We start from the raw sequence: 57,671 nt of genomic DNA, 5'->3' as shown, positions 1-57,671 counted from the left end.
ATTCCATACTGTTTGGGTTTAATCCGCTTTTTTTGACGGCACTCACGATATCCTGAACTGTATCCTCAGATACCGGCACTTTTGCCATGGCGGATACTTGCTTGATCAGTTGGCGCAACTGAGCTTCATTCTGCATGGTGGACGGTTTTACTGTACTCGCCAATTTCTTGACGGCACCTTCCGTAATCGATTTCCCTGTTTTTTTGTTGATCGCTTTCAGCGCTTCCTTGGAAATGTTGTTAGCCATTCGTCTCCCCTCCTCCGGCAATACTCATGTGTATAATATGAGTGCACCGCAAAAAAGGTGAATAAGCTTCTCATTTCAGGAAAGCTGCCTACGCTACCATCAGGAATGCCACTGCTCCCAGGTTTCAAGCGTCATGACTTCCATTTCGGTCTTGGGATCACGTCCCATTAAAGCTTCAACCGCATCCCGCGGCTGTCTCTCCTGAAAAAGAACGTGATAAAGCTGATCTGCAATCGGCATTTGCACACCATATTTCTGAGAAATGAAGTGGGCGGCTTGTGTGGTCCGAATTCCTTCCACAACCATGCCCATGGAATTCAATACATCGTCCAGCTTCTGTCCTTTGCCCAGCAAGGAACCTGCTCTCCAGTTACGACTGTGCTGACTAGTCGCGGTCACGACCAAATCACCAATCCCTGCAAGTCCGGAGAACGTAAGCGGATTCGCCCCCATCTCCACACCGATGCGTGTGATCTCGGCCAGCCCGCGTGTTAGCAACGCTGCTTTGGCATTATCACCAAAGTTAAGCCCGTCTGACATACCTGCTCCCAGCGCAATAATATTTTTAAACGCTCCCGCCAATTCTACACCGATCATATCTCGATTCGTGTACACACGGAAATAAGCATTCATAAATAAACCTTGGGCGGCCTCGGCAGAAGCTTTATCCAGTGATGCCACAACAACCGTCGTTGGGCAACGCTTAACCACTTCTTCCGCATGGCTTGGACCAGAAAGTACAACGATATGTCCTTCTTCACATTCAAGTTCTTCCGAAATGACTGTGGACATGCGTTTTAGACTTTCTGTCTCAAATCCCTTGGTTGCATGAATGATTAACATTTCCGGTTTGTAATAGGCCTTAAGCTGATGAGCAACCGAACGCATCGCCGATGAAGGAGCAACAATTAACACAGCAGAAGCCCCTTCAACTGCCGTCGCCATATCCGTGGTTGCCTGAATACGAGGTGACAGCTCTGCATCGGGAAGGAAGCGTTGGTTTGTATGTTTATTATTGATTTCTGTGGCCTGGTCTTCACCACGTGTCCACATGATCACATCCAGTTGATTGGCAGCTAATACACTGGCAAGTGCAGTACCCCAACTGCCCGCAACCAGAACAGCAACTTTTTTAGACAACGCGTTTTCCCCCTCCAGGGCTTTTCGATCCCAATTTATTTTCCTGTCCTTTGGCGAGCTTCGCAATATTGGTACGATGTCTCCAGAACGCAAACAGACAAATAATCAGACTTCCCCAGAAGATACTCATCGAATATCCGGGTAACACAAGGATAAAGAGCGGTGTCAAAGCTACAAAAATAAGGGAACCCAATGAAACATATCGTGTCAATACGATGGACAGGATGGCAAATACACCGGCGCATAGCGCAGGAATAAGTGCAAGAGTTACGAGCACACCGATCGCTGTCGCAATTCCTTTTCCTCCGCGAAAACGGAAGTACAGCGGCCAGTTATGTCCTGCAATGGCAGCTATACCACTGAGTGCAGGAATCCAATCGGAACCATTGCTGAACCAAACCCCAATCCAAACGGCCGCAATACCTTTGAGTACATCCAACAGCAGTACCAGAATTGCCGGTCCTTTACCCAATATCCGCAAAGTATTGGTAGCCCCTGCATTTCCGCTTCCGTGTTGACGGATATCGATCCCCCGTAGTGCTTTTGCAAGGAGGACACTAAAGCTGATTGAACCGAGCAGATAGCTCAGTACAATCGCTGCGATTTGTAAAATCACAAACTTCTCCCCTAACCTTCGTCGGACTTCCTCCGAGTAAATATGCGAATTGGCGTCCCTTCAAAATCAAACGCTGCACGAATTTTATTCTCCAGGTAACGTTCGTAAGAAAAGTGCATCAATTCAGGATCGTTCACAAAAATAACCATGGTCGGAGGTTTAACTGCAACCTGAGTCACATAGTTGATTCTCATTCTGCGTCCTTTATCTGTTGGTGGCGGATTAATAGCCACTGCATCAGATACTACATCGTTAAGCAGATGCGTCTGAACACGCATAGTATGCTGCTGTGCTACACGTTGCACAACAGGCAACAATTTTTGTAAGCGTTGTTTTGTCTTGGCTGACAAAAATACAACCGGAGCGTAAGTCATAAACAGGAAATGATCCCGAATTTTTTTCTCAAACTCATTCATTGTTTTATCAGACTTCTCTACAACGTCCCATTTGTTCACAACAAACATGGAAGCTTTACCTGCTTCGAATGCATAACCTGCAATATGCTTGTCCTGCTCAATAATGCCTTCTTCGCCATTAATTACAATCAGAACAACATCTGCACGCTCAATGGCACGCATCGCACGCATTACGCTGTATTTCTCCGTGGTTTCATAGACTTTACCACGTTTACGCATACCTGCTGTATCAATCAGCACATAGCGCTGACCGTCTTTTTCAAACGGTGTATCGATTGCATCCCGCGTCGTACCAGCAACATCACTGACAATAACACGTTCCTCGCCCAAAATGGCATTCACCAATGAAGATTTACCCACGTTAGGACGTCCGATCAGAGCTACACGAATGACATCGTCATCGTAAGTCTCTTCCTCAAGTTCAGGCAATTTCTCTACGATGGCATCGAGCAAATCACCTACACCTGTACCATGACTTCCCGATACTCCGATTGGATCACCAAATCCAAATCCATAAAACTCATAAATGAGCTCACTGCGCCCGATATTATCCACTTTGTTAACGGCTACAACGATAGGCTTACCTGAGCGGTACAACATCTCTGCGACTTCTTCATCAGATTGCGTAATCCCTGCTTTTGCATCACACATGAATACAATAACATCCGCTTCTTCAATGGCGAGCTCTGCCTGCATCCGGATTGATTTTAAAATGACGTCCTCGCCGTCGATTTCGATACCACCTGTATCGATAATGCTAAATGGTTTACCGTTCCATTCGCCGATTCCGTAGATACGGTCACGGGTAATGCCCGGCTTGTCTTCCACAATGGCCAATCTGTCGCCGATGATCCGATTAAAAATGGTGGATTTGCCCACATTCGGTCGCCCGACAATTGCCACAACGGGTCTTGCCATACATTCCACTCCTCCTGTCCATACTTACGATACTCATCATAGCAAAAAACGCCTGTCTTGGCTAACGTTTCATGCCGTTATACTCGCAATAAAAACAATCGGCGAACCCGCTGGGGCTCGCCGATCTTGCTTTTATTGTTCAGCAAAATATGCAGTATATAACTAAGAACCATGCATTTATAACTTATTTGAATTTGCTGAGTTTGTCACCGAAGCGCTCGCCGAGCGTGATGCTCAGACCTTGATTGCTCAAGGAAACGTTCGGGTTGTTGATTTCTTCACGTGGAGCATTGTTTCTTGCAGGTCTTTCTGATTTTGGCGCTTGAGCAGGAGCTTCTTCAGTTTCCTTGATGCTCAGGCTTACACGTTGCTCAGAAGGATTCATGTCCAAGATTTTAACTTGAACTTCTTGTCCTTCTTTCAATACTTCGTGCGGAGTGCCAATATGTTTGTGGGAGATTTGCGAAATATGCACAAGTCCCTCAACACCAGGAGCGATTTCAACAAAAGCACCGAAGTCAACCAGACGTTTTACAACACCTGTTACGATATCGCTAGAGTTGAATTTGTCGCCAGCTGTTTCCCAAGGACCTGGTTGAACAGCTTTCATGCTCAGGCTGATTTTACCTTTTTCAGGATCAACTTTCAGCACTTTTACGTTTACTTTATCGCCTTCAGACAGAACGTCCGATGGTTTGTCAACGTGTGTCCAAGCGAGCTCAGATACGTGAACCAATCCGTCTACTCCGCCTACATCAACGAAAGCACCGAATTGAGTCAAGCGTTGTACCGTACCTTCGATCACTTGACCTTCTTGCAAACCAGCCATAACAGTAGCTTTGTTTGCTTCGAATTCTTGCTCCAGTACGTCTTTTTGGGAAAGGATCACTTTGTTGTTCTCACGGTCGATCTCTTTCACTTTAACACGCAATGTGCGTCCTTTGTAATCGCTGAAATCTTCAACGAAATGGCGCTCTACCATGGAAGCAGGGATAAATCCGCGAACGCCCACGTCTGCTACCAGACCGCCTTTAACAACGTCACCTACAACAACTTCGAATACGTCTTGGTCTTCAAAATGCTTTTGCAATTGATCCCAAGCGTTTTCGCTGTCGATTGCACGTTTGGACAAAACGAGTTTTTCTTTCTCGTCGTCGATGCTAAGTACTTTAGCTTCAACTTCTTGTCCAACTTCAACTGCATCAGACGCGCTGTCTACGTGTAGGGAAGACAGTTCACGAATTGGAATTACACCGTCATATTTATATCCAATGCTCACATAGGCTTGGTTATCTTCCAATTTGACGATGGTTCCTTTTACGGTATCTCCTTTTTTCAAGGAAACGAATTGATCCAACTCATCTTGGGTTGCTTCTTGATTTTTCATTTCTTCCGACATGTCAAATACCCTCCTCAATTCAAAAACCCCATTATATTCAAACCTGCCTGTAGCAGAGTTCAAAACACTTTCATCGCTGAATGAACATCCTTAGCTTCCCTCAAAAATATGGAAACATGCACTCAGCAGTCTGACGATGCCGTTATTTGCTCGGCACGCCTGTTTGCACCATTTCGTTAATTTTGGACATAATCTTCTCCGTCGCTCTTTCCAGCGCATCGCCGGAAGGATCTTCCTTGAACTCGTCCAAATTCACTGGTGCTCCATAAACTACTTTCATCTTACGAAAAACCTTGTAGTTACCGATAATAGCAGTAGGAATAACTGTAGCACCACTTCGGAGAGCGAAGCTCGCTGCCCCTTTTTTGCCGATGCCTCCATCATTGTGTCGGCTTCCCGAAGGGAAAATGCCAAGCACTTCACCACCACGCAAAATGTTGAGTGAGGTCTTGATGGATTCCTTGCTGACGCCTCCACGTTTAACAGGGAAAGCGCCTACGGCTTTGATAATTCGGCCAAACACCGGAATATCAAACAATTCGCTTTTGGCCATGAAGCGCACCTGACGACGAATCTTGATACCAACCGTTGGAGGATCAAAGTTACTGATATGATTGGAACATAAAAGTACGCCGCCTTCTTTCGGGATGTTCTCCCGTCCAACTGCCTCTAGGCGGAAAAGAATGGTGTAAATGATCCGCAGTAATGTGCTGCAAAATGTGTAAATCATAGACCGATCTCTCCTCTGACCATTGTGCAATAAGACACGATTTTGTCAACCACTTCATGGATGCTCATCTCGGTTGTATCGAGCACTGTAGCGTCCTCAGCACAACGAAGCGGGGATATTTCCCGACTTTCATCCAATTTGTCACGGGTGGCAATGTCTCGCTCAAGTTGCTGCAACGTCAGTCCTTCTGAGGGGTCCAGTTCTTTGAAGCGGCGAAGTGCACGCTCTTCCACACTGGCAGTCATGAAGATTTTCACTTCCGCGTCGGGCAATACTGTCGTTCCGATATCGCGTCCATCCATGACGACGCCCTTGCGCAAAGCCATTTGCCGCTGTGTATCCACCAATTGCGTACGCAGCCCCTCGATTTGCGCATATCGGGACACGATTCCCGTCACTTCACGGGAGCGGATTTCCGAGGTTACATCTTCCCCATTACAGAACACTTTCTGTCCGTCGGGATCCGGTTGTAAATCAATGACCAGCTTTTGGGTTTCCTGAAGCACCTCTGGCACATCTTCCGGTGAAATACCTTTTCGAAGCATATGCAAGGTTACCGCACGGTACATCGCGCCAGTATCGACGTATATATACGCGAGCGCCTCTGCAACCAATCGGGCCACCGTGCTTTTCCCGGCACCGGCAGGTCCGTCAATTGCAACGTTCATCTTCCCGTTCTCTGATGTGTTCTGGCTTGCCAACGGGGCATTCCTCCTCAAACGATAAGCCTCAATAAAAAAACAGGCATTGCCTGCATCGTCAAAATTATACCACACTATACACATGGATGCAAAAACAGACAAATCAGTGATGCTATTGTTCGTGTACCGTTTGCATCTGAATTGGTGTTCCTTCCAGCCGATCAATGGAGGTCATATTCTTTTTCATATCAGGCACAAGAAGTAATAACTGATAGATCACAAGCAGAACAAGAAGAGCTGTAATCAGCATCAAAGCCCTTCTTTCCATTCGCTTGGATAAAACATAATATAGGCGCTCGTATCTGCGGGATGCATGGCGATTGTTCACAAGCTGAACCTCCGTTTTTCCATTACAGTGCCCACCACTGTCCCTTTCTATCCCAGACAATCACCATCTTTATTTCGTTCGATAATCCAATTGCCGTTCAAAACAAAACTTGATGATCTTTTGTCGTTCCGAATCTGTAATCTGCACAAACTTTAACATGCATAGCTGTCTGCCTGTTTCCAGTGTTTTGATCCGTACCACTTCAGCTTCAAAGTTCGCATGTTCAATCGCTGCATTCCGATAAGGAATAAGCAACCAGCATTTCAGCTTTTGCCCTTCCGCAATAGCAAAACTGGGTTCCCCATAAATGGACAATCCCCCGCCGCCAATATCTTCAGTCAAGCCCACGGCTCGGGTAAGATCTTCACCCTGAATAGCCATTTCAAGATTTGCATGAACACGCAGAAAACTGCGACGCTGGATTTTGGTGATGTCGTCCGGCAAGGGCTTGCGAATTCGTACAAGCCGAACTACATCTTCTTCAAATCCAGTCACATACGTGTTGAAATAATGACGAACCCCGTCTTCCGTAATATAAGAAATGGACAATTCCTCACCAAAAAACAACCTTTTCAACCGACTGCTTCCCTGTTGCATCGGGACTTCGATCAGAAAACTGTTTTCATCCACATCCGCTATGCGTGATTTATATTCTTTGCTTTCCTCTTTTTCATCTGCAGAGGCAATCTGGATGTATAAAACTTCATTTATTTTGGGAAACAAGCTGTTCACCGCCACCTTAAGCTTTTTATCTTCGTATCGTATGTACAAGGACTATTATACCATGACCTTTCTCATAGTGAACAACAAAAAACAGACCACCACGTGGTCTGCTCCGTAATCTATTTACACTTCAACAGGCTGCCGGCTTCTTAGTGTTATGTGGTCTCATTCACCGGTTTGATCTCCTCAACGGCTTCCTCCATACCTGTATCAGCGTTGATGTAAATTTTATATTTTGCACCATTGATGCGTCCACCGAATTCGTAACACAGAACTTCTTTGCTGTAATCATTCTTAATGAGTGATTTGCGAGCATAGCTCTCCTTGAATTCCGGATTCAGTTTTTTGCGGGCCTGTTCAACCGTGAGTGTGGCTTTTGGAATCTCCCGCTTTTTCTGATGCTCATATACAAAATCACTTGCCTGGAAGCCGGTAACATTCCCATTATCAAGGCCAACTCGAACAGACATTTTTTCTGGATAAATCAGTGTATCGCCTTGTTTGCGCACATAGGTCAGGTTACCGAGATTGCCAAACTCGTCATAATTGACTGCCTTCATATCTTTGTAACCCTTATTGGAAAGGAAATGATCTGCTTTGGCCATAGCTTCTTTACGTGTTACTTTCTTCGTCCCGATTGGGCGAGTATCACTGTAAGAGATGAGCAGACCGCCATTACGTGTGAAGTCCATACTTAATTTACTGTCTTTGGACTGATCAATCGTGGCTGTATACGATTCCCAATCTGTACCTTTACCATTTTCCTGTATTTGAATCTTACCGTGTTCTGCATCGGAAAACTTTGCAGCTTTAGTTTGGATCTGCTCTTTGGTCATCGGTAAGCCATCCAGCTTCTTCACCGAACGTTTGGCATAAATGCTGGAGACTGAAGGACCCCAGTCAAGTTCAGGATACTCCTGTACCTTTTTGTTGACTGTCCGGAATCCATCCACGATGGTGTTGTCCATCGTTTGCTCTTCCGTTGCCATAGCCGACTCGGCATCCATCCAGCGTAAACGGTCAGAAATGACTTTCTGCTGTACATCCTGCAGATTTTTAGTGATCTCGGATGAATTCGCATACAGTTTTTTCAAGTTGCCCATTTCTTTTTCACTTAATGGTTCATTGGTCAGATCACGCATGGACGCCTGATAAGCAAAGTTGGAGATGCGGGAGAGAAACTCCTCCGTTTCACTGAAAGGCAGCATTGTAAGCGGCAATTGATTAATCTCATTCTGGGCTTCACTAGTGAGTCGCCATACGTTCATTAGACCTTTGCGATGCATCCCTTGGGACGTAGCATGGACTGCCAGCGTGTTCCCAATCTCCGAGTGCAATTTGTCCATATGAAAAGATAAATCGTGAAAAGCACGCTGATATTGATTCTCTGCCTTGATCAGAATGGCATTTTTCTCCTGGTTCTCTTGGTAACCCCATACGAGAGCACCGATTAACAGAACTGCAAATATCGGAAACATAACTGAACTTAAACGTTTATACATCGGTAGAGTCTCCTTTCTTCTAAGCCACTACCTCTATTGTGGATCGAAGAAAGACCTCTTATGCATGCGATTTCCAGTCTGTCCAATGACGGGCTTGTCACGCATGGTCTCAAACGTTCTATTTAATTCAATTGTACCCAGGTTGTGCCGCCATCTTCCTCAATTTCGAACTGATCTCGATTATCACACAAACACTGTTTAAAACCGGTCTCAATTCTTCCTCGTTCTTTCTTACCTCGCAGCGTAAAACGTTCTCCACATTGCTTGCATCTGATTTTAATTTTGATTCTCATCACGCTTATCCCCGTTTCTATTGGTCTTCCCCGGGAATTTTTATTTTATTGCAACAAAAAACACACCGGGGCATCAGGCGCAGGTTGCGCTCCATGTCCACCAGTGTGTCCGTATTTTTATAATTTAATCTCTTCCTCACGCTTCACAAAACGAAAAGGAGAACGATTGTTGGCCCTTGTAATCTTGCCCATCGCACCGTACCATAATCCCGCCATCAATGGCGCAATGAACCATAACCAATGATTCACCATGGTATTCATAATGACATCATAAAGCGCATGCCAGAAGAACGGTAGAACCAGTGAGAGCATAAGAAACCAACGTTTTTTCTTGCCATCCGAAAACTTGGCCCGCCCCATGTAATAACCCATAATTACTGCAAACATGGCGTGACCTGATACAGGAAGCAATGCACGAATGAACATAGCTGAGACGGAAGCATTCCCCGCAAAGGCATACAACACATTCTCAACTGTAGCAAATCCGAGTGAAACAGCAACGGAGTATAGAATCCCATCATAAGGCTCGTCAAATTCGGTATGGTTATAAATAATATGGTATATCACAAACCATTTGACGAACTCTTCAACCCCACCTGAAATCAGGATGGATTCAACATAAGGATTATCTCCAAGCCAGATCATCATGCCACGCTGAATAATCATCACAGGCAGTACCATCAGAATCCCCATGAGAAAGACTCGAAATACCATGTGAAGAGGTTCAGAGTCATAACGGTCTTTCAGATAAAAGTATGTTAACAAGGCGAGACCCGGAGCTACTGCTGCCGCTAAAACCGAAAACAAAAGCACCGAAATTCCCTCCTCTGACTAAAGACGCGATTACAACTAGAGCTTACTCCTGACGCTTGAAGTGGGTGCAAATAACCTCAACCGCTTGTTCAGGCATAACAACCTTTCCGTACTCTTCCATGACGGCAGGGGTAACGGAAGATCCTTCACCGAATTCAGCAAGCAATGCAATCAATGCTGCATGTTTGGTCGAATCCAAGTCATCCGGTTCAAAATGCAAAAACCATTTGTCTTTATAGGAATAAAGTCTTCCAGCATCCGTTACGTGCTGATGCAACATATGTGCAGCCTCAATCAGTACTTCAAAATCTTTGAATGCATAGACGATGGAATCGCTTTGCTCAAGTGTAACTTCCATCTCATATACTTCTTCAGGCAAATCATCCTCATTACCTGAACCATATTGTTGCGGATCATATTTCCCCCGGGTGACAATGACAACCATCCCTTGAGCGGGAAGTGCGAATACTTCGACAGCAAGTGGACCTGTAGCATCAAATCCAAGTTCGGAATAGGCCTGGTCCATCATTTCAGTGAACAGTTCATGAACTTTAGGTATTTCCTGCCACATATCATCTTTTTGTATTCCGCGCTCGCTCAGATCGTCAAAGGTCAGGAAAATCCGTATCTTATCGTGACTTAATCGTTCTATTTTCATACAGGATCTCCCCTTTATAAGCAAGTCTTATAACAGATTATGAAGCACAAAACAATATGTGCTGAAAATAAATCTATGTAGTTATGTTATCATTTTATACCTGCAAATGCACGAAGTAAAATCGACAAAAAAAGAATCATTCCACATCAAAACAGGACTGTGGATGATTCTAATGGGAGGTTTGTGTTTATAAACCCGGTACTGTTGTGTTTGTTTGAGTTAAAATTTGCTCAACTTCATGTTTAACATCCGGATTGGTGCGAATAAAATCTTTGAGCATGTTCATGTTCTCTTCTTTTTCCTGCGGAGTGATCGGCTTTGCACTTTTTTTATGCGTGCTTTTGTGGGAATCTCCGCTCTGTTCGTTTGGCTTGGAGCTGAATCCGTCCATGCCTGGGAACGTCATCTCCATCATTTTGTGTTTGGCCTGATTCATCATGTTGCGGGATGAACCGGAAGACAGCATTGACATTTTACCTTTGGACAGCCAAGAACTGGCTGCTACGCCAATTACAACACCCCAGAAAAAGGATGACGCCTTCATTACACCAACCTCCTTTTAATGTTAAAATCACAACTAGTGTTTGCGGGAGTGCCTCATCTCATTCCGCATAAATACAGGAAAGCGAGTTGAAAGCATGATTAGACACACCACCGCCTTAATTATGATCGCATGCATGCTGTTGTCAGCTTGTGGAACCAAGGTCGAAACAACACCTGAATCCACAAAGTCCAGCAATGAATCGGTTACTTCAAGGCAGGAGCAGCAGAACGAGCCAACTTCCACTGGGACAAGCGAAAAGCAAACCACGGATTCTCCGTCCTCAACGGACTCAAATTCGGATCAAGAATCACCAAGTGATGACGAAACATCTTCGACAGAAAAAGAAGAAACTGATAATGCTCCCCGTACACAAGCAGCCGAAGTTAATATTGAAAAAACGTATCATATGAACGCCAATTACTACATTAAACCCAACGATAAAACGAACGAAAGCAAGGTTGTATTGTTAACATTTGATGATGGGCCCAAAGAAGAAAAAATGATAAACGGATTAATCGACACCTTGGATAAACATGACGCGAAAGCGATATTTTTTGTTAACGGATACCGAGTGAAAAGTCATCCCGAGTTGCTCAAGATCATTCATGAACGTGATCAAGTTGTAGGAAATCATGCGTGGGACCATGAGGATCTGAAAAAAATGTCCACTACGGCAGCTTCCAAACAAGTCACCGATGTGCAAAAGATTGTGAAAGAAACGATTGGCGTGGAACCCCAGTTCTTCCGTCCGCCGTTCGGTTCTGGAAATGATGCATTAAAGGCCACAGTCAAGAAAAACGGAATGTTATATATGACATGGTCCAATGGCTCACTGGATTGGGATAAGAGTACCAAAAATAAACCGGATAAAGTCATCCAGAATGTGCTGGATCAATTAAATCCCGGCAGTAATATTTTGATGCATGAGTTGCCATGGACGGTTGAAGCGTTGGATGAGTTGTTAACCAAACTTGAACAGAAAGGTTACACTTTTGTCGATCCTCGCTCCATTGAACTGGAAGCCCGCTGAGCTTCGATTATTTGCCCGGCATTCGGATTAATATCAATAATTGATGAGTTGGAATTGACATGAAGGAACTTACAAAGTTATAACAAACAGCCTTGGTCCTATGCGGATCAAGGCTGTTTGTTTGAGAGCATTCGCAAAGTAATGATATGCATTTCTGCGGGACAACAAAGTCTGAATGGCAAATGATTTGTTCCGTATCCTCTGCTAACCAGCATTTTACCTTCTTGCTCGGTATCATTACCATCCTTTTTCAAAGAGAACCACCCGTTAGACACGGAGCGGTACGCTTTGTTAAGAAAGACGGGGCCGAAGCCCGGAAATACCAATTGTCCACCGTGAGTGTGACCACTCAATATCAGATCAACAGCTCCATTCAAGTGAAGAGCCTCTAGGGGATCGTGCACGATGGCAATCTTGCATTCTTTGGAGTCCAATTCTGCAAGCAGCGAATCCCCTCGCTGTGAACGATAATCAACTCCGACCAGACACAGTTTGCTTCTGCCTTTACGAAGGTAAGTGGTAGAATCCTGTAAGAGTTGAACGCCCGTATCTCGGAATATACGTTCGAGATGCACAGTTCCTGCTCTTTTATCATGGTTCCCATAGACTGTAAAAACAGGGGCAATATAAGACAACAAGCTCATATTATGTCTGACAATGGGCCATGAAATTCCTTTTTCCGCCACATCTCCCCCAATAATAACCCAGTCCACCTGATTGCGAAGATGTTCCAGATCATTCTTTTTCAGCTTGCGTTTATGGATATCAGATAAATACAGGATTTTGCTGCCATCAAAAGAAGAGGGCAAATTCGGAACTTCAACCTCTTCTGAAACGATGTGATGAAGATGCGCCTCACGCCACATATGAACCAGCAAGGCAATCCCGGCCAAAATAACGGCAACGAACCATGCCAGTATTACCATGGCCATGGAAGGAAAGTATCCAAAGAAGGCGCTCCTTTTATCCCCCACCAAACCAGACTAATTGTGAGCAAAACAAATATAAATATGAGCGAGTTAACAAATCGCTTACTGAGACGTAAACGGCGAGATGGATGAAGCTCAGTCCGCGTAGGAAGTGTTCCCGCTTCGGAAACGGATTCTTCTTCTGATGGCTTTTCTGCTTTGTTGGCACGTGCTGGTGCCCGCCGGGGAAGAACCGGACTTTCCAGCGATGATGTATAAGACTTGCGTTGTGATCTTGGTATGGAGACCGAGGTAATGGGTGTGAGTCCTCCCACCTCTGAGGCAGCAGCTGGTTCAACAACCAGATTTACTTGAGAAGCTTCAGGCCGCTCAGATGTCTCTGTCTTATCCGAGTGACGATGGCGCTGACTGCCGTATGTCTTCATTCTACTTAATTGCTGATTCATGATCCCCTCCGAAAACGTATCGCTAATCCAGACACCAAATCAATAATAAAATGACATAGTATAGGCGCCCATAATGTGCCGGATTGCATATAAATCCAACCCAATCCATAGCTCGAAACAAATACCCAACCAGTTGGAATCCAATGCCGCAAATAGCGTATATGGATAACCGCAAATAAAATACTTGTCCAGTAAGGACCTAACGCATGTTGTATGGCTCCACGAAATAGCAATTCTTCACAAACAGCAACGATGGCTGCTATGCATACAATGTGCCAGATTGGACGCTTGCGGAACAGCATCTCGTTAATGCCGCCATCATCCATGCTTTCTTGAGGAATAACATAAGAAAGAACCAAGTCCATAACAAGCATAATGCCAGCAAGACCAAGCCCCCACCAAATAAACTGGTAACTATCAGGCCAAGCAAGTACATCAAAAAGATTTCTCTTCTGCAATAAAATCCATACAACCCCAATGATCAAAGTTAACCCTTGTGTAAAGTATAGATTGATCAGAAGCAAACGCTCGGTAAGTTGCTGTGGTTCAGCCTTCTGAATCTTGAACTTGGGAAACTTTAATTTTTTCATCGCCTGTGTCTGTCCTCTTGACTTATATTTGATGGATAACAAATTCGTTGTCCAATCGGATAGTATACTAAATGATAGCCAAAAAACCAAATAGGTTCAAGGCCTGCCCCAAGTCCCGGTTTTTCAGCGAAGCCATATCCATTGAATTAGTTCATTAATGTGTTAAAATCCGATTCACAAAACAGCTTGTAATCGAGCTATTTCGAGCGATCAAGGAAGTCAATTTTTTATATCTATACGCCTTCTCCTCCACTGAAGAAAATCACATTAGTAAATCGAATTAAAACATTTAAGCCTATTGACATGCTCATGTCAGCCATGATACATTATGAAAAAATTAGTCACGTTAAACACGATGATGGAAAAAAGACGTTGCTTTGTCTTACAGAGAGCCGATGGATGGTGTAAATCGGTGGCAGGCAGATGATCTTGAGCGCTCCTGAGTTATTGCATTGAAATTGGAGTAGGTGCAATCGGTTTAGACCCGTTATCCTCTTCGGTCTTCATTGACCGCTAAGACTGTCGTTGCGAAACGGCGGTGAATTAGGGTGGTACCACGACAACTCTCGTCCCTTATTGCGCAAGCAGTATGTGGATTGAGAGTTTTTTGATTTATTTTAGAGTACAGACGTGGGAATCGCCCTATTTGTTACACCCTCCTCCTCTGCTGCGACACCGCGTTGTTGGAAGGAAGAGTTTCAATGGTTTTAAGGAATGCCTCTTTCGTGAGGTGAGACCTTGACGATATAGATACACATACCTAAGGAGGAAGAAACCATGTACAAAGTGTTAGTGTCGGACCCCATTAGTGATCTGGGTATCCAGCAACTGGTGGATGCAAATGATGTTGTAGTTGAGAAGAAAACAGGTCTTAGCGAAGATGAGCTTGTTGCAATTATCGGCAATTATGATGCCCTTCTAGTTCGAAGTCAGACTCGTGTAACGGATCGTATTATGACAGCAGGTACAAACCTTAAAGTCATCGGACGTGCTGGCGTAGGTGTAGATAACATTGATTTGGAAGCTGCTACCCAACGCGGTATCATTGTTATTAACGCCCCTGACGGTAACACGATTACGACATGTGAGCATACATTTGCCATGATGATGGCACTGGCACGACATATTCCTCAGGCATATGCCAAAACCATTCAAGGTACTTGGGATCGTAAAACCTTCCTGGGTGTGGAGTTAAGAAATAAAACACTGGGTGTGCTCGGTATGGGACGAATCGGTAGCGAAGTAGCTAAACGTGCCAAAGCATTCGGAATGGATATTCTGGCTTACGACCCGTTCCTCACTCAAGATCGCGCAGAGAAACTTCAGGTTAAGCTGGCTAGTGTAGATGACATCATTCGTAATGCCGACTTCATGACCGTTCACACACCATTAACACCTGAGACCCGCCATATGATCTCCCGTCCACAATTCGAAGTGATGAAAAAAGGTATGCGTATTATCAACTGTGCCCGTGGTGGAGTCGTTGACGAAATGGCACTTGTAGAAGCAATTGATGAAGGTATCGTCGCTGGGGCAGCATTCGACGTATTCGAGAGCGAACCACCCGCTGCTGATCACCCGTTCCTGAATCATCCTAGCATTATTGTGACGCCTCATCTTGGTGCATCGACAGTAGAAGCACAAGAAAATGTAGCGATCGACGTATCCGAGCAAGTCCTGCATATTCTACGCAATGAACCGTTCAAAAACGCAGTTAACATGCCTGCAGTAGCCCCAACTGTAATGAATAAACTGCAGCCGTACTTTAAACTGGGTGAAACACTGGGTAGCTTTGCAGCTCAGATCACTCAAAATGCAGTTCAGGAAATTCGAATCGATTACGCTGGAGATCTGTCTGAAGTGGATACTTCTCCTTTGACTCGTTACATTGTAAAAGGGATTCTCGCAAGGCATTTAGGCGGAGAGGCCAATATTGTCAACTCCATGCATTTAGCTAAAGTGCGGGATCTCAACGTAGTGGTTAGCCAAACATCGGCCACTAAAGGATTTACAAATCTGATTACCGTCACACTCGTGACGACTCAGGATGCCGAGGAGCGTCGTGTTGCGGGCACACTGCTTGCAGGTTATGGAGAGCGGATCGTGCGTCTGGACAAATTCCCAGTGGATATCGCTCCAGAAAGTCACCAAATTCTGATTTCGCATAATGATAAACCGGGTATTATCGGACGTGTTGGAACTTTGCTTGGAGAGAACGAAGTTAACATCGCCTCCATGCAGGTCGGACGTAAAATCATTGGTGGGGCAGCTATCATGATTCTGACTGTAGATAAGGAAGTTCCAAAAGATGTGCTGGTGCAACTCGCAGCTCTTCAGGAAATCAATACTGCCGTTGAAATTGTACTCGGCTAGTATAATTTGAGGTTAACTAAGAAAGAGACGGAATCCTGGTAAGGGATCCGTCTCTTTCTGCATTCTTAAGAGATCAAATTAATATTCAATCAACATTCTGATATTAGCTTATCTGAATGATTGTTAATGTTGCACCTGGTGGAGAAAGGACAGCTGCTGCTAGAAGACCAAACAGTTGAAGTTGAATTGTAGAGCCAGCCGTAACGGCAACAATAAAGTTAGCTTGTAATTGGCTAAGAGAAAGTACTGGAGAAACCACACTGGCCGGAATTGCAGTTCCGTTAAGCAAAACACGAGATTGAATGGCAAGAGCTGCGGTTAAGTTAATTTGATAAGAGATATAATAATTTCCCGTATTAGGAAGAGTGAACGTATCGCTGGTTCCATTAACTGTTATTCCTGTTCCAATATTTTGGTTATTCGGTAATGGGACAAGAGTTCCACCCAAAATGACTGCAATCGTTCCACTCGTGTTTTCACCAAATGCAGATGTAGCCGTTACGGTAGTCCCTGTTGCGCCAGTGGCGCCAGTAGCGCCAGTACCTCCTGTAGCACCAGTACCTCCGGTAACTCCTGTAGCTCCGGTTCCTCCAGTACCTCCTGTAGCTCCGGTTCCTCCAGTACCTCCTGTAGCTCCGGTTCCTCCAGTACCTCCTGTAGCTCCGGTTCCTCCAGTACCTCCTGTGGCTCCGGTTCCTCCAGTACCTCCTGTGGCTCCTGTTGCCCCAGTTACTCCTGTAGCTCCGGTTGCTCCCGTAACACCTGTCGCTCCGGTTGCACCCGTAACACCTGTCGCTCCGGTCACACCCGTATCTCCGGTTGCTCCCGTACTTCCCGTTACACCAACGCCTGTAGCCCCAGTTACTCCTGTAGCTCCAGTGACCCCAGTGGCTCCGGTCACACCCGTATCTCCGGTTGCTCCGGTACTTCCCGTTATACCAACGCCTGTAGCCCCAGTTACTCCCGCAGCTCCTGTAGCTCCAGTAACCCCAGTCGCTCCGGTTACACCCGTATCACCTGTTGCCCCGGTACTTCCTGTTACTCCAACACCTGTAGCCCCAGTTACTCCCGCAGCTCCTGTAGCTCCGGTAACCCCAGTGGCTCCGGTTACACCCGTATCACCTGTTGCCCCGGTACTTCCTGTTACACCAACGCCTGTAGCCCCAGTTACTCCCGCAGCTCCTGTAGCTCCGGTAACCCCAGTGGCTCCGGTTACACCCGTATCACCTGTTGCCCCGGTACTTCCTGTTACTCCAACGCCTGTAGCCCCAGTTACTCCCGCAGCTCCTGTAGCTCCGGTAACCCCAGTCGCTCCGGTTACACCCGTATCACCTGTTGCCCCGGTACTTCCTGTTACACCAACGCCTGTAGCCCCAGTTACTCCCGCAGCTCCTGTAGCTCCGGTAACCCCAGTCGCTCCGGTCACACCCGTATCTCCGGTTGCTCCGGTACTTCCCGTTACACCAACGCCTGTAGCCCCAGTTACTCCCGCAGCTCCTGTAGCTCCAGTAACCCCAGTCGCTCCGGTTACACCCGTATCGCCTGTTGCCCCGGTACTTCCTGTAACACTTACACCCGTGGCTCCCGTTACCCCCACAGCTCCGGTAGCTCCTGTAGCTCCAGTAACCCCAGTCGCTCCGGTTACACCCGTATCGCCTGTTGCCCCGGTACTTCCTGTTACACTGGCACCCGTGGCCCCCGTTACTCCCGCAGCTCCTGTATTTCCAGTGACCCCAGTGGCTCCGGTCACACCCGTATCTCCGGTTGCTCCGGTACTTCCCGTTACACTGGCACCCGTGGCTCCCGTTACCCCCACAGCTCCTGTAGCTCCGGTAACCCCAGTGGCTCCGGTTACACCCGTATCACCTGTTGCCCCGGTACTTCCTGTTACACTGGCACCCGTGGCTCCCGTTACTCCTGTAGCTCCAGTGACGCCAGTAACTCCTGTGTCTCCGGTGGCCCCGGTACTCCCCGTTACACCTACTCCGGTTGCCCCTGTCGCACCGGTGGCTCCTGCGCCAGCCAGCAACGTGTAATCCGGGGATGTGCCTGGTGTTCCCGTTGGTGACGCGACATTAGCAATATACGTGCTGCCATCGAACGTCACCACCTGACCCGCTGGATACGTTGGAGCTACCGCTGGATCGAATGGGACGACGCCGGTTAAGCCTGCGCCTGTGGCTCCCGTTGTACCTGTATCTCCTGTTGCGCCGGTTACACCAACTCCGGTCGCTCCGGTTGCACCTGTGGCTCCTGCGCCAGCCAGCAACGTGTAATCCGGGGATGTGCCTGGTGTTCCCGTTGGCGATGCCACATTTGCAATATACGTGCTACCATCGAACGTCACCACTTGACCAGCCGGATACGTTGGGGCCACTGCCGGATCAAACGCTACAATACCACTCAAACCTACACCGGTGGGTCCCGTTACACCCGCTACGCCGGTAGCTCCCGTGCTACCGGTTACACTTAATCCAGTCGCTCCGGTTGCACCTGTGGCTCCCGCGCCTGCCAATAACGTGTAATCCGGTGACGTACCCGGTGTTCCCGTTGGTGACGCGACATTAGCAATATACGTGCTGCCATCGAACGTCACCACCTGACCAGCTGGATACGTTGGGGCCACTGCCGGATCAAACGCTACAATGCCACTCAAACCTACACCGGTGGCTCCCGTTGCACCTGTAGGCCCTGTTGGTCCTGCGCCTGCAATCAACGTATAATCCGGTGATGTTCCCGGCGTTCCCGTTGGCGATGCCACATTTGTAATATAGGTGCTGCCATCGAAAGTTACGACTTGACCGGCCGGGTATGTTGGTGCCACTGCTGGGTCAAACGGAACTGCTCCATTCAAGCCCACGCCTGTTGCTCCGGTTGCACCGTTGGCTCCTGCGCCAGCAAGCAATGTGTAGTCTGGTGATGTACCTGGGGTTCCAGTTGGTGAAGCTACATTGGTAATATACGTACTACCGTCAAATGTCACGATTTGACCCACTGGATACGTTGGTGCTACAGCTGGATCAAACGGTAATATTCCACTTAAGCCTACGCCAGTGGCTCCCGTAGGTCCTGTTGGTCCTGCACCTGCCAAAAGTGTATAGTCCGGCGAACTACCTGGTGTTCCAGCTGGCGAAGCCACATTAGTAATGTAGGTGCTGCCGTCAAATGTTACGACCTGACCCGCTGGATACGTAGGTGCTACTGCGGGATCAAACGGAACAGAACCACCGAGTCCCACTCCTGTTGCCCCAGTGGCCCCAGTAGCTCCGGCCGATGCCAGCAAAGTATAATCCGGTGAACTACCCGGTGTTCCCGTTGGCGATGCCACATTAGTAATATAGGTACTACCGCCAAATGTTACAATTTGTCCTGCCGGATAACCTGGTGCGAGCGCCGGATCGAATGGAATAGAGCCTGTTAAGCCTGCCCCTGTTGCTCCCGTCGTTCCGCCTGACAAAAACAACGTGTAGTCTGGAGAACTTCCCGGTACTCCGGTTGGACCATTCACGTTAACAACATAAAGACTGCCGTTATACGAAACCACTTGACCTTGCACATAGCCAGGTGCCTGAGCTGGATCAAAAACGGAAATATCATTCAATCCAACTCCAGGAGCCCCCTGCGGACCTGGTACGCCTTGGGGTCCTAAAGGACCTACCGGACCTACTGGTCCTACTGAGCCTCCTGGCCCGGCTGGACCTGGCACTCCGGGAACACCCGGAACCCCTGGAACTCCCGGGGGACCTGGAGGACCTGGAGTTCCCGATGTTCCAAATGAACTGGTAGCACGAGTCAATGATACGGATATGGATCGAATCAAACCGACCAATTTATCTTTTTCCGCAGGCGGAACTTCCAGAAGCAACGTTACACTTAATAAATCATCAAGCAAGTTTTGCAAGTTGCCAGCCAGATTGATAACGGCTACAGGTACAACTTCAGAACCTGCTATGGTTAGTTCCAGAACGGATTGTAACTCAGCTTTCACCCCAGCTCGAAAACCAGAGGTATTAACAAAGGTGAGCAAACTCCGTAAACTATTTTGCAATGCGAGAATATTAGACGCTGTAGGCTGACTGACAGCTGCAGGAATAGTCACTGCCAATGCTTTCAAAATGGACTCAAACTGCTCCACTTCACTCGATGATATTGGAATAAACGGTGATCCCGCTCGAAACGATCTTCCTTCTATGAAAGCTTTAATATTCACCCTTTTTCTTTCATCAGACATGCCTAATCCACTCCTCCTTTAACTTCTTCGCTTTTAAAGCTTATGTTTCATAAGAGGCAAAATTATCTTGGACACATTTTTTGATGCAAAAAAAGTGAACATACTGTTCCACGTTGAACAAGATTAAACGGTACTGTTCAACAAAAAAGCACCCTCAGCATGAGGGTGCTTTCGCACTTTTTGTATGAAATCGGGCTATTTCGAAGAATCCACAGGAAATTGTAAAATAAACTCTGTTCCTTCACCAAGTACACTATTAACGATAATGGTACCGTGATGAGCATCCACAATATTTTTTACAATTGCGAGCCCCAGTCCTGTACCGACACTTTCACCCCGAACACGAGCCTTATCTGCTTTGTAGAATCGTTCAAAGATGAATGGCAAATCAGAAGATGGAATGCCTACGCCCTCATCTTTTACAGTCACTTTAGCTAGAGGTGTCCGGATATCCGATAACATCTCTGCCGATATGACAACATTTTTGCCAGAGGGCGTATGCCGAAACGCATTATCCAGCAAATTTGTGAATACCTGTTCAAGCCGATCCTCGTCAGCCTGGTGAAGTTCAATCGAAGTCTGTTTGCACTCAAACCGAAGATGGATATCCTGTTCTTTGGAACGTACCGAGAACTTTCTATATACACGCTCCAATAGTTCAACCAGATCCACTTCCTTCACGGCCATATCCGTATGACCCGCTTCCATTCGCGCAAGATCAAGCAGATCTTTAACCAACCTGCCCATACGTAAAGACTCATCATGAATCACTTGAATTAATTCTTCACTTTCTTCTGGAGAAGCCGCCATTCCATCCAAAAGAGCTTCACTATACCCTTGCATCATGGATAGCGGAGTACGTATTTCATGAGATACGTTGGCGACAAAATCACGGCGCATCTTCTCCAATCGTACTTCCTCCGTTACGTCACGAAGCACAGCAACAGCCCCCCGTACGACACTATCCGCATACAAAGGCGCCATCTGAACAGACCAGACACCCTGCTGCACATGCACGTTAGAGTTCTGATCGCCACCTTGCTCCATCACCATTTTGAACAAAGGAACGAGTGGTTCCGGCACCTCTCGTGAAGATTTCACAGCATTCTCCGAATCCTGTCCCTCACCCATTTGTGCCCAGTCCAAATCACACCAAGCCTGCATGATTTTCTCTCCAGGGGGGTTTGTCAAAATAACTTTCCCTTCACCATCGAATGTCACTACGGCATCGGTCATGCTTCGGAGCACGCTCGCCAGATGTTCTTTTTCATGGTTAAGGTTGCGAATGTTATCTTCCAGCTGTGCAGCCATATGGTTAAATGTATTACCTAATTCTCCAATCTCATCGCTCGTTACAAGGGAGAGACGTGTACCGTAATTTCCTTTCCGAATCGCATTAGCTGCCTGAATTAACTGCTGCATCGGCTGCGTAATTTTCGTGAAAAGAAACAGTGCAAAAAAGGTCGTCAAGCTGAATCCGATAATACAAACATACGTGAACAAACGTTTGATATCTCTCGACTCAGATTCCGCAAAATTCGTATCAATATACGGCAGCAAAAAGAGACCCAACGCTATGAGTACACAGCCCACAAGGCAAATAATCGTAATCCATAACTTCCCGACCAGCGATCTCCAGAAACTAAAACTACTTCGGTACTTCCAGTTTATAACCCACACCCCACACCGTCGTAATCATCGCCGCTGATTCTGGCGAAACCTTGTTTAACTTCTCGCGAAGACGCTTCACGTGCGTATCCACAGTACGAAGATCACCAAAGAATTCATAATTCCATACATCCTTCAGCAGCTCTTCTCTGGAAAAAACTTTATCTGGAGATGTCGCGAGATAATGCAACAGTTCATATTCTTTCGGTGTTAAACTGATCTCTTCCCCACCCGCGGTTACGCGGTGTGCATCATGTTCGATGACCAAATGAGGAAATACGATATTGTTACTTGAATTACTCTCCTTGGACAGATACGCTGTCGCAGAAGAACGACGCAGAATAGCCTTCACCCGGTAAATCACTTCACGTGGACTGAACGGTTTAACGACATAGTCATCTGCTCCAACCTCAAAGCCCTGAACGCGGTTAATTTCTTCACCTTTTGCAGTAAGCATCAAAACCGGAGTTGATTTTACCTGACGCAGACGGGTACATACTTCAACGCCGTCCATGCCCGGCAACATCACATCAAGCAAAATCAGACCATAGTCACCTGCAGTTGCTTTTCGCAACGCAGTTTCCCCATCCTCTGCTTCATCGATTTCATAGCCTTCTTTTTCGAGATACATTTTCAAAAGCCGTCGGATTCTTTCCTCGTCATCCACGACGAGTATACGGTTCTCATGTTCAGCCATTCCACTCCAGCCCCTTTGCAATAACTCCTCATCACTTCTATTATGTTCGATCTGGCGAACAATATTTGAATGCCCCATTGGACGTAGGGGCTTACGTATGTGTTTCATGGATTTCTCTCGGGAACTTCACGAAACTGCCTATCCTAGTCTGCCCCTGCGTACGAATGCAACCCGGCGATGATCAAATTCACACCAACAAGCGTAAACATAACGACCAAAAACCCAAGTACTGCAAGCCAGGCAGACTTGCGGCCCTGCCAGCCTCTGGACAAACGCAAATGCAGGTACACACTATAATATAACCATGTTATCAGTGCCCACACCTCTTTGGGGTCCCATCCCCAGAAACGGCTCCAGGCAATCTGGGCCCAGATCATGGCAAAAATTAATGCTCCCAATGTAAATATAGGGAATCCTATAGCAATTGCGCGATAACTAATCTCATCAAGATCATCCGCATCAATGCCATCCAGCATCGGTTGCAGAGCCTGTCCAAGCGGTCTTCTTACAATTAAACGAATAACTCCATATAAGATTAGCCCTACAATTAACGACCAGACTACCGTATTCAGTTTACGTCCAGCATTAACTCCGTTCATCCAGGAAGGCGTCTCAAGCAAAGGTTCCTTCATACCAAGAAACGGTTTTATGCTCTCCACTTCGCTATTATAAGGCGCAAATATTGGAGGCATGCGATAAATCACTTTCTCTATTGTACTATTTTCCTGTACCTCTGTGTCAATGCTAGTGGTTTTCTGAACAAAAACCGCCTCATATCCGGATGCACGGAAAGCAAATACCGACCCAATAAACCCAACGACAACGACGATAGTGATTAATGTAAATTCAACCCACCCGCGCTGGCGTCTGGATGACTTATCCTTGCCACTGAAATCGACTGTACGTAACAAGTACATGAATCCTGCCGCAAAGCCTACGGCAAAGAATGCCTCGCCAAGAGCTGCCAACGTCACGTGGATCTTGAGCCATATCGATTGTAAGGCAGGGATCAGCGGCTGTACTTCCTGAGGAAATACGGCTGCATATGCCATAATAATGATGGTTAGTGGCAATGCAAACAGTCCTAGCAACGACTTGCGATAGATAGCGTAAACTACAATAAATGCCACCATAATCATCATGGAAAGAAAACTCATAAACTCATACATATTACTTACGGGTATATGGCCTGCTCCAGCCCAGCGTGTACCAAAGAAGATGAGATGTGCAGCTAGTGCAACAGTTGATGCAATAAAGGCTCGTTTTCCCCATCGTTCTACATGGGCCTGCGGGTCACGATTACTCCATTTCTTGCCCATGATGGCAACACCATATAACATAAATGCAGCACAATATAGAAAAAAAGATACGATAAATGCGTCGCTGCTGAAATCCAATAAACTCATGTTTGGTTCCCCCCGTTATCCAACGACTTCTCATCCACTTCCACATTCATATGTTTTAACACGGCTGCAATTTCACGCCTGAAGCCAAACCAGTTTTTGTTTGTATGGCCGCCCAGGGTGAGCTGTCCATCATCAATCCGAATCCAAATGCGTCGGTGGTGCCAGTAAAAGCCCATAACCAGACCCAACATAACGATTCCTGCCCCAACCCACACAAAAGGCATAGCCTTATCAATACGGATATTGAGGTAACTTACGGATTGAATGATGTCTACCTTATCCATGCTGTCAACCTCTAGCTGCAGAGGAATTTCTCCTCCATTTAGCTGTTTGTTAATTGCGTCCTGCTGAAAACGCTGTTTATCGATCTGCTTCGCAAAATACAAATACTGCATTCCCGCTTCAGGTAAATTGGGTCCCTTGATGTTAAATAGAAAGGCAGGCGCATTCGGTGAAGGAGACTTTGATTTGGGCTCTCCATTTTCATCCAGCCCAAAATCCATATATTTTTCTTTTACAGTAAGACTATAGGGTCCAGCCTCAAACGATCGCTGCGTATCCACCATAGCAATTTGAATTGCTCCATACTTCTCACCCGTCTGGGCATTGACCAAATCAGGCGTTACCGATCGAATCGTTGGCGTCAAATCATAATCAAATTGATATGCCTTCAACCCGTTGTAATTCAGTGGATGGTTCACTCGAACATCATGTCGGTCCACTTCGGTCAATTTAGGTTTTTTGGAAGGATCCGAGCAATCTGCTGTACATTCGTACAATACCACTTTGGTTTCAAACAGTTTTGGAACGGTTTTGTTCAAATTACGGAACTGTTCCGGAACCTCATCTTCTTTGTAAAATTCAACATTAAACTGTTCATTTTTCAAATACATGGAGGTATTCGGTATTTTTTTGATTTCCCCTTGGGGAAAAGCAACATGCTCATCCAGATTCAGCCCGGGAAGTCCTCGAGCAAGTACTGCGAGCAGAAAGATAATCAATCCGATATGGATAACATAAGGCCCCCAGCGACTGAATCGATGTTTCTCAGCCAGCAAAGCAGTACCCTCGGTATGCACACGATAACCTTTCTTTTTAAGCGGCGTAACCGCTTTCTTAATCCAGTCTTCTGATTCCTCATTTATGGAACCTTGGTACACCAGTCGCTGGCGTGTAAGGAACTGCATGTGTTTGCGTATTTTCTGTTTATTCAGGGCTTTGTATAGTGGAAGTACACGGTCAAGACTGCATATGACCAGTGAGGCACCGATCAGCACCAGTAGCAAAATAAACCACCAGGATTCGTATGTATGGGACAGACCCAGCAGATAATAGATATGACCCAACTGACCGTATGTGTCCTTGTAATATACGGATGGATCAATATTCAGAAATGTACTTTCTTGTGGATAGATTGTGCCCAGCATGGAACCTACAAGCGTAAACACAATCATGTAAACAGCAATTTTGACCGATGAGAAAAAGTTCCATATGCGGTCAATGATTTTGGGATTTGTACGCTGCGAACGACGCGCCATGCCATCATAACGCATTTCCAATACTTCATCCGATTTGACCTCGGCCTCCAGCAGCGGCTTGCCACAGGCTTCACACAGCACAGTGCCCACCGGATTCTGGTGTCCGCACTCACATTTCGTATTTTGGAACACGACTAGACCTCCTGTCAGGGCTGTTTCGCCAGTTGTGAAATTTGAGCGTCAAGTGTGTCCAAATCAAGTTGACCGATATGAATGGTGGAGATTTTGCCCGTGTCGGAGACAAAAAATGTCGTTGGCATCGGCGAAATGCCAAAATCCCGGATTGAGTTTTTGTCACGGTCGAGCATAATCGGAAACGTAACGCCCACCTGTCGAACAAAATTTTCCACGGTCATCTGGTCTTCCCCAACATTGATACCAACAAATTGCACACCCTGGTCCTTCCATTTGTCCGCTTGCGCTTGCAGCGCAGGCATCTCTTTGACACAAGGCTCACACCATGTTCCCCAGAAGTTGATTACCATGGCTTTGCCTTTGTATTCCTCAGACGTATGAACTTGTCCATCCAGGCCCAGCAGTTCAAAAGAAGGAGCCTTGTCCCCTTCTTTTGGCTTGCCATTCGAGCCGGATACCGATGTCGTAATCGCATATCCGCCCAACACCAGGATCAATAACAAAATGACGATTTGCACCGCTCTTCTTGATTTCCCCATGTGCTGCTCCCCTTTTAAGTCAGCTTTTTGCATAATTTGAATTTAAACGCTCCCGGGTACAAGAATTAGACGAATAACACCATTTCGATCTAACTCTTGCTGATTGAAAGTCGCTCCGGGGATTTATGCAAAAAGCTTGAGTGACTAGCATTCGCATATAACGGTCTTGGACAACTGTGAACATCCTATGAACAATTATAGCGAATTTCGTCACAAAACTGCGGCGCTTTTATGAAAATTATGTGTCCTCACATTACCTTTTTTTCATTTTTTTGGCGGGTTCTGATTTTGCGAGTGTAATCAGGTTGTTGACTTCTTCTTTGGTTAGATTGCGTGTGAGTCCCCGTTTCAGGTTTTGAAGCAAAATACCACCAAACGAAATACGTTTCAGACGTGTTACCGGATGGTTAATCGCTTCGAACATACGTCTAACCTGACGGTTACGCCCTTCGTAAATCGTAATAGAGATAACAGATTCATTTGCTGCGGTATCCACATCTTTGTACTCAATCTCTGCCGGAGCTGTCATACCGTCGTCCAGCATAATGCCTGTCTTTAATTTCTCCAGAGCCGAACCATGTGGAACACCTTTAACGGTTGCATGATACGTTTTGGGTACATGATGCTTCGGATGCGTCAACAAATGCGCAAACTCGCCATCATTGGTCAGAATGAGCAATCCTTCTGTGTCATAATCCAGACGACCAACGGGATACACACGTTCTTTGACACCTTTAAGATAGTCGGAGACAATTTTCCGACCTTCCGGGTCTGAAGCACTTGTGATAACACCCTTCGGTTTGTTCAACATCATGTACACTTTCTTTTCACTGCGGATCGGTTTACCATTAACCGTAATCATATCCTCTTCGGGGTTCGCTTTCGTACCCAGTTCGGTTACGACCTCCCCGTTAACTTCTACTTTGCCGGACAGGATCAGTTCCTCGCTCTTGCGGCGGGATGCAATGCCTGCCTGTGCGATAATTTTTTGTAATCTTTCCATGTTTGTCATGTCACCTCACACTAATGATACCCATCAAGGCCGGAAATCACAAGGATAATCCATCGATTTTGTTAACGGATGGGTTGTAAACACCTTTTAAGCTGCATTTAGCTATGAATTTAGACCAAAAAAGCTCACCCTCTCACTGCCTGTATTCGTCAGGAGCGTTAAGGTGAGCCGTTCAATTCCAACCATATGTAACCACTGCAACATGAATAAGTTTAATTGGCTACTTTACCAGCAACAACGACCTGTTTTTTCGCAGGGGTTGCACTTTCTTTAATGAAGGATTGCAACGTTTTGGAAGTAATATAATAAGTACGTCCTCCGTATACAAAGGTCATCATGCCAATAACCCGATTGTTCTGATCCAGAACAGGGCCACCTGAATTGCCTTGTGCCACTGATTTGACGATACTGCCAATGCCCTTCTTGCCTGGAACGTCCGAATCTTGTGAATTAAATACTCGGCTCTTGGCGATTGTATTGTAAGTTGAAGGGAAATCTTCGTCCAACAGCACAAGTTCCCCGGCGGAATTTTTAGGAAATCCGATGGTATAGACGATTTGATTATCTTTCGCAGTTGCAAAAGTCACCGGTTGTGCGTCGATTTCTTTGTCCAGCTTCAGCAATGCCATATCTGTCACCGGATCTGTTTTGATGATTTTGGCTTTAACCGGCTTGTCCAGATGACCTGGGCTTGCTACAGTAAGTGTGCCTTCATCCCCATCAGACAGTTCAGCATAATCCTGAACGACATGATAGTTAGTTAGCACCTCATCCTTGGAGATCAGTATGGATGTACCTACATCATAATATACTGAATCGGGTTCATCCTGTTTGACCAGACGTACGTTCACAACTGGAAAAGAATCCGCTGTAACGGCCAACTGAGCACGTAGTTGTTTATCGAAGTAACCCGTAAAATGAATCGTATTAACGGCTTGAGCCGCAGCCAACCCCGTCTGTCCTGCAAGCAACGCAATGGCAAGCATACCTGACATCCCAAAGCGGAGCATTCGTTTCCAACTCTTTTGCATGGTTCTCACTCTCCTCCGCTATCATTCTAGCATAATTCGTATATCGGAAGGAGAGGCCATATTTTTAACCAAATACAATCAAACAAATGACCAAGGCAGCAATGAATCCAACCAGATCGGAAAACAACCCAACTTTGAGCGCATAGCGACCATTGCGTATACCTACCGCTCCAAAATAAACAGTCAATACATATAGTGTTGTATCCGTACTGCCTTGAATTGTGGAAGCCATGCGACCAATCATCGAGTCAGGTCCATAGGTTTTGATCAGGTCAGTCGTAAAGGCAAGCGAGCCTGTCCCGGTCAAAGGACGCAAAATACCGAGTGGCAATACTTCTCCCGGAACCCCCATCCAGGACACAAGGGGTGCGAATAGGCTGATCACATAATCCAATGCACCGGAAGCACGAAATACACTGATCGCAACCATCATGCCTACCAGATGGGGAATAATGCTGATTGCCGTAGAGAAGCCATCTTTGGCCCCATCAACAAAAGATTCGTAGACCGGGACCTTTTTGGTAAACGCATATAATGGAACAAACGCGATGATAACCGGAATGGCCCAGACGGAAATCCAGTTGATGAAGGTTAACAACGTTGCTCATCCTTTCATACCGGGATTGTCACTTTTATGTACACGTGGCGGCCTATGAAGTGCCCTATTTCGGTACCAGCGATCGGCTACGATGGCTGCAAATGTCGCAATAATGGTTGCCATTAGCGTGGTGCCTACAATTTCCGTGGCATTCGCGGAATGATAATTAAGTCGAATGGCTATCAGGGTTGTCGGAATAATGGTGATACTCGCTGTATTCAGAGCCAGCAAAGTACACATGGCAGGGGACGCAGTTTGTTTATCCGGATTCAGCTCTTGCAGTTGCTGCATGGCTTTGATCCCCATTGGGGTTGCCGCATTGCCTAGGCCGAGCAGATTGGCACTCATGTTGGATAAAATATAGCCCATGGCTGGATGATTCCGCGGAACATCCGGGAACAAAAAGCCAACAACCGGACCTAGCAGCTTCGCGATTCGTCCCAGCAGCCCTGCATCCTCAGCCATTTTCATCATGCCCATCCAGAACACGAGCACACTGATCAGTCCAAAACATACCGTTACTCCGGTGGCTGCTCCATCAAAAGCCGCCTGCGTAACGACTTCAATTTTGCCTTGTGCTGCTGCAAAAGCAAATCCGGTTACGATCATAAGAAGCCAGATTAAATTGATCAAAGGATAACCCTCCCCTCATTATGGAGATAACAAATGGCTTAATACCGCGCGCCATGCGGAAGCCCAGGTAGAAATTTCACCGATCCCTCCCAGAGTTGCATCCTCTGTCTTCGGCTCTGGCGGAATATAACTTCCTTTGCGATACACAGGAATTGAACCCACAAGTTTCCCGTCAAGCTGCATATCAATTCGGCCAGCCAGTCCAAAAGTAGGATCTGTCGTTTTTGAATCTCCCTCTGTACTCTCCTGTGCCCGGTTATCGAGTAAAATCAGCTTTTTCGTCAATGAGGACGTCTCACTCTTCGCTAGAGGATAGGTGAACCCGCGACCTGTGACCACATCCGTGTTTTGTACAGGCTGTTCTTTTTTTGCAATTTCCACCAAAGGGAAGTTTTCAAAACCGAAATCCAGCATACGTGCATGGTCATTCCAATCGTCGCCATCGTTCAGGGTTACCGCAGCAAGCTGTTGCCCATTGCGAGTAGCAGAGCTGACCAGACAACGGAACGCCTTTTTGGTATATCCGGTCTTTACGCCATCGGCCCCCTCGTACAACCGCAGCATTTTATTTTTGTTTTGCCAGGAGTACTCCCAGCTCTCATTCGGATTTGGAGCCGACTTGTTCTCCGTAGCTACAATACGTTTGAACACCGGATTCTTGAGCGCATACGCAGTTAAGCGTGCAAGGTCATTGGCGGTGGAGTAATGACCGTCTGCGTCAAGTCCATGGGGATTCATAAAATGGGAATGGGTCAGACCAATATGCTCTGCCTTTTTGTTCATTAACAGGACAAAGCCTTCTTCAGATCCACCGACATGTTCAGCAATCGCCGAGGCCGCATCGTTGCCTGATCGCAGCATCAGCCCATATAGCATGTTTTCAAGTGTCATTTCTTCACCCAGCTTGAGATAGATGGAAGACCCTTCTTTGGCAAAAGCCGAAGAAGTTACCTTTACTTTGTCATCCAGTTTACCGTGTTCAATCGCAACAATTGCCGTCATGATTTTGGTCAAGCTGGCAATTCTCAGTTCCTTATCCCCATCTTTGCTGTACAATATTCGGCCCGACGTCACATCAATGAGAGCAGCGCTTTGCGCATGGTTTGAGGGGCCGGGGATAGTTCCCTGGGCTTCAGCAAGCCCAAATGAGGGAAACAGAAACAAAGGTACAAGCATACATGCCATAAATTTCATTAATTTTCGCATCGATTCATTCCTCCGGGTCACTTGGAATCTTGTACTAGCTTATGTCTGGACAACCCGAAGTATGTCCCAGTGTTAGAAAACAGCAAAAATCCCTCTCGCACATGCTGCGGAAGGGATCTCATAGTTTTAGGATTAGTTGCTAGGAATGATTAAATTTAGTTATATTCCAGCATCTTTGCCACTTTTCGCATAATTCTGGAGACTCTCATCTGGCTAATATCCTCCATCTCTGCTGTCTGTGTCTGATTAAAGCCCTCTACCCGATGCTTCAGGACAGTGACTTCCTTCTCGCTTAACTTGCGTTTCACCGATTCTATAACTGCGTCAACATAAATTCTGTCGACCACTCCATCTTCAATATTTTCCCCGCTATAGATGGTATCCATCAATGTAACTGCTTGGGCTTGCTGATCATCTGCTCCGACAGGCTCATCCAGGTATTTAACTCCCTTGCCCACTTGGAGCGCCTTGTTGATTTTCTCCTCTTCCTCGTCAAGCAACAAAGCGATTTCATGAGCTGTCGGGAGATACCCCATATCGTGCTCCAGCCGATTGATTCGGTTAATTAATTCTGTAGCCGTGCGAGTGGGGCGAATAATACTTGCACTGTCTCTCAGAAAACATCGGATTTCCCTTACAATCGCAGTAACAGCAAATGAACTGAATTTCACCCCACGTCCTGTGTCAAATGCTTTGACTGCTTTAATAAATCCAAGGCGCCCCAATTGAAGAATATCGTCTTTTTCCACACAATGATTTTTGATAATGACTTCCGGTTTTCCAATGTATTTATGTACTGAATGCCAAATCAAGTTCTCATTAACCAAAATGCTATCTCCTAGAAAATGTTCATCGACTTGACATCGTTCAATATTTCCTACAAGGTCCATAGAGTAAAATTTCTTGTCCAACTTCAAATTCATGCTAATATGTTCTGAAAATTTATCCATCTTGATCTCCCTATGTAAATGTTGTGGAAGTTCACCAACAATCTAACGTTCTTTATTGATTTTCTTTAGCATCTGAACCATTGTGTTATGGTGTTTCTTCACTTGGTTGTAATACCATGGGCGAGCTTTGCCTTTGTCTACATTGCCCTCCCCTTGATTGTACGCAATCGTTGCTGTACGAAGGTTGCCGTCATACTTTTCCAACAGATATTCCATATATTCAATACCGGTTTTGATGTTAACTTCCGGCTTGTATAAGTCACTGCCGCTAATACCAAACGATTTGGCCGTACTTGGTAGTATTTGAAGCAGTCCAATGGCTCCATGAGATGATGTGCTATCCTCTAATAAGCGGCTCTCCTGCCACATCATGGCCAATATCCACACGGAATCCATATTGGATCCTTCAATATATTGGTCCACCCATTTCACATACTTCAACAGTTTAGCTCGGCTTACCGTCTTCTCCTGATAAGTTTCGATATAATGCTCTAGCATATCTACCATTTCTTTATGGGACGTAGCGTCCGGATCTAACTTCACTTGCTTTAGGGTTTGTTTTGTATTTTGTTCTCCAATCGGATTAGAAGCAGCTGGTACAATTAGCCCTCCATATATCGTTATCGATGCCAGTACCGCCGTAATGATAATCCCGATTTTTTCAAATGTGACCAACGGGATTGCTCACCTCCTTAGGTTAAGCCTTATATAATAGAAGGAAACCGTGGTTTTTCACTGCTTGTACGATCTTGTGGCCCAATTAATTAGAGGGTCTATTATCGAATCAAAGGCTTCCCTATTTCTATTAAGATGCATCTTGTTCACTAGTCTGATATGCCAAGATTGCTGCATACTCTATCCTGCTATTTGCCGAATCGTAAGAGGAAGTAACATCCAGTCCAATGACCAATACATTTGGTTTGTCACTCATCCAGGTATTAATCTGTTCTTCAAGATCCATTGGTGCTGGTGATGTAAACATCTTTACAGCGATATCTAAGGCATAATTTTTCATGTCCATTTATTCATGACCAATAAGAAGCTCAGGGTTTGTTTGTTCGTTTGATTCTTCGTTTGTTTCTTTATCGCTTTGTACAGCAGAAAGGGATTCAGTGGTGTTCTCCTCTTTTTTCTTCTCCTCGATCAATTGAGCAAACTCCTCTTGTGTCAACTCATGGATCTCAAGTTCAAATGCACTTGTGAGAATATATCCCATACCGTCCGTTAAATGAACGTTGTAGTAGGTTTGCGGTTCTTCGTGAAATTCACCCGCTTCGTAATTGAATCCAATAACGGCTTTTTCATAGCCAGCTACAATACCTGCAAACCATACATTGGCTTTTGTTGTTGCGCCTGTTGGCGTTTGAATCTCATGCACATTCGTTGGTGCGTGAACGCATTTTCCAATCAAACTTGCAACCAATTCTTCGGTTAATGTATCGTCTTTTGCTTTTATCATATGTGTCATACAATCATACCTCCATATATTTAAATTATCTTGGACCCGGCTATCCAGCTCTTCAATTTCTCTATACGCGTTATATTACTAGCAGTTAACGATTTACACAGGAGAGACATTTAGGGCGCCACTTATGAGCGTATAATGCGTTCGAATATGCTTTACAGCCCGCTCAAGATCATTTATTCGATTGGACAACATCTCTTCAATGACAGGCTCCCATACTCTGAGTCCTACACCCATGATTGGTTTGTTTTGAATATACGCATGATGCAAGATCACTATCTCAGTAGGAGTCAGCTTTTCCACATCAAGATTAACTAGCAACGCATCCGCTTGAAACACAACCTTCTCAATAATCAACGCATACTCCCGGTTACTTAGGTCGGAAGCTGTGGATGAATCATGGTGGGCCCAAGCAATATCAGAAAATCCCGACAGACTTTCCAACGTAAATCCCAACACAACAACACTGAGCATATTCTTCTGCCACCTTCCATTATTCAATCGATTAATTACTCTATACGATATAAAAAAGCACCCCGTTAAGGGTGCTCTTAGTTCTATGTAACGTTTTGATCGATCTGCAACAAACTTTGGCTATGAATTGCCACTTCATTTAAAACTACAGAGCTTCGTATTTCTCACGAATCGCTTTCCATAACTGTGATATGCGTGCCTTGGATACACCTAACATTGCTGCAATTTCTACAAACTCGTACCCCGAGGTTCGAAGTTTAAAAATCTCTTTTTCCCGGTCATTAAGCTTCATATTCTCCATGATGTCAGTTACGAATTCAAAATTCTCAAAGGCAAATCCGGCGTGCCCAAGCGTTAGCGCTGTATCTGTTCCATCACTTTCATCACTTGCACCAAGATCTGTACACACTAGCTGGACAGCGTTAACGACACTGAGGTTTTTCTCAGACATGCATTTGCGATACATATCCTTGATTTTATTTTCGATTAGGTGATCAACAAACGTCGACATTTTTGCTTTTTCTGCGTCATACTTGTCCAGCGCGTTATACAACTTAATCATGATCTCCTGCGTTACATCCTCTTTTTCCATCCCTGCAAACGTTTTGCCTCTAAGTTTATGGCGACATTTTTCCTGTGCTTTGTTCAAGAACGTATCTATATCCCCAATTTCAAATAAATCATCAAACCCCATAGCAGTTGTAGCAGACATTATCATTTTCCCCCAATGACTATTTAGTTGTTTGTTTAAACTCTATAACTTGCATTTCTATAGTTAAAATTTTGATCAATTCTTGATCACTCAACAATCTAGTATCTCGCACCTTAATCAAACTTCAAATATTCCTTGCCGATGTCCAAAAAACCATATCTAATATGTAGTGTTATCACTTCTTCGTAAATATGAAAACTTCATCTTCAGGCAAAGCGTAAAGCTAGATAAGTCTTTTGCATTACATATAAATTGCGCAGATGATGCACCTCCCCTTTCGATCCAGATCAAGATATAAACTATCTTTCAAAACTCAGCAATGGGACATTTTATCCAGAGACACTTTTCCAACCTATTACATTCAGAATAACAAATACGAACTAATGTTCGCAACATATTTTTATCAGCTTCTTTAGTACACCATTTACCCACTATATACGAAGCCAAATGCGAAACGTAAAGCCTGTTTTTTGCAAACAAAAAGACCAACACAGAGCGCACCACTAGGAAAATACCAAAATGGTGGAATGTGTCGGTCTTGGTCTGACATCTATTTCGTTCCAATTACCGAAGATATGGTCTTGAAGCCCTTTAATCCAATTACAGGCTTCGTCAAGATTATTAATTCTATCTGATCGCCATAAGGGTAGTATAAGGAAATATGTAGGATATTGTCAACATCAAAATTAGTTCCGAAGAACCTATCCAATAAAAAAATGAATTTTCATGAGTCTTAAGGCATGTTTATAGCATCATTTTTCAGCAGCCCCTCAACATCCTTGTTCATTTTAAAGACAGTTACCTGTTCCGCAAAATCAGTGCCAAAGAACATGGTTTCTATATCTTCAATTTTCAAACCCAGGTGAATATAGGAGAAAACAGGACTGAAATCTTCTCTCATCATTTGTGCAAGCTTCAGCTTGTATTCGGCAAAGATCTGACTGGAATGCGATTGCATGTGTTCAAGCATGAACGCTTCAGGTTTGGTGAATTTTGCTGTAAACTTTAGGATGATAAAATGATTCATGATGACGACTCTGGTATCTACTGGCCCGCGTTCAGTAAAATCTTTTCTTATTCTTGATGCCATTTTCGCGAGTTCTCTTTCCAAGTCTTTTATCTCAATGTTCACATCCCTCCCTACAATCATCCTTTTTCCTCCTATTGCCCCTGAATACAATAATCAAACCTAATTTAATCAAAACTCCTTATACAAGACAAGTTTCAATGCGTTTACGGACTAAAGTCCCCACGATCTTTTCATGAAAAAGGAATAGACCCCAGAAGTAGGCTTGGGGTATATCGCTGGTTTTACAATTATGCAAATAAAGCAGCACATTACACTTAGAACTATACTATTTCGTTTTAGCATCTATTTTTAAACTTATTGTTCATTAGGCACGTCAACTTTGAGCAGGCTGAACGCCACCAGATTCAAAACTACATTGGCACCATATTCCTTCTCAATTACATCGAACGCTTCTTCCGTTGCACCAACTAGATCGTCCTTCTCCGTGGTCATCTCCATCGTGATAATCTCCTCATGATTCAACGCAAAGGTCAGTCTGTAGAGCATCGATGTTTTCCTCCTTTGAAGTAAGTTCAATATTGCGAACATCGGTGAGATCAATGATGTGCACAACATCATCTGTATCTTCCAAAGTGATCGACTTCCCCTCATTTTTATGTTTGTTGAAAAGTCTTCGGTATTCTTGCTTGACTTCATCGGCAGTTAAAGGAATCTCGCGAACAACCTTATCGGAATCCTTCTCTTTCTGTTGCAGCCTGGGATTGTCCTCAATCCATGTTACTGTTTTCTTTTTGCCACTTCCCTTGAAATAGAAATTAGCGGTGAGTCCAATATTCATCTAGTAATACCTCCTGGCTAAATTAATGTTCTAACGTACTAGGAAATAAAGAATAAACTTCGAGTGTCAGCCATCATACCTTCACTATTCTCTCTATACGTCCTAATCGTCAGAATGTTAAATCTGTGCAGTCGCATTTCTCTTTTTTGGAACAAAAAAAGGACAGCATAAGCTATCCCTTAATATTTTTTAACCGCTATGCGATTGCCCAGAGAGTCATAGATGTATTTGAAGTTGGTCTGAATTGGAGTTGCTGCCATCCTGGTGATGGACTTTGAATCCAGTCTTCCTTCATCATCATATTGATATATTACATCGACCAAGGTCGGCAGCTGCACGAATACTTGACCATCCAACCGATGGACTTCACCAACAGATATCACCAAAAACGAATCATTTTGCGTATACCCATCTGTCGAAATCGGCATGGACAACAATGGCTCTGTGACTACCTGCTCTGTGTAATTGTCTGTGACGACTTGTCGAATGACCCGGCCTTGCATATCAAACGCAAAATAAGTAACTACGTCTGTGTAATCCACCAAATCACTGATTGCATCCCAAGGGTCTATCACGCTCAGGCGCTTGCGCTCGGACAAAGTCATACTCACATGGGTTGCACCATCGATAATCATATCTGCGCTATGTGTATCGGGATGGATATAATGATTCGCTTCAATCTCGATATTGAGTAGCTTTTCACGCTCTTGTGAGGTCATAATCACTTTAGTACTTCCATCTATTATAATGTCCGCACTGTGTGTGTCGGGGTGGGAGTAAATCATCGTTTTGGTACCATTGATATTCACGGCTCCGTTATCGGTATGATTAGAGACTCGGTCACCGCCAACCTTCACATATTCCCCACCACTGTATGTATACGTCGTTGAAGTGTTCTGATTGCTTGAGTCCTGGCGTACCAGATATAATCTTCCTGCTTCACCTATGGTCGGCAGCTCCGTCTTTAGTCTCACCGAAACGACATTACCAGTGGACACTGCGTCCAGTCTTCCATCAAGCGTGGCAAAGGAATCTCTGGCTTGTTTGACTTCACGTTCTACCTTGGCAGCTTTGCTGAATGAAACAATATCCATGGTATCCCTCCTACCTTGTAGTCAAACCAACGACCTCTATATCGAAGTTGGCCACATCTGTTCCTAAATTTTTCAACGACAAGTGAAGTGTGGAAGTCCCATCGATGTCCTCATAAGGCAAATCGATCATATCGTAAATGCCTTCCATAAAATTTCCCGTCGAGTATTGGGCATTGTTGAAATACAGAACCTCCGGATGAGGGCCTGCGCTATTCAGTACATGAACTTCCACATTCGTTTCTCTGGACGGAATGACCCTGATCGTTTTAATCATGAATCGAGGATGCTCCATCGGAATATCGATCAACGCCATTGCCCCACCGCCAACATACTCTACTCTTCGGGCAAATGAAACTGGCAACATCACTTTTCTCATCTCCTCCATCAGTTTCCATGTTCGATTCAAGGCTCTTCCCTCCTTCTAGGAATATGTGTATCAGGATATCTCCGTGGACGCAGATGAGCACCGGGCGTATTGCCACTTCCGCTGTAAGACCAATCTCCCCACGTTTTTCCTACCAAACCGGACTGGTTAACAGGAATTTTGACCTTGATACACCAATCGAGACCCGCATAATTCTGCTTCACTTTCAGTCCTCTGATGGTTTCTCGGATTAAGCCTACTCCACTAGATTGAGTCAAGAACTTGTGCTTCAGGATCATATTTTTTTCGTAAGGAATTCCAATCCTGGTTCTTGCTCCGTAAATATACTTGTCCGTAACGTATCCGATCAGATCATCACCATGGCTGTCCAGCAGCCTCCACGTTCCCCAACGATAGATGTCAATTAATTTAGCCGTAGTAGATAGTGCTCCTAGCGAATAGATCATTTCCTTGCCTTCAAAGGTTGACGGAACAGCTTCGAGATTGTATCCAACATGATGAGGAACTCCCGCCTTACTTTGGGTAAAAAGAGAACCGCTCGCGGCGGTTCCTACAACGTTTCCTTGATGCACAGTCATGTCCACTCACCACCTTAATTCATCAGAACAGCAACCGTAGCGCCTGATAAGAAGCTCTGTCCACCGATGGACAACGAGTACACCTTATATGTTTTGGTCCCTACTTTGATCTCATCTCCATGAGAAACACCGGCAGAAGGTACAGCATAAATATCAATAAGCTCACCTCTTGGTCCTTCCACACCATTGCACATAATAACCGGGGCAAGATGATAAAGAGAACCCCAACCTGGATTAACCGGAAGCATTGCAGAATAAGCATCATAGATGTTGTTGACCATCTGTTTGTCTTTATCCCTTAACGTTCGGATGCCGTTATCCCCGTTGTAACTGAGGCCGACACCCAAACTTGAGGAATCCGCCTCTGTGGCATACCTGTTCAAAATTCCGAAGTAACCTAGATTAGAGATCCCTGTAACCGAGTTCACATCACCCTGCAAATAAATAATGATTCGGTTCGCTTGGACGGAAACCTGATAATCAATCAATAGATTCGTGTCCACATTGCTGGTATGACATAGAAAGTCCTTTTTCACTTCGGTTCTGCCCACCGGGATGCTGCCGTCTGTTGCCATTACATCTTCGCATACGCTCACTGTGAGTTTATTCCCCGTAGTCCCCTTCGTATTTCCAACCTCGAGTCGGAAGAATAACTTGTCTGTACCTGTCGTACCAACTGATTTGAGCACGATCACACTGGCTGTTTCATAAAAGATCGACCAGGGCGAACCCGCAATCGTTTTAAACCCCTGCACCATATTTGCGAATAATTCATTCATTTTAACTCTACCTGAGAAATTGGCCATACCTCATAAGCACCTCCTAGATTTGGAAAAGTAATGCCCTTTGCCCGCCACCAAGCAGTCTGGCACCGTGAAAAAACTTAGGCCTGCCATACACAGCAACCTGATTCGTATTGTAGTAATACCGTCCATAATCCGTATTGGGATAATCTTGATCCACGACATGAAACACATAATACTTACCGTCATTACCAAGGTCGAGTATCGATCCGTCCGGGTGCTGCGCACTGTTTTTGAAAACAATGGACCGCATGCCTTTAAATTCGCCCCGCGCTCCTTCCAATGGGTGGTACACCATGAACGGAGTGACATAGTACCTTGAGCCGACACCTGGAGAAGGAATGGACTCCGTTCCAAAGTTGTATAGCGCATATTCTGTTCCATTCCGGGAAGTCATTACGACACCCCTTGGTGTATCATATTGATCTGCTGTGTTGTTATCTGAAGTATTGAAAGGCATATGCGGGAATATACCATAGAACTTATTGGCGATTGCGGGATCTTCTTGCTCTAATGACTGGCATTTACCTAGAAATATCCGTACTGGGTAAGCTCGTTCCGGGTAATTTAGACTCTCCCCGTGGATGAACAAGATATCTTCATTCGTAATCACAGACCACTTATAGTTCACATTATACTGTCCGTTATAACACAAAAAGGGAGTTTCCAACATGAATTTATCTGTGTCTACTGGGGGATTTACGAATAGATCTGGCGATGCTACATTGCTTCCAAGATTCTTCAGTCCCCAACGAATATTGACTCCTTTGGCGTGCGCCCATACACACATCGTAAAACGCATGGATGAATTTTTTTTATTAGTAAGCAGCGCATTCCCCCAGTTGGCATAGGTCGTTTCAGCCGTATATATCGTATCCCAATAAGGATCCAGCGCATCTTTTAACGTACTAACAAGTGTTGAAGCAAATACACTCAAGGTACTGGTAAACTCGTGTCTGCGTATCATTGTCATGTATTACACCTCCTTTTCAATCTCGAACAACAGCACTCGCTGTCCGCCACCGAGAAGTAAAGGGGAATCAAAGAAGTAGGGTTGGCCTGAGAAAAATCCACCTGCTGTAGAGGCCCAACCTTGATATGTTGGTGGATTCTGCTGAGACAAGGTATGAAAGACATAATACCTTTCATCTCCGAGATCGAGAATCGAACCATCTGGATACATACTTGAATCTCTAAGAACTGCTGTCTTCACTCCATAAAACTCGCCTCTTACACCTTCTATATCATGCCAAACATAAAATGGAGAAATAAAAAATCTTCCCCCTACTCCAGGTGACGGAACCTGAGAACTTGTAGCGAAATGGTATAAAGAGTTAGGCTTACCATTTCGTGAAGAACGCACATAACCTCGTCCTGCCCTATACATGAGCTCATCATCATCATTATTCAGGCCGAGAGGATAGTGACTAAAAACTCCAACAAAGTCATTTGCAATAAGTGGATCTTCATTCTCAAGAGCCATTAATCTTCCCATGTATAGTCTTACTGGATATGCCTGATTTCCTGCTTGAGGTTCTCCATAGAGGAAAATATACTGCTCCGTGATGAACAAATTCCACTTATAATAAGTGTTAACTGCATTGTGACTACGAGTTCCTCCATCCAGAATACAAGTATTCAAAGGTATCTCTGTCATGTGACCAACATCTGTATATAAGTCTGGCTTGATTTCAGTCCCATTGTTTCGTAAACCTACTCGCCAAACATAACTTCTGCTGTAATCTACATAATCGTAATTCGTGTAGAAACGCGAGAAATTCATGCTAATTGTAAAGAACATACTTGGGTCTTTTACATTCTTCGCGGTAATTGTCCCCTGATTAGTAGAAGTCCGCCCCGTAGAATTCCAACTTTTAGGTACAGCATACTCATTATTGTTATAATATGACCACTCCCAATGAATATCTCCATACAAATCTTGAGTTACTGTCTTGTGTAGCTCAGAAATAAAGTTGTTACAGTAAGAATAGAATTCATATCTTCGTAATGGTCCGAGTAATATATTTTCAGCCATGATTTCCCCCCCTTAACTACCGAATCGAATACTCATTTCTCGAAGAATGCTCTCTTTAATAACAGTTAGAAGAAGCGTTTTAACCATCGTGCTTCTTTCTTGAAGAAATAAAAAATCTCTACTTTCTGGTGATTGGTGCTCTTCATTATTCTTATTTGAATTTAAATCTGAAATTTCAACTATTCCTTTAAGCGAAGACAAAAACTTATGTGCTACATTATCAAACAGAATATGGCTTTCAAAAGCAAAAATCAGTACTTCAATTTCCTCTGTATTGAACGGCTCCGAATGATTACCCACTAACTTATCCATAATGGTATGGAGTGCAAATTTGACATCCTGTACAGTCCTCGTCACTTCAAATCACAACCTTTCTGATTTTTACTTGTTTGATATTACCGATTGGGTCATATTCAAACGCTTTCTGAACTGCCCGGCCGTCATAAATCATGGTTTCGGTCTTCACCGTACCGTCCGTATTGTAGGTAAATGATGTTCTTTTCAAAAGCTGCGGTGTCACGTTCACAGAGAACACTTCCTCGGACTCGATGTCACCATTTGAATAATAGTTATATACGACATCTAGTTCCAGCGCAGATCCTTCAAGAAAATCAATTCTTCTGCGGATGTCCGTATCATCGAAGGTATCTCCCCCTTGAAGCACGTAATACTCAGCTCCATTGTTAATTTCCCTCATTACCTTACCTGTAAGATCTCGCTGATACTCAATGGACTTGATCTGTCCGCTACTTTCAGTAATCTCTTGTCGTTCCAGGTTTCCATCCATGCTATAGAAGTACTCAATCGTGCGATTAATTCCTCCATTAATCTTTTCTCTATGTACTTTTCCATCGGGATAGTAGGTATAATCCGTTACCGAAGTCGTGTTAATGATAGACCCTCGACCAATGACAGTTACTCTAGCTTCCTTAGGCACATCAAATCTAAACCGAATAAGCGTATCGCTATATTCAATGTAATCGTCCCCTACATCCATGCGTATTCCGTCCAGAAATACCTCTGCGGAATTTGAACCAATCACGTATCGAGGTACCTGAAAATCCCTGGTAATCGACAATCTACTGTTAGGAGACGAAGTGAAGTGAAATACCGATTGATGTTCCATGGTACCTCGGCTTTCAGCTAATTCAAGTCGGCTCTGCATGTTATCGAGTCTGTCTTTAAGAGCATCATAGACGACTCCATTTTTATCTTCCCGTGAAACAACAACCTCTTTTGAAGTGGTCTCCAATTCGGTTTGCATGGCTTTGATCTCTGCATCATGTGTAACGATCGTTGTGGTATGCATGCCAACAGTTGTTTCCAGACTAGATACGCGTTCTCCTAGTGCAGACATGTCATTTTCGATAGAGCCCTTAGTTAAGAAATATCTAAAATCCATAGCCGTGAGTGAAGTCGTTGGTGATACACCAACATCAAGTCCACCAATAATTATGGCATCTTGCGGTTCCTCCTTTTTTATACTATAGGAGTACCTGCCATCCTCATGCAGAAAAATATAATAAGATGTATTTGCTGTGATGTCCGGAATGCTAAATGTTTGGGAAAATTGATCTACAATAACCTTGTTGATACTCGCTCTCCCGGCATTAATCGTAACTTGAACACTGTTATACATACTCAGATATGTGGGGTTCGTAATGGCGAAATCCTGAATGGGCTGCTTAGATACAACCTCAATGACCTTCTCCAAAGTATCAAACCGTTGATTTATCGATACCTCTTCTCCATGTGCTTCCTTAATTTCTATCTCTGCCAAACTTAATCTTTTCTCATGATCATCCTGATTCTTCGAAAGGACGTTGACATCTGCTCTTACCGTCAGAATATCCTGCTGAACATCATCAAGTCGTGAGTTGTTCGAAGTAACTATAGTCTCCACATCGCCTAGTCTCTGCTCATGATCATTTACCTTATCACGACTAACCTTTGCAGATTCTTCTACTAGGGTAATTCGATCACCCAGACTAACCTTAGAACCTCTGGCGTCATCCAATTCTGCAAGATAGGAATCAATTTCAGTATGCGTTCTAACCCCGATATCACTTAGTTCCTTATGACTCCTGGCGGATGATGTATGAGACTGGTTAATTCTTACTGACATTTGACCACCTCCATTCTTGCCTTACATAATCTATACGTAATGGTTCCATTAAAATTAAGCTAGATATATGTCGAATACATTTGGAGAGAAAATTTAACTTGGGAGGCATATCTGTCTTGTGATTCTTCCCTTTCCATTCGCAGCCAAAATGGATAGGAGGCTCCCGGCGAAATGCTAAAGGCCGTGTTTGAGTAACTGAAAGCACCCGGGATACCTCCAACGTCAGGCGCAATTTGTACTTTTTCCGTGCCTGTTGTAAGCGCAAAGGTTACATCCTTAAATTCTCCTGACAACATGGGATTTTTGGCGAACATTCGAACTTCTTGAGTTGCAGAACCACCTGCTGTTAAATAACCAAGGAAACGATCCGTATTTGGGTAAAGGAGGACATCGAAATCTTCCCCGGTTTCAGGATTTGACTCTTTATAATATAAATCTGGAGTAACCTCGAAATACATTTGGTCACCTCGAAAGAGCTTTATGGAATCCATGGCCTGAAAACGATTACCATCGGGAAGCTTAACCCCAAAATTCCCCTCAAAAGGATACGAATATTGCCCCATATCAAAATGCACAACCGTTTCCTCGGACCGACATACTCTTGATTCGAGCACAATCCCATTCTTGTCAATCAGATCTACCACAGTTCCTTTGGTCAGATTATCTACGGCAATAAACGTCCCCTTGTTGATTCGAATATACTGAACTTGCATTGGATGATCTCCATCCCCTTTTAAATAGAGACCAATCTTGGGCGCTCCCGCCAATTCAACGGAACCCATAATGTTCCACAGCAAGCCATCATCTGACCAATATGCCGTATAATAGTTGTAGTCTCGTACTAACCGAATCCATGGATAGGTTTTCAACAAAGGCGTTGGCAGAGACATATCTAGAAACTCTTCAATCTCCATGAAATTATGCTCGTCCACAAAAACGACAACGCCTCCATAACACCCCTCCGTATCGGGGTTGTAGCTGTTCCTCACATCCATCACGAATTGCTTCATATCCGTTAAAGGTTTGTAGAACATATACAGTGGATCGGAGCCATGTTTCAGCAATAAGCTACCTCTACCCGCTTCAAAGCGGGCAGGGTCGTTAGGCAGCACTTCCCATTTAAAATCAAGGCTGGAGTTGGAATTGGTGAAGTCTTCCTCGTAAATCCTGCCTGATTCTATCAATCTTGCAACACCCATAAAGATCCTCCTTTCATTACGTGAATAGCCAGATCCGCTTACCAATCACACACATCTTAGGCCTTGCTTTCCAAACTTCCAGCAAGCACTTGATGAGTGCTTCTACACACTGGTCTCCACCTCCACCTTCGCAGTAAGGAATGACATAGACGTCATCACAGATCCAGTTGGTCAGTTTCATCCAGTCCAGGTTCGCGTATTCGTAACTACGTGTACCTACTTCCTGAAGTGAGGTGAACACCCATTTGAACTCATGTTTGCCTTTGGGCACCGGATGTGAGAAGGAATAGTATCCACCCTCTTGAGTGAATGTTTTGATCAGTACATTATCGATGAAGAAATCCAGCTGACAATCAAACGGCTCAGGTACCCATACCCATCTTTCGTAAGCTTTGAAGTCATGAACCCGGAAGGTGGTCATGTATCGCTTTCCCGTCCAGTCGCTGATCTGCCCCTTCTGATCTGTGGTAATCTCTACTTTATACTTGCTATATGGCTTGGGAGCCAGATCATTCAGTTCGAAGCCCCGGTATCCATCCCCGTAATACGTTTCAACCCATAACACTTTTCCGTCTTCACGTGTAATTTTTACGCGCATATTACTGTTATCGCAGCCGCCCATCCAGATCGGTTTATTATTCCACACCTCAAAATGGGTCACTTCTGCCCATGATGGATCAAGTTTATCAATATCATCCAAGTGCAACGAACCACCCCAAATCATTGCACCGTCTCCTGCACATCCCTGCTCGAATCGAACGCGAACCTCGTATTTCTTCTTCTGATCTGAGGTGTTTTCAACTTCAATGGAGATAATCTGATCATCTTCATTCGTCACGTTCTGTGGTGGACCTAGTAATTGACCGTCCTCAAAGGTTTCAATGACAATTCTTGTGCCTGGACAAGCTCTGCTCGTATTTTTGTATAACCGAATGACATCAAGCCAAGCGTGACTCCCGCCATCCGGCGCAGTTGTACCTGGCCCAGGTGGATTCCATGAATCTTCCCCCGGGTGAGGGGACTCTCCTTCTCGATACAATAGTCCCTGAGCATCTTTACAGTAAGCATCCCATGTTTCTTTGAAGCGCCCTCCGCTGAGCGTGAACCCACCGGCATCTAAACCGCTGCCTCCTGAAGCACCTGAAGCTTTGTGTAAACTGTATTTTACCGTGTATGCCTTACCAGGTAATGTATAAGCAGAAAAGTCCATAGAGTACGTCTGTATCTCTCCATTACTTGCTGGGTAACGATAGGAGTAAGGCGTTGTACCTGTAGTTTTATCGATCAAATCAACCAATACATACGTCTCACTATCCGTTCTGTTAGGATAAACCAGATTGCCGCCGTTCAATCCAGCAGAGTCTTTTGTTTTAATGGATAGATTCTTAATAGAAGCATGGTAGAGAAAACCATCTTTATCTTGATCACTGTCACCAAAAGTATCCGTAATGCCAATGCAGATATAGTAATATCCTGCTTTCAAATTAGGAACTGTTTCAGAAAAGGTCGCTGCTGTATTCCAGTCAGTAGCACTTATATTCTTGTAATTCACTTTCCCGTTATTTTTCCCTCTGTTATTAATTTCGTTTAATAGTATTCGTTGTTTTGTACCAGATTCAGGATAAAAATACACCCTAAATCTCGCTTTTTGTTGATCCTTATCTCTCAGATAACAAATATATCTAAAATCAATGCTAAACTCGCCTTCACAGTAAAATCGTTGAAAAATCATTTTGGTATGTGGACTATCAAACTCCGTCTCCGGTATCCCAGGAGATAGATTTTTCACATTTAATCCGTAATAATTACTTTCTTTATTTTGATAAATGGTACCTGGTTCGGCATAATACTGTCTCATCATGTCCGAAGTTCGAATGGGTCTTAAACCCGTGTTGTTTAATTTCTTTATAGGATATACCTTTAGCGTCTCAACATAATCAATTTTACCAATCTCGGGAGCATAAAAATCCCGGGTAATATATTTTCCTTCATCCAAAAGTCTATGACTACCGTCATAGGTTGCTCCTTCATTTTTCCATCCCCACAAACTCGTTTGTTCAGACCGTCCTGAATAAGAACTTTGTCCATACTGAATTTCATGATTTTTCATTCCACTAGGAAAACATACTTCTCCAAACGGGCTTTGGGGTGGCTGATTGGACTGACCATTACCGTTGCCACCGACAGTTCCGCTTCCTGATCCCCCTGTGTTACCATCGCCAGGCACATACGACTTCCCATCTCTATATATCCAGCGGAAACGATGGCTGCCTGGGGGCAAAGGATACATGCAGTTTGTTCCATCGTTTCCATTGGACTGATTTCCTGTCCAGACGGAAATGCCATCTACCTGAAGCTCCAATTTTTCTCCAGGATCAAAAACGCCACCATATTGCCAGAATATGTAACCTGGCTTATCCAATTGCGCATCAAGTTCGCAGATGAATTCCTGATCATGTCCCTGCGCCCACATCACGCCATCACCATGAATCAATTCTTTCCAATCCCAGCTTCCTATAAATCTTAATCTTGAATCAATCTTATCTTCATCATTGAACAATTCATCAAACACCATTTCATCTCGATTTGCACCCGTTTCTGGATTATAATTGTAATCCATCCCGGGATAGATACGCATATGCTCTTTAATATTTAATTTGGCACCAGGATTCAGCTCTGCACTGTATGTAATCGTATCTCCGCTTGTTTGTGTAGACGCTCCAGCATCGGTTACATCCCATCCACGTGTCACATCAACATATGAACCTAGAGGAGATGTTGTCCGGTATGTATTGCCTGTGTTATTACCATAAGTAAACAACTTGTCCAACTTATATTTAAAGGGTTCTTCCGTTAAACTATCTCTGATTCGAAATTGGATTACGTTGTTTCCAGCTTGCAAAGGAATACGTATTTGTTCGCCGTTACCATGCATCGTTGTATAATGAACGGACATACCATTTACAGTTACCTCAAACGCTTCAGTAGGCCTTAACTGATGCTTATAACTAAATATGAACCACCCCTCATCCGCTAAAGGTACTGTGGTCTGGGCAATCATATCTCCCTGCTTCGGCTCCTCTAGACGCAATACATCTCCTTGATCAATCCAACTGGGACTTCCCGTTATGTACCATTCATATTTCCCGATTCCTTGTCCATAGTGAAACGGTTCCCAATGATCAATCTCTCTCGAAGGACAAGTTACTTCAAGTGCACCTCTCAAGTCCACCGTCGTATCCGGCCCTGCAACAATTTCATATTCGATTTTAACCTGGTTGGTCTCTGTTTCTGAATAGTCCCCATTCAGTATCCATTCCACGCCATGCACTGAGCGAGCATAGCTACCATGATCTCCATCTCCATGCTGGGTCCGCTGAACGAATTCATCATCAAAAAACAACTGATAATCATGATCCGGATACGGCTCTTCATCCACACCCATTTTGTAAGCAAATGAAATCGTACCATCACATTCGTTATCCAGGTCCATTGTCATGGTTTTCTTACGCAAATCATCCGTAATGAACTGTCCTTTAAAATGTGCCTGTGCCACACTTTGTGGTGATCTTACAACCCAGTTTCCATACTCATATACGTCCTCGCCATCCAGATCGTAATCCTTCGGCGCAGGCGGCTTGCGTGTATCCACAATCTCAACCACTTCAACATCCTTGATATAGATGCCATTGTTCTGCCATACTTCAGGTCGCATTTTGCGAATCAGCCAGTCGAACTTGTACATCTGGCCTGGCTGCAGTGTAAATGCAGCTTCCTGCCAACCGCTATTTTCACTCCATTCGCCTCCGACTTGCTGCCCGTTAATATAGAACAGCATGCCATTACCGCGTTTGGCACTAGCCAGATACTTGAACCTGATCTGTCCATAACGCTTCACACGCCAGTTAAATGTGATTTTGGATGAGTTGCCAATCTCCAGAAGCCCTAGATCCAGTTTCAAGATCATCTCTGAACCGGATTGTTCATTTCGGCCTACGGAGTGGACAGCTACCCATTCCTGATCCTCCGTCGATGAGACATATCTAAAGAAATCAGGAAATTTGTTGGTGAATGGTACGTCCTTTTTCATCGAAAAGAGCGGGATCTCATATACGGTTGCATCAAAATGATTGAAGTAATTCCCACTAAAATGATGGTAATAGGGTGCCGGACAGACTGGCAATGACACACCATGATGGCTGCCTCCAGGCTTCTGAGCATTTTCAAGAATCTTGTGAATACAATCTTTAATCATTTGCAGTACCCGCTGATATTGTGTTTTGTCTGGAGGCTGCTGCTGTTCCACCCACCATTCAATCCTGCGGTACATATTCCATAACGCTTCGCGACATCGCACACTCGCATACCATGACTTATCTCTCAGGTATTGCTCAATAATTTGATCGATACTGTTCTCCAGCGCATCCAATTGAACCGTCTGCCATCGTCCTATTTGGCCGTAACCTGGATCACCCAGAATAGGGTTATTTTCTTCACCATGCCGATCGGTTTCGCTCCTTGGTGCATTGGGACTCTGCGTTAAATACGCAGGGTTATTAGGGTTGCCGTAACTTTCGTCCGCAATCTTCGCCCTCATATTCGAGAACAATACACCTTTCTGTGACTTGGAGAACAAACCAAATGTATGACCCATACCAATCACCTCCCAATCTCTCTATACGACAAAAAGAGCACCGAGTTAATCGGTGCCCGTAAGATCATATTGTAATTTCGAGTCCGTGTAGATCTGGAGCTTGTTTTCCATGACCGATACGGACAATGTATACCATTTATTCTTCTCCCACTTAAAGGGTTGCATCGGAGAACCTACTGCAGTTGGATTGCCAGCTACGATTTTATATAGCTGCATCGGTGTTCTCATATCCAGGCTGTTATCACTGTCTCCTCCGTGAACCATAAACATCCAATAATTATTTTCATCAAAGTATTTGAATATAATTCCGGCACCGTCACCATCCGTGTCCGTATCAACCTTGAAATCAACAGAGAACTTGTAGGTCTCTGCCAGAAAGTTATTACGATACCATCCACTGATGTCCTTCGTATCCTCTTTGGAATAAAACTTTCCAATCAATCTGTCCCGATCCCAATCGCCCTTACCGAATTTGTTCCAGTCATCAGACTGAGATAGCTCCAGCGCATCCATATCCTTGGAGTAAGGGTAGTACACATTGAACGGATCATTCGGATCATAGTCCTCTGGAACGCCCAAACCTCCCTCCCAATCCTCAGGATCCATCCCCCTATCCAACAAATCATCTGAGTAATCGAATATGAGTCCCTGTGCCATCGTATCCATCATCGGTATATAAGCATCAGTGGATTCACGGTGCGCCACCGGATGATCAGTCAGTGTGAAGCTATCACGCGGTTCCATCTTGGCTTCATGATAAATCTCCATGAGATGAGTCGTTCTCTCAGGAAGAAACGCGTGTAACTGTTCCAAATATTCTGCTCTTTTCTCAGGCCTTTCAGCGAAAATAAAACCTGTGATGACTTGAGAACAACGTTTCTCAAATGAAGCCATGAGCCGATCAGGATCCTCAATTTCAGATAGTCTGGCATTGGCTATTCCTGTCGGTAACTCTCTCTCTATGCTAGTTTCACGTTCCTCAGTTATCCCTTCAAAATCATTCTTACTGAGATAACCTGGGTCTATTAACTTGCTGCCAAAAGTCTCGCCATCATTAACAATGTAGCTTGTATATGGAGAACTATGTCCATAACTTACCTCGTCATCTGAGAAAGCAAACCTTTGAAGTGTCATCCCATAGATACCATCGAATTGATCTCCGGCTCGTTGATCTGTAGCTCCACTTTCCACCTCATGTGAATGACCATGTCGATCGACTTTCCCTGCTGTGACATGCTCCCAATCGAGAGTCGTGCTTCTTAACAGGCTCATCCCAGAATCCAATTGATGGTTATAAGCCTCATAAGAAATTCTGGAACTGATGAACGAATCCTCCTCAATGTGACCATCTCTCGTTTTAAGATAAGCATATTCGCTTTGGATTAGGTCCAGCTGCTTATATTGGAATGCAACAAGTTCCATCTCCAAAATGGATTCTCTTAGCTCTTTGTTTCCGTAAAACATGTCCTGATCCAGCGATCCATTTCGCAGTTTCATTACATCATCGACCGTCTCATGGGTATATGCCCATCGTTCACCTTTCCTCCCGAAAAGGTTGTCATCCTGGAATGCTGATCTACCCTCTTTATTTAAATCAATAGTTTGGATCAAGTCAGCTTCTTTACCGTACTTCAAACCGAGAAGCTGTGAATGAAGAAATGAATCTTTAACATTTTTCATTCCGAAAATATTTTCTTCCAAATGTCCATATTGCGGTTTGTCAGCGAGCAGATTCTCTTCCATATTGCCATACTGGGGCTTATCTGCTGAGAGCAAATTCTCAATCTCTCCATACTTCAGGTTTGTCCCACCTACAATCTCAACCGGAACATCTCCGTATTTCAAATTCGTTCCGCCAACTATTTCTATAGGTATATCTCCATAGCTAAGTCCCGTGCCCCCCACGGATTCCACTGGGACATCACCATACTTCAGATTTGTACCGCCCAGTGGCAATACAGGATAAAGATAACCATATTGCGGTTTGTCCGCTACCAGTTGTTCTTCAAGATTAGAAATCTTTTCTATAACGCTCTCTGTTGTCTCATTAAGGTAAGAATCCTGAGTATTCTTGTAGGCAAAAACAACATCATTATCGAAATTTATAGCATCTCTATACAGATGAATGGAAAGTAGGGACTCCTCAATTAAGGCTATACGTGTACCCTTCGATCCTATAACCAAGATATCTTCCAGTTTCGAATCCTTTTTACCCTTTATCGATTCATAAATCAGTTCAATGAAGTCCGCATCCCTAATACCTTTGCCACCATACATAGCCTCATCATCCAACTGACTGAAGCGTAATTTGACCACTTCACTCTCAACCTCATGGACTGATGCATCTTTCATGATTCTTGTGGAATAGTTTTCTTCAAGCATGAAGGAAAATCTGTTCATGTTATCCGAAATGATTTCAACGCTCAATTGGCCCTTGCGTGTGATTGAATCAGCCAACAGGATATCATCAAGGTCAGCTGGTTTCATTTCTGTAAATGCCAGAGATAACTCATTTTGCACCAAACCATACTGATCTCCCCGGTTCCCAATAGGAGCGACACTTTCCAAATTCGATTCCCAAGTTTGGCGCATTCCTGCATTAAACTCCATATCCATCGCACTTTCCCTTGCCCACGAGGAACCGAGTGTATTTCTAATCTCTGCTTCTCCATCTCGAGGTTTTACACTGCTAATGGAATAATCCTTGCTAAGCAAAGACGGTCTCCATATCAATGTAGCCAGAGAGTAATCTATATCAATAGCTGCTTGACGTGATTCAATCCTTCCAATAGAATAACTCTCATTAAAATACAACTGTCTAATCTTGGCTGTACCTATGGAGTACTCATCAGTAAATAGAGCTTCTCTTGTTGGACTTGTTCCCATAGCCTCATGTTCTTTCAAATATCCCTCACGAAGCTTTGGCGTTCCAATGAGATATTCTGTGTTTAAAAGCATCTGGCGCAAGTTCGTGCCACCCAGTGTGTATTCTTCATTGATGGTTCCATAGCGGTCGCGGGAAGCTCCACCCATATTGAATTCAGTATGAAGTACACTTTCACGATTCCCGCTGGAACCCATGACACCATGATCAAGAATCGCTCCATCACGTTCAAATTTCGCTCCTGCCGTATACTCGGCAGAGGCTTGTCCTTTACGTTCAACCTCACTACCCTCATACGCCGGGTCGTCTGGAAATAATCCTCCGCCTGGAATGAGGTATCCTAATGGATCTTCAGCCTCAATAATAGCCGGCCTTGTATTAAAATCTGCCCCATAAATTACTTCCGTAATTTCGCCATGCAGATTCTCCTTCACCTTTAATCCCTCGAAACCGTCTGCCTCTAAAGTGGACCTACGTCTGTTCATTTCAGCCGATATGGATTCATCTTCAAGTATTGTTTCACCCAAATCTTTGGATGCTTCTGCAAGTTCCGTCCCAATAATACCAATCCGAGATTCCTTCGCACCTTCGAAATTAAAAGAAATAATACCTGACCTTGCTCCTTCTTTGTCAGCTTTCAAGATCCCACAGTCGATTAACGCATCTATCCGTTCCCTAACCCCACCCAGGAAGTTTTCGTCAAAGTAACTAGAAGCACGATCATCATTCACAGCCTCCATCATCATTTCCAGAATGACAGCAGGACTGTTCTGCAATATCTCCCCAACGATGAATTCCTCGTCCAGATATCCAGGGTACGCTTTATTCCCCAACCAGCCTCCACCAACCAATTTGTCCAAGAGTTCGTCTCGAATCATGGTCGGCCGACCCATATCTCGAATAGACTGAAGAATGGCTTCCATATCCATCTTCTTACGATCGCGGTGCGATATAAGTGGTTTATCAGTTAGATGCAATTGCTTCTGATTATCGTTCTTTTCAAACGTTTTTAAATTTTCGAACAGGGAAGGACGCATCACTTCTTTCTCAGCCAGATGCTCCTCAAACTCAGGTAACCATAAATCATGGGCCAGCGCTCTCTCTGCCGTTGTTAATTCTGTCGTATAACCATTAAAGGATTTTTTTCTGTCTGCACTTTCCTCAATGTTGGGAATGAAAAGTTTCCTGTTTTCTAATTTTGCAGTATGGAATCTTTCCTCAATATAGGTTTCGAGCTTACTCTGCCTTTCACCTAGAGAAAGATGGCTAAGTAATTCAAGAGCCTCTACGGATACTCGTTTACCTATTTTACTTTCCCTTTCTACATACCCTGGGATTTTGCTGATCCGTCTGCTTTCTTGCAGATCTCTGAAAACGAAACCAAACTCTGTACTTTCCCGGTAAGCCTGATCCTCATCACGATCAACAGTACTTTGCACCACATAAATCCGTCGAGCCTCAGGACGCTCATATTCAATATACATTCTCTCCAGATAAACTCTCTGAGCCGTAGTCAGATCATGTATGATGTTCATCTCTTCAGCATGATCTCGAACAGCCCATGGAAAATGCCTTTCCACATCCGTAATTGACTCTATATCCCTTTTGGCTATGATAATATCCGATTCTATAGTTGAAGGATGTTTGTCTATAATTCTGTGAGCTTGCATCGGATGCCAGAGAATCTCACTTGGACGAAGTACTAGCTCGGATCGATATCGATCACGGCTGCTTTGAACAAGATCATCTTGGAGGTGCAGTCTCTTATCGACTTGGCGTACACCTCTTATATCCGTATGGAGAACTGTGGGGTACTGACGCTCCTTCAGTTTGGCAAGTACATTCTCATGAGTCATGATCTCATACTCAATGTCACGAGTAGCTTGATTCAATTGGGACAGGAACATACTCTCTTCAATGTCCCTGAACGCTTGAGCAATTTTCCCCGTTGTCATACCACTAAATGTAGTTTCTCGTAAAGCACCACCCAGCTTTCGCATGAGAGCCAGTTGGGAAGTGTTATACACTCTGGTACCTTGAGGGCTCGTCCGATCAATATGCATATACTTTACTTCCTGAAATCGGCGAATAAAAGCTGTAGACATTTCTGAAAAAATAGATAACTGCTGGTCATTGTAAATCCTCGCCCCGATAATGGTAGCTTCCTCGGTATATGTCTCCTTACCGCTCTCCCTTGACCCGAGCAGGTCCTGATACAGCAGTTCTACATCTTGTCTGCTTACCTTCTGAGACTGAATACTTTCTCCGAGTACTGTAGTCCTAAGATTATCTTGAAGTGCTTGCAACAGAAAATTGTTCTCCGTTGATCGTCCGATAATCTTCTTCACTTCCTCGAAAACCTCTGCCACATCCATATCCGGTTTATCATTTCTGACGGAGTACACTAATTGCTTAATCACCAATTCAGATTGACTGTCTTCCTCTGCGCTATCTGCATAGTCGGCAATCATCCCAAAATCACTGACCCTGAAACTGATTTTGCCGGGCTCTAGCTTGTCCAAATTCTTAACAAAGTTACGTGTAAGACCCAAATTTCGCACAATCTTCAGCTCTTTGTCGTTATCCACCCGCCAGCCTTCTGTCATGTCTTCATCGACGGCTGATGCTTTCTCATCATTTAGTCTATGACCTTCTTGCCGATGCTCCATCTCCAAAGCTTCAATTAACGCAGATCTCTCCATCTCAAATGAAAAATCCATAATATTGCCTTGCTTAGTGGTCGAGCCCGATCCTTCTGAGGATCTAGGTAGAATGCCTTCTTTACCCTGTTTGGCATCACCCAGCACAATAAACCGTTCTTCTCCTTCAAGATCCTTGCGAATCGCTTCCACAAGTTGATGATTGAACCCGTGAGAAATCGATCTTGCCATATAGAAATCAAGCATCAGGACACTTGGATAACGGCTGTAAGGCATATATATAAATCGATAATCCTCAGGCCTGCTTCCTGTAGTTCCAACAGTGAACAGGTAGCCGTACTGAGTTGTCGTATAATCTATAACGGTAAAATCGTACTGGTTAACTACTTGACTCACGTCACTGCCCCCTTCCAATGAAAAAAAGGGAACCCCTGAGTGGAGTCTCAGAAAGTTCCCTCTCACTGAATCTATACGATTCAGCTTTCATTCAGTTCAACTTACAAGTAGCGTACTTCCTTCAGAATGGCCACGCCCATGCGTTGGTTGGCAGAAAGATTCATAAAGTTCTGTGCCGTATCTGTATCGAAGTAACGATACACTTCTTGGTTCCAAGACTTACCTTCCACATCAATGATCAACTCATCGAGGTGAAGGATATTATGCTTCGTCACTGCGATGCAGTTATCGAATTGACCGCGGTAGCCCTCATAAGGATGGACCACATAGATTGGAGACAAGTGATATTTGGAAGTCCATTTCGATGCCTGGAAGCCTTGTGGTTCCAATTCCAGACCTGTATCCCCCAATTCCGGATCAAGATAAGCTTTACCTTTTGGTGGAGCTTGTGTAATAAAGGAAGGGTAATGCTGCTGGAATTCAATACCTGATTTGGTTTTCAGCATCTGAAGTGTGTTGTTACCTGCAGAAGTATATTGACCATAATAGTATGTTCCTGTTTTGGCAATCTGAGAAATATCGGGTTCCTCAATCACGGCACCGGCTGTCAGCATCACGTTACCGTCTACATCATTCAGGTTGTATTTGAACGGTTTCAAGGCACCTGCATACAAGAAGGATTTTTTGTAATCAAGGAAGTTCACCGCAGGGTCTGCAACAAGAACCATTGCCAAGCGGTTGTTCATGACATTGACATACATATATACGGGTTTCTCTTTATTCCGATCCGTTGGTGTATAGTTTTCCAATGCCCATTGGTAAAGTACCGGATGACCTGTCAGCTTGAAGGTAGGTCGGGTTGTAACCGGTAATGTAGTTGGCTCACTGCCCTCGAGTCCTTCAAGCAACTGTACAGTTAGCGTACTATGCTCTTCATAAGCCGGAACAGGTGCAACAACTCGCGGTACCAAAGCGTGATTGATGAAGCTAACATAGAATTTTTTGGTGATTGGAGTTGTTTGAGTACCGATCGTCATAACTCCACGAAGGATGAGTTCCTGAACGCGATCGTTGCTGTCTTTTTCCTCATAGAATACTTCCCACAGATTTTGTTCCTGGGTCTCACTCGCAGTTGACTCAAAAGGGAAACTCTTAAAGCCAGTAACTTCCTCTTTCAGTTTTGTCAACAAGTCCTGGGAAGTGGTGATTGTCTCTACATATTTAAAGTTTGCCATTGTGTAGTAGTCCTCCTTATTTTATCTCTTTCAAAAATGCAATGGTGATGACATCTGGTGATGGTGAATGCTTGAACAGGTTCAACGGGCTCTTGATACTGAAAAATTTATAAACTTCTGTCCATGTACCCAGAGAAGGGTTAGACTTATCTTTCATAATCTCTGTATCTACGATTAATTCATCACGATTGACCAGGTTATGATCGTAAATCGCGACCACACCATCCATATATCCCCGATACCCCTCAGCCTGATGAACAAGGTAGATTGGACTGGCGTGATACTTTCCTGTCCAGAGGGACTTTTGGAAACCGTCCGTATCGACAACAAGTTTGGAAAGCCCCGGAGGAAGCGTACCAACAGAAGGATAATTCGGAAGATGCGAAATAAAGGCCGGGTAATAACGTTGGAACAGAACATTACTGCGTGTCTTCAACATGGACATGGAATCCATGCCATTTGAAGTGTACTCACCATACTTGGCGTACAGATCCGGATTAAGGTCGGTTAGAATATCTTTTTTCGTATAACCTGTCATATCCGTCCGCAAATCACCCATACCTACCGTAACCCCGAAGTTTCCTCCATGGTCAAAGTCATTGAACGGAACAATTTTGCCTATGTATCCAAAACTTCGATAATAGCTATGGATATTTGGTGAAGGATCACCTTCAAGAACAACGATAACCCGATCATTGTTTACCGATAGCGTATAGGCTACCAGGTAGTCTGGTCTGCGTTTTTTGTTAGGCAGCCAAGACGTTGTAGAATCTCGCCCATGGAAAAAGCGAGCTGCCGGGCTGACAATTTCTGTTTTCCCGTCGTAGTCCAACTTCCACTTCGTGGACGGTGGGATGAAAGTTTTGATAGCAGTTGGATCATTCCATGTTAAATACATATAATGAGCCTTCAACTGGTCGATGACTGTAGGAGACTTTCCAATCGCTAAGGTTGCAGGATCACAGATCCCATCATATGTTGCGCTCTGGCTGCCTTGAGCGAGTCTCCCTTCAAAACCTTCACCATAGTAGACATTGATATAATTCCAGTCATGAGCAGGCTGC

At 44.6% G+C, this 57,671-nt stretch carries 52 protein-coding genes and 1 other annotated feature (2 of these 53 running past the window's edge); of the genes, 2 read left to right on the top strand and 50 right to left on the bottom strand.

Going from position 1 to position 57,671, the window contains the following annotated elements; genetic code table 11:
- From CRO25_RS01965 to CRO25_RS01910, 14 genes are all read right to left on the bottom strand, one after another.
- Window positions 1-247, bottom strand: partial view of a stage VI sporulation protein F gene (locus CRO25_RS01965; RefSeq protein WP_024630680.1) — the 5' portion only. 29 nt of this gene lie to the left of the window's left edge; 247 of the gene's 276 nt are visible here — the first part of the coding sequence; the start codon lies at window positions 245-247; its stop codon lies beyond the left edge, outside the window.
- A 99-nt stretch (window positions 248-346) separates the two neighbouring features.
- The gene (locus tag CRO25_RS01960; protein WP_063566756.1) at window positions 347-1,387 is read right to left on the bottom strand and encodes an NAD(P)H-dependent glycerol-3-phosphate dehydrogenase; all 1,041 of its coding nucleotides are present in this window, start codon (window positions 1,385-1,387) and stop codon (window positions 347-349) included.
- A complete protein-coding gene (gene plsY, locus CRO25_RS01955; RefSeq protein WP_063566755.1) occupies window positions 1,380-2,003 on the bottom strand; it encodes a glycerol-3-phosphate 1-O-acyltransferase PlsY in 624 nt (207 codons plus the stop codon). Before plsY ends, CRO25_RS01960 begins: the two co-directional genes overlap by 8 nt.
- An 11-nt stretch (window positions 2,004-2,014) precedes the next feature.
- On the bottom strand, window positions 2,015-3,337 hold the full coding sequence (gene der / locus CRO25_RS01950; RefSeq protein WP_063566754.1) for a ribosome biogenesis GTPase Der: 1,323 nt from the start codon (window positions 3,335-3,337) through the stop codon (window positions 2,015-2,017).
- Between the two features lie 184 nt (window positions 3,338-3,521).
- The gene (gene rpsA / locus CRO25_RS01945) at window positions 3,522-4,736 is read right to left on the bottom strand and encodes a 30S ribosomal protein S1 (RefSeq protein ID WP_063566753.1); all 1,215 of its coding nucleotides are present in this window, start codon (window positions 4,734-4,736) and stop codon (window positions 3,522-3,524) included.
- 142 nt (window positions 4,737-4,878) lie between these two features.
- The gene (locus CRO25_RS01940) at window positions 4,879-5,466 is read right to left on the bottom strand and encodes a 1-acyl-sn-glycerol-3-phosphate acyltransferase (RefSeq protein WP_063566752.1); all 588 of its coding nucleotides are present in this window, start codon (window positions 5,464-5,466) and stop codon (window positions 4,879-4,881) included.
- Entirely contained in the window at window positions 5,463-6,167 is a 705-nt protein-coding gene (cmk, locus tag CRO25_RS01935; protein WP_063566751.1) for a (d)CMP kinase, read from the bottom strand. The genes CRO25_RS01940 and cmk overlap by 4 nt, the downstream gene beginning before the upstream one ends.
- A gap of 112 nt (window positions 6,168-6,279) precedes the next feature.
- On the bottom strand, window positions 6,280-6,495 hold the full coding sequence (locus CRO25_RS32975) for a hypothetical protein (RefSeq protein ID WP_072735236.1): 216 nt from the start codon (window positions 6,493-6,495) through the stop codon (window positions 6,280-6,282).
- A gap of 69 nt (window positions 6,496-6,564) precedes the next feature.
- The gene (locus CRO25_RS01930) at window positions 6,565-7,218 is read right to left on the bottom strand and encodes a flagellar brake protein (RefSeq protein WP_063566749.1); all 654 of its coding nucleotides are present in this window, start codon (window positions 7,216-7,218) and stop codon (window positions 6,565-6,567) included.
- Between the two features lie 155 nt (window positions 7,219-7,373).
- The gene (gene ypeB / locus CRO25_RS01925; RefSeq protein ID WP_079694051.1) at window positions 7,374-8,720 is read right to left on the bottom strand and encodes a germination protein YpeB; all 1,347 of its coding nucleotides are present in this window, start codon (window positions 8,718-8,720) and stop codon (window positions 7,374-7,376) included.
- A 122-nt stretch (window positions 8,721-8,842) separates the two neighbouring features.
- Window positions 8,843-9,013, bottom strand: a complete 171-nt coding sequence (locus CRO25_RS33170; RefSeq protein ID WP_167666101.1) for a hypothetical protein — start codon at window positions 9,011-9,013, stop codon at window positions 8,843-8,845.
- A 117-nt stretch (window positions 9,014-9,130) separates the two neighbouring features.
- Window positions 9,131-9,826, bottom strand: coding sequence for a glutamic-type intramembrane protease PrsW (gene prsW, locus CRO25_RS01920; RefSeq protein WP_063566747.1), 696 nt, complete (start codon window positions 9,824-9,826; stop codon window positions 9,131-9,133).
- Window positions 9,827-9,869: 43 nt separating this feature from the next.
- Window positions 9,870-10,484 carry a genetic competence negative regulator gene (locus CRO25_RS01915; protein ID WP_063566746.1) on the bottom strand — a complete coding sequence of 205 codons (615 nt, stop codon included), beginning with the start codon at window positions 10,482-10,484 and terminating at the stop codon, window positions 9,870-9,872.
- A 187-nt stretch (window positions 10,485-10,671) separates the two neighbouring features.
- A complete protein-coding gene (locus CRO25_RS01910) occupies window positions 10,672-11,028 on the bottom strand; it encodes a hypothetical protein (RefSeq protein WP_053780665.1) in 357 nt (118 codons plus the stop codon).
- Window positions 11,029-11,149: 121 nt separating this feature from the next.
- Here CRO25_RS01910 and CRO25_RS01905 point away from each other — a divergent pair, with 121 nt between their 5' ends.
- Entirely contained in the window at window positions 11,150-12,058 is a 909-nt protein-coding gene (locus CRO25_RS01905; RefSeq protein WP_373560304.1) for a polysaccharide deacetylase family protein, read from the top strand.
- A gap of 107 nt (window positions 12,059-12,165) precedes the next feature.
- On the opposite strand, the gene CRO25_RS01900 is transcribed toward CRO25_RS01905, so the two are convergent.
- From CRO25_RS01900 to CRO25_RS01890, 3 genes are read right to left on the bottom strand one after another with little or no spacing between them, the layout of a single operon-like run.
- Window positions 12,166-12,990, bottom strand: a complete 825-nt coding sequence (locus CRO25_RS01900) for a metallophosphoesterase (protein ID WP_079694053.1) — start codon at window positions 12,988-12,990, stop codon at window positions 12,166-12,168.
- Window positions 12,978-13,433, bottom strand: coding sequence for a hypothetical protein (locus CRO25_RS01895; RefSeq protein ID WP_063566744.1), 456 nt, complete (start codon window positions 13,431-13,433; stop codon window positions 12,978-12,980). Before CRO25_RS01895 ends, CRO25_RS01900 begins: the two co-directional genes overlap by 13 nt.
- A complete protein-coding gene (locus CRO25_RS01890) occupies window positions 13,430-14,023 on the bottom strand; it encodes a CPBP family intramembrane glutamic endopeptidase (RefSeq protein ID WP_064636826.1) in 594 nt (197 codons plus the stop codon). The genes CRO25_RS01895 and CRO25_RS01890 overlap by 4 nt, the downstream gene beginning before the upstream one ends.
- 346 nt (window positions 14,024-14,369) lie before the next feature.
- Window positions 14,370-14,600 (top strand) — a binding site (T-box leader).
- Window positions 14,601-14,800: 200 nt separating this feature from the next.
- On the opposite strand from CRO25_RS01890, the gene serA reads away from it, so the two are divergent.
- Window positions 14,801-16,396: a phosphoglycerate dehydrogenase gene (gene serA / locus CRO25_RS01885; protein WP_079694054.1), complete on the top strand. Its 1,596-nt coding sequence runs from the start codon at window positions 14,801-14,803 to the stop codon at window positions 16,394-16,396.
- Window positions 16,397-16,499: 103 nt separating this feature from the next.
- Here serA and CRO25_RS34120 read toward each other — a convergent pair whose 3' ends face one another.
- The 33 genes from CRO25_RS34120 to CRO25_RS01720 all read right to left on the bottom strand — a co-directional run.
- A complete protein-coding gene (locus CRO25_RS34120) occupies window positions 16,500-20,627 on the bottom strand; it encodes a collagen-like repeat preface domain-containing protein (RefSeq protein ID WP_097115707.1) in 4,128 nt (1,375 codons plus the stop codon).
- A 195-nt stretch (window positions 20,628-20,822) separates the two neighbouring features.
- Window positions 20,823-22,220: an ATP-binding protein gene (locus tag CRO25_RS01875; RefSeq protein ID WP_256863566.1), complete on the bottom strand. Its 1,398-nt coding sequence runs from the start codon at window positions 22,218-22,220 to the stop codon at window positions 20,823-20,825.
- A gap of 55 nt (window positions 22,221-22,275) precedes the next feature.
- Window positions 22,276-22,992 (bottom strand): response regulator transcription factor, encoded by a 717-nt coding sequence (locus tag CRO25_RS01870; protein ID WP_017687664.1) that lies wholly within the window; start codon window positions 22,990-22,992, stop codon window positions 22,276-22,278.
- A gap of 143 nt (window positions 22,993-23,135) precedes the next feature.
- The gene (gene ccsA, locus CRO25_RS01865) at window positions 23,136-24,398 is read right to left on the bottom strand and encodes a cytochrome c biogenesis protein CcsA (RefSeq protein ID WP_079694055.1); all 1,263 of its coding nucleotides are present in this window, start codon (window positions 24,396-24,398) and stop codon (window positions 23,136-23,138) included.
- Window positions 24,395-26,068 carry a cytochrome c biogenesis protein ResB gene (locus CRO25_RS01860; protein ID WP_079694056.1) on the bottom strand — a complete coding sequence of 558 codons (1,674 nt, stop codon included), beginning with the start codon at window positions 26,066-26,068 and terminating at the stop codon, window positions 24,395-24,397. The genes ccsA and CRO25_RS01860 overlap by 4 nt, the downstream gene beginning before the upstream one ends.
- A gap of 14 nt (window positions 26,069-26,082) precedes the next feature.
- Complete coding sequence (locus CRO25_RS01855; RefSeq protein WP_063568320.1) at window positions 26,083-26,610, bottom strand: redoxin domain-containing protein; 528 nt, start codon at window positions 26,608-26,610, stop codon at window positions 26,083-26,085.
- Between the two features lie 253 nt (window positions 26,611-26,863).
- Window positions 26,864-27,613 carry a pseudouridine synthase gene (locus tag CRO25_RS01850; RefSeq protein ID WP_063568319.1) on the bottom strand — a complete coding sequence of 250 codons (750 nt, stop codon included), beginning with the start codon at window positions 27,611-27,613 and terminating at the stop codon, window positions 26,864-26,866.
- Window positions 27,614-27,834: 221 nt separating this feature from the next.
- On the bottom strand, window positions 27,835-28,653 hold the full coding sequence (locus CRO25_RS01845; RefSeq protein ID WP_079694057.1) for a serine protease: 819 nt from the start codon (window positions 28,651-28,653) through the stop codon (window positions 27,835-27,837).
- A 64-nt stretch (window positions 28,654-28,717) separates the two neighbouring features.
- Entirely contained in the window at window positions 28,718-29,251 is a 534-nt protein-coding gene (locus tag CRO25_RS01840; protein WP_063568317.1) for a spore maturation protein, read from the bottom strand.
- Window positions 29,252-29,257: 6 nt separating this feature from the next.
- Window positions 29,258-29,884 carry a nucleoside recognition domain-containing protein gene (locus tag CRO25_RS01835; protein ID WP_063568316.1) on the bottom strand — a complete coding sequence of 209 codons (627 nt, stop codon included), beginning with the start codon at window positions 29,882-29,884 and terminating at the stop codon, window positions 29,258-29,260.
- An 18-nt stretch (window positions 29,885-29,902) separates the two neighbouring features.
- Window positions 29,903-31,090, bottom strand: a complete 1,188-nt coding sequence (locus CRO25_RS01830; protein ID WP_079694058.1) for a D-alanyl-D-alanine carboxypeptidase family protein — start codon at window positions 31,088-31,090, stop codon at window positions 29,903-29,905.
- 155 nt (window positions 31,091-31,245) lie between these two features.
- Window positions 31,246-32,040: a sigma-70 family RNA polymerase sigma factor gene (locus tag CRO25_RS01825; RefSeq protein ID WP_079694059.1), complete on the bottom strand. Its 795-nt coding sequence runs from the start codon at window positions 32,038-32,040 to the stop codon at window positions 31,246-31,248.
- A gap of 42 nt (window positions 32,041-32,082) precedes the next feature.
- On the bottom strand, window positions 32,083-32,715 hold the full coding sequence (locus CRO25_RS01820; RefSeq protein ID WP_079694060.1) for a lytic transglycosylase domain-containing protein: 633 nt from the start codon (window positions 32,713-32,715) through the stop codon (window positions 32,083-32,085).
- Between the two features lie 130 nt (window positions 32,716-32,845).
- Window positions 32,846-33,022, bottom strand: coding sequence for a hypothetical protein (locus CRO25_RS33165; RefSeq protein WP_179818453.1), 177 nt, complete (start codon window positions 33,020-33,022; stop codon window positions 32,846-32,848).
- A gap of 39 nt (window positions 33,023-33,061) precedes the next feature.
- Window positions 33,062-33,508: a hypothetical protein gene (locus CRO25_RS01810; RefSeq protein ID WP_079694062.1), complete on the bottom strand. Its 447-nt coding sequence runs from the start codon at window positions 33,506-33,508 to the stop codon at window positions 33,062-33,064.
- Window positions 33,509-33,601: 93 nt separating this feature from the next.
- Window positions 33,602-33,979, bottom strand: coding sequence for a hypothetical protein (locus CRO25_RS01805; protein WP_072735248.1), 378 nt, complete (start codon window positions 33,977-33,979; stop codon window positions 33,602-33,604).
- A gap of 145 nt (window positions 33,980-34,124) precedes the next feature.
- Complete coding sequence (locus CRO25_RS01800) at window positions 34,125-34,691, bottom strand: sigma-70 family RNA polymerase sigma factor (RefSeq protein ID WP_170867926.1); 567 nt, start codon at window positions 34,689-34,691, stop codon at window positions 34,125-34,127.
- Between the two features lie 733 nt (window positions 34,692-35,424).
- Complete coding sequence (locus CRO25_RS01795) at window positions 35,425-35,841, bottom strand: Na-translocating system protein MpsC family protein (RefSeq protein WP_053784489.1); 417 nt, start codon at window positions 35,839-35,841, stop codon at window positions 35,425-35,427.
- Between the two features lie 234 nt (window positions 35,842-36,075).
- Window positions 36,076-36,267 (bottom strand): hypothetical protein, encoded by a 192-nt coding sequence (locus tag CRO25_RS01790; protein ID WP_072735249.1) that lies wholly within the window; start codon window positions 36,265-36,267, stop codon window positions 36,076-36,078.
- Window positions 36,233-36,559: a hypothetical protein gene (locus CRO25_RS01785; RefSeq protein ID WP_072735250.1), complete on the bottom strand. Its 327-nt coding sequence runs from the start codon at window positions 36,557-36,559 to the stop codon at window positions 36,233-36,235. The genes CRO25_RS01790 and CRO25_RS01785 overlap by 35 nt, the downstream gene beginning before the upstream one ends.
- Window positions 36,560-36,738: 179 nt before the next feature.
- On the bottom strand, window positions 36,739-37,653 hold the full coding sequence (locus tag CRO25_RS01780; protein WP_079694064.1) for a hypothetical protein: 915 nt from the start codon (window positions 37,651-37,653) through the stop codon (window positions 36,739-36,741).
- A gap of 10 nt (window positions 37,654-37,663) precedes the next feature.
- On the bottom strand, window positions 37,664-38,059 hold the full coding sequence (locus CRO25_RS01775; protein ID WP_072735252.1) for a hypothetical protein: 396 nt from the start codon (window positions 38,057-38,059) through the stop codon (window positions 37,664-37,666).
- Window positions 38,056-38,616 (bottom strand): hypothetical protein, encoded by a 561-nt coding sequence (locus tag CRO25_RS01770; RefSeq protein ID WP_072735253.1) that lies wholly within the window; start codon window positions 38,614-38,616, stop codon window positions 38,056-38,058. The genes CRO25_RS01775 and CRO25_RS01770 overlap by 4 nt, the downstream gene beginning before the upstream one ends.
- Window positions 38,617-38,630: 14 nt before the next feature.
- On the bottom strand, window positions 38,631-39,422 hold the full coding sequence (locus tag CRO25_RS01765; protein ID WP_079694065.1) for a hypothetical protein: 792 nt from the start codon (window positions 39,420-39,422) through the stop codon (window positions 38,631-38,633).
- A gap of 16 nt (window positions 39,423-39,438) precedes the next feature.
- Window positions 39,439-40,392 (bottom strand): hypothetical protein, encoded by a 954-nt coding sequence (locus CRO25_RS01760; RefSeq protein ID WP_079694066.1) that lies wholly within the window; start codon window positions 40,390-40,392, stop codon window positions 39,439-39,441.
- A gap of 3 nt (window positions 40,393-40,395) precedes the next feature.
- Entirely contained in the window at window positions 40,396-41,454 is a 1,059-nt protein-coding gene (locus CRO25_RS01755) for a hypothetical protein (protein WP_079694067.1), read from the bottom strand.
- A gap of 12 nt (window positions 41,455-41,466) precedes the next feature.
- A complete protein-coding gene (locus CRO25_RS01750) occupies window positions 41,467-41,766 on the bottom strand; it encodes a hypothetical protein (RefSeq protein ID WP_143806503.1) in 300 nt (99 codons plus the stop codon).
- Window positions 41,767-41,812: 46 nt separating this feature from the next.
- Entirely contained in the window at window positions 41,813-43,579 is a 1,767-nt protein-coding gene (locus tag CRO25_RS01745) for a hypothetical protein (RefSeq protein ID WP_079694068.1), read from the bottom strand.
- Window positions 43,580-43,638: 59 nt separating this feature from the next.
- Window positions 43,639-44,778: a hypothetical protein gene (locus tag CRO25_RS01740; protein ID WP_079694069.1), complete on the bottom strand. Its 1,140-nt coding sequence runs from the start codon at window positions 44,776-44,778 to the stop codon at window positions 43,639-43,641.
- A gap of 16 nt (window positions 44,779-44,794) precedes the next feature.
- On the bottom strand, window positions 44,795-49,432 hold the full coding sequence (locus CRO25_RS01735) for a hypothetical protein (RefSeq protein WP_079694070.1): 4,638 nt from the start codon (window positions 49,430-49,432) through the stop codon (window positions 44,795-44,797).
- Window positions 49,433-49,477: 45 nt separating this feature from the next.
- Window positions 49,478-55,372, bottom strand: a complete 5,895-nt coding sequence (locus tag CRO25_RS01730) for a hypothetical protein (protein ID WP_079694071.1) — start codon at window positions 55,370-55,372, stop codon at window positions 49,478-49,480.
- Window positions 55,373-55,473: 101 nt separating this feature from the next.
- Window positions 55,474-56,607, bottom strand: a complete 1,134-nt coding sequence (locus CRO25_RS01725; RefSeq protein WP_072735262.1) for a hypothetical protein — start codon at window positions 56,605-56,607, stop codon at window positions 55,474-55,476.
- A gap of 16 nt (window positions 56,608-56,623) precedes the next feature.
- Window positions 56,624-57,671, bottom strand: partial view of a hypothetical protein gene (locus CRO25_RS01720; protein WP_079694072.1) — the 3' portion only. The gene runs 908 nt beyond the window's last position; only the last 1,048 of its 1,956 coding nucleotides appear in the window; its start codon lies off the right edge, out of view; it ends in the stop codon at window positions 56,624-56,626.

This window comes from Paenibacillus sp. RU5M, from assembly GCF_900221055.1.
Taxonomy (GTDB): Bacteria; Bacillota; Bacilli; order Paenibacillales; family Paenibacillaceae; genus Paenibacillus; species Paenibacillus marchantiae.
Note: the sequence above shows the minus strand (reverse complement) of the source record. Positions and strands in the feature narration are given on the sequence as shown.

What these genes read in the sequence shown, in the direction of transcription:
- CRO25_RS33165 (WP_179818453.1), bottom strand. Translation starts at nt 33,022, where the DNA reads ATGTTTACATCACCAGCACCAATGGATCTTGAAGAACAGATTAATACC.
- CRO25_RS01755 (WP_079694067.1), bottom strand. Translation starts at nt 41,454, where the DNA reads ATGGCTGAAAATATATTACTCGGACCATTACGAAGATATGAATTCTAT.
- CRO25_RS01825 (WP_079694059.1), bottom strand. Translation starts at nt 32,040, where the DNA reads ATGGATAAATTTTCAGAACATATTAGCATGAATTTGAAGTTGGACAAG.
- rpsA (WP_063566753.1), bottom strand. Translation starts at nt 4,736, where the DNA reads ATGTCGGAAGAAATGAAAAATCAAGAAGCAACCCAAGATGAGTTGGAT.
- CRO25_RS01800 (WP_170867926.1), bottom strand. Translation starts at nt 34,691, where the DNA reads ATGTCTGCTACAACTGCTATGGGGTTTGATGATTTATTTGAAATTGGG.
- CRO25_RS34120 (WP_097115707.1), bottom strand. Translation starts at nt 20,627, where the DNA reads ATGTCTGATGAAAGAAAAAGGGTGAATATTAAAGCTTTCATAGAAGGA.
- CRO25_RS01915 (WP_063566746.1), bottom strand. Translation starts at nt 10,484, where the DNA reads ATGAAAATAGAACGATTAAGTCACGATAAGATACGGATTTTCCTGACC.
- CRO25_RS01770 (WP_072735253.1), bottom strand. Translation starts at nt 38,616, where the DNA reads ATGACTGTGCATCAAGGAAACGTTGTAGGAACCGCCGCGAGCGGTTCT.
- CRO25_RS01805 (WP_072735248.1), bottom strand. Translation starts at nt 33,979, where the DNA reads ATGCTCAGTGTTGTTGTGTTGGGATTTACGTTGGAAAGTCTGTCGGGA.
- CRO25_RS01940 (WP_063566752.1), bottom strand. Translation starts at nt 5,466, where the DNA reads ATGATTTACACATTTTGCAGCACATTACTGCGGATCATTTACACCATT.
- CRO25_RS01900 (WP_079694053.1), bottom strand. Translation starts at nt 12,990, where the DNA reads ATGGCCATGGTAATACTGGCATGGTTCGTTGCCGTTATTTTGGCCGGG.
- der (WP_063566754.1), bottom strand. Translation starts at nt 3,337, where the DNA reads ATGGCAAGACCCGTTGTGGCAATTGTCGGGCGACCGAATGTGGGCAAA.
- CRO25_RS01855 (WP_063568320.1), bottom strand. Translation starts at nt 26,610, where the DNA reads ATGGGGAAATCAAGAAGAGCGGTGCAAATCGTCATTTTGTTATTGATC.
- CRO25_RS01890 (WP_064636826.1), bottom strand. Translation starts at nt 14,023, where the DNA reads ATGAAAAAATTAAAGTTTCCCAAGTTCAAGATTCAGAAGGCTGAACCA.
- CRO25_RS01845 (WP_079694057.1), bottom strand. Translation starts at nt 28,653, where the DNA reads ATGCAAAAGAGTTGGAAACGAATGCTCCGCTTTGGGATGTCAGGTATG.
- CRO25_RS01870 (WP_017687664.1), bottom strand. Translation starts at nt 22,992, where the DNA reads ATGGCTGAACATGAGAACCGTATACTCGTCGTGGATGACGAGGAAAGA.
- CRO25_RS01735 (WP_079694070.1), bottom strand. Translation starts at nt 49,432, where the DNA reads ATGGGTCATACATTTGGTTTGTTCTCCAAGTCACAGAAAGGTGTATTG.
- CRO25_RS01745 (WP_079694068.1), bottom strand. Translation starts at nt 43,579, where the DNA reads ATGTCAGTAAGAATTAACCAGTCTCATACATCATCCGCCAGGAGTCAT.
- CRO25_RS01905 (WP_373560304.1), top strand. Translation starts at nt 11,150, where the DNA reads ATGATCGCATGCATGCTGTTGTCAGCTTGTGGAACCAAGGTCGAAACA.
- CRO25_RS01750 (WP_143806503.1), bottom strand. Translation starts at nt 41,766, where the DNA reads ATGGATAAGTTAGTGGGTAATCATTCGGAGCCGTTCAATACAGAGGAA.
- CRO25_RS01765 (WP_079694065.1), bottom strand. Translation starts at nt 39,422, where the DNA reads ATGGCCAATTTCTCAGGTAGAGTTAAAATGAATGAATTATTCGCAAAT.
- CRO25_RS01790 (WP_072735249.1), bottom strand. Translation starts at nt 36,267, where the DNA reads ATGCTCTACAGACTGACCTTTGCGTTGAATCATGAGGAGATTATCACG.
- CRO25_RS01725 (WP_072735262.1), bottom strand. Translation starts at nt 56,607, where the DNA reads ATGGCAAACTTTAAATATGTAGAGACAATCACCACTTCCCAGGACTTG.
- CRO25_RS01740 (WP_079694069.1), bottom strand. Translation starts at nt 44,778, where the DNA reads ATGGGTGTTGCAAGATTGATAGAATCAGGCAGGATTTACGAGGAAGAC.
- CRO25_RS01850 (WP_063568319.1), bottom strand. Translation starts at nt 27,613, where the DNA reads ATGGAAAGATTACAAAAAATTATCGCACAGGCAGGCATTGCATCCCGC.
- CRO25_RS01780 (WP_079694064.1), bottom strand. Translation starts at nt 37,653, where the DNA reads ATGGATATTGTTTCATTCAGCAAAGCTGCCAAGGTAGAACGTGAAGTC.
- CRO25_RS01795 (WP_053784489.1), bottom strand. Translation starts at nt 35,841, where the DNA reads ATGATTGTAGGGAGGGATGTGAACATTGAGATAAAAGACTTGGAAAGA.
- CRO25_RS01830 (WP_079694058.1), bottom strand. Translation starts at nt 31,090, where the DNA reads ATGCGAAAATTAATGAAATTTATGGCATGTATGCTTGTACCTTTGTTT.
- CRO25_RS01910 (WP_053780665.1), bottom strand. Translation starts at nt 11,028, where the DNA reads ATGAAGGCGTCATCCTTTTTCTGGGGTGTTGTAATTGGCGTAGCAGCC.
- serA (WP_079694054.1), top strand. Translation starts at nt 14,801, where the DNA reads ATGTACAAAGTGTTAGTGTCGGACCCCATTAGTGATCTGGGTATCCAG.
- CRO25_RS01895 (WP_063566744.1), bottom strand. Translation starts at nt 13,433, where the DNA reads ATGAATCAGCAATTAAGTAGAATGAAGACATACGGCAGTCAGCGCCAT.
- CRO25_RS01785 (WP_072735250.1), bottom strand. Translation starts at nt 36,559, where the DNA reads ATGAATATTGGACTCACCGCTAATTTCTATTTCAAGGGAAGTGGCAAA.
- ypeB (WP_079694051.1), bottom strand. Translation starts at nt 8,720, where the DNA reads ATGTATAAACGTTTAAGTTCAGTTATGTTTCCGATATTTGCAGTTCTG.
- CRO25_RS01760 (WP_079694066.1), bottom strand. Translation starts at nt 40,392, where the DNA reads ATGACAATGATACGCAGACACGAGTTTACCAGTACCTTGAGTGTATTT.
- CRO25_RS01810 (WP_079694062.1), bottom strand. Translation starts at nt 33,508, where the DNA reads ATGACACATATGATAAAAGCAAAAGACGATACATTAACCGAAGAATTG.
- ccsA (WP_079694055.1), bottom strand. Translation starts at nt 24,398, where the DNA reads ATGAGTTTATTGGATTTCAGCAGCGACGCATTTATCGTATCTTTTTTT.
- CRO25_RS33170 (WP_167666101.1), bottom strand. Translation starts at nt 9,013, where the DNA reads ATGAGAATCAAAATTAAAATCAGATGCAAGCAATGTGGAGAACGTTTT.